Source organism: Leisingera sp. ANG-M6 (genome assembly GCF_000813905.1).
Classification (GTDB): Bacteria; Pseudomonadota; Alphaproteobacteria; order Rhodobacterales; family Rhodobacteraceae; genus Leisingera.
In genome coordinates this window covers 1-54,778 of sequence record NZ_JWLG01000010.1, presented here as the reverse complement: position 1 = coordinate 54,778, position 54,778 = coordinate 1, and the positions used below count along the sequence as shown (strand labels likewise).

Annotated in this window: 61 protein-coding genes; 34 read left to right on the top strand and 27 right to left on the bottom strand. The window is 63.5% G+C overall.

Annotated elements, in window-relative coordinates; all coding sequences use genetic code 11:
* Positions 1–26 precede the first annotated feature (26 nt).
* Complete coding sequence (locus RA24_RS08150) at positions 27–494, bottom strand: c-type cytochrome (protein ID WP_039190919.1); 468 nt, start codon at positions 492–494, stop codon at positions 27–29.
* Between the two features lie 140 nt (positions 495–634).
* Here RA24_RS08150 and ispH point away from each other — a divergent pair, with 140 nt between their 5' ends.
* From ispH to RA24_RS08125, 5 genes are all read left to right on the top strand, one after another.
* The gene (gene ispH / locus RA24_RS08145) at positions 635–1,585 is read left to right on the top strand and encodes a 4-hydroxy-3-methylbut-2-enyl diphosphate reductase (protein WP_019296611.1); all 951 of its coding nucleotides are present in this window, start codon (positions 635–637) and stop codon (positions 1,583–1,585) included.
* Positions 1,586–1,686: 101 nt separating this feature from the next.
* Entirely contained in the window at positions 1,687–2,301 is a 615-nt protein-coding gene (locus RA24_RS08140) for a LysE family translocator (protein WP_039190917.1), read from the top strand.
* 21 nt (positions 2,302–2,322) lie between these two features.
* On the top strand, positions 2,323–2,922 hold the full coding sequence (locus RA24_RS08135) for a class I SAM-dependent DNA methyltransferase (protein ID WP_039190915.1): 600 nt from the start codon (positions 2,323–2,325) through the stop codon (positions 2,920–2,922).
* The gene (rnhA, locus tag RA24_RS08130; RefSeq protein ID WP_019296614.1) at positions 2,915–3,379 is read left to right on the top strand and encodes a ribonuclease HI; all 465 of its coding nucleotides are present in this window, start codon (positions 2,915–2,917) and stop codon (positions 3,377–3,379) included. The genes RA24_RS08135 and rnhA overlap by 8 nt, the downstream gene beginning before the upstream one ends.
* Positions 3,380–3,395: 16 nt before the next feature.
* Positions 3,396–4,019, top strand: coding sequence for a trimeric intracellular cation channel family protein (locus RA24_RS08125; protein WP_019296615.1), 624 nt, complete (start codon positions 3,396–3,398; stop codon positions 4,017–4,019).
* A 9-nt stretch (positions 4,020–4,028) separates the two neighbouring features.
* On the opposite strand, the gene RA24_RS08120 is transcribed toward RA24_RS08125, so the two are convergent.
* The 4 genes from RA24_RS08120 to def (RA24_RS08105) all read right to left on the bottom strand — a co-directional run bounded on the left by RA24_RS08120 (position 4,029) and on the right by def (RA24_RS08105) (position 6,325).
* Positions 4,029–4,265 carry a GlsB/YeaQ/YmgE family stress response membrane protein gene (locus tag RA24_RS08120; protein ID WP_019296616.1) on the bottom strand — a complete coding sequence of 79 codons (237 nt, stop codon included), beginning with the start codon at positions 4,263–4,265 and terminating at the stop codon, positions 4,029–4,031.
* A 12-nt stretch (positions 4,266–4,277) separates the two neighbouring features.
* Positions 4,278–5,183 (bottom strand): methionyl-tRNA formyltransferase, encoded by a 906-nt coding sequence (gene fmt / locus RA24_RS08115; RefSeq protein ID WP_039190913.1) that lies wholly within the window; start codon positions 5,181–5,183, stop codon positions 4,278–4,280.
* 112 nt (positions 5,184–5,295) lie between these two features.
* A complete protein-coding gene (gene def, locus RA24_RS08110; RefSeq protein WP_019296618.1) occupies positions 5,296–5,793 on the bottom strand; it encodes a peptide deformylase in 498 nt (165 codons plus the stop codon).
* Between the two features lie 13 nt (positions 5,794–5,806).
* Positions 5,807–6,325 carry a peptide deformylase gene (def, locus tag RA24_RS08105; protein ID WP_029204849.1) on the bottom strand — a complete coding sequence of 173 codons (519 nt, stop codon included), beginning with the start codon at positions 6,323–6,325 and terminating at the stop codon, positions 5,807–5,809.
* Positions 6,326–6,423: 98 nt separating this feature from the next.
* On the opposite strand from def (RA24_RS08105), the gene RA24_RS08100 reads away from it, so the two are divergent.
* Positions 6,424–7,596 (top strand): MalY/PatB family protein, encoded by a 1,173-nt coding sequence (locus RA24_RS08100; RefSeq protein WP_039190911.1) that lies wholly within the window; start codon positions 6,424–6,426, stop codon positions 7,594–7,596.
* A 2-nt stretch (positions 7,597–7,598) separates the two neighbouring features.
* Positions 7,599–8,129 carry a L,D-transpeptidase family protein gene (locus tag RA24_RS08095; RefSeq protein WP_039190910.1) on the top strand — a complete coding sequence of 177 codons (531 nt, stop codon included), beginning with the start codon at positions 7,599–7,601 and terminating at the stop codon, positions 8,127–8,129.
* A gap of 6 nt (positions 8,130–8,135) precedes the next feature.
* Here the strand turns inward: RA24_RS08095 and RA24_RS08090 are convergent, their stop codons facing one another.
* A complete protein-coding gene (locus tag RA24_RS08090; protein WP_039147151.1) occupies positions 8,136–8,504 on the bottom strand; it encodes a hypothetical protein in 369 nt (122 codons plus the stop codon).
* A gap of 214 nt (positions 8,505–8,718) precedes the next feature.
* On the opposite strand from RA24_RS08090, the gene RA24_RS08085 reads away from it, so the two are divergent.
* The 4 genes from RA24_RS08085 (at position 8,719) to RA24_RS08070 (ending at position 12,908) form a co-directional block, all read left to right on the top strand.
* Positions 8,719–9,693, top strand: coding sequence for a glutathione S-transferase family protein (locus tag RA24_RS08085; RefSeq protein WP_039190908.1), 975 nt, complete (start codon positions 8,719–8,721; stop codon positions 9,691–9,693).
* A gap of 128 nt (positions 9,694–9,821) precedes the next feature.
* The gene (locus RA24_RS08080; RefSeq protein WP_082020337.1) at positions 9,822–10,784 is read left to right on the top strand and encodes a threonine-phosphate decarboxylase; all 963 of its coding nucleotides are present in this window, start codon (positions 9,822–9,824) and stop codon (positions 10,782–10,784) included.
* Positions 10,781–11,692: an adenosylcobinamide-phosphate synthase CbiB gene (cbiB, locus tag RA24_RS08075; RefSeq protein WP_039190904.1), complete on the top strand. Its 912-nt coding sequence runs from the start codon at positions 10,781–10,783 to the stop codon at positions 11,690–11,692. The genes RA24_RS08080 and cbiB overlap by 4 nt, the downstream gene beginning before the upstream one ends.
* A 46-nt stretch (positions 11,693–11,738) precedes the next feature.
* Positions 11,739–12,908 (top strand): lytic murein transglycosylase, encoded by a 1,170-nt coding sequence (locus tag RA24_RS08070; RefSeq protein WP_019296626.1) that lies wholly within the window; start codon positions 11,739–11,741, stop codon positions 12,906–12,908.
* Here the strand turns inward: RA24_RS08070 and RA24_RS08065 are convergent.
* The 4 genes from RA24_RS08065 to RA24_RS08050 all read right to left on the bottom strand — a co-directional run bounded on the left by RA24_RS08065 (position 12,905) and on the right by RA24_RS08050 (position 18,682).
* Positions 12,905–13,249 (bottom strand): hypothetical protein, encoded by a 345-nt coding sequence (locus tag RA24_RS08065; RefSeq protein WP_237754626.1) that lies wholly within the window; start codon positions 13,247–13,249, stop codon positions 12,905–12,907. The genes RA24_RS08070 and RA24_RS08065 overlap by 4 nt on opposite strands.
* Before the next feature lie 70 nt (positions 13,250–13,319).
* Positions 13,320–13,787 (bottom strand): YbjN domain-containing protein, encoded by a 468-nt coding sequence (locus RA24_RS08060; RefSeq protein WP_019296628.1) that lies wholly within the window; start codon positions 13,785–13,787, stop codon positions 13,320–13,322.
* Positions 13,788–13,852: 65 nt separating this feature from the next.
* Positions 13,853–17,308, bottom strand: a complete 3,456-nt coding sequence (locus RA24_RS08055; RefSeq protein ID WP_039190902.1) for a chromosome segregation SMC family protein — start codon at positions 17,306–17,308, stop codon at positions 13,853–13,855.
* 165 nt (positions 17,309–17,473) lie between these two features.
* Complete coding sequence (locus RA24_RS08050; protein ID WP_039190900.1) at positions 17,474–18,682, bottom strand: aminotransferase-like domain-containing protein; 1,209 nt, start codon at positions 18,680–18,682, stop codon at positions 17,474–17,476.
* Between the two features lie 157 nt (positions 18,683–18,839).
* Between RA24_RS08050 and RA24_RS08045 the strand changes: the two genes are divergently transcribed.
* Positions 18,840–19,610, top strand: coding sequence for a FadR/GntR family transcriptional regulator (locus tag RA24_RS08045; protein ID WP_039190898.1), 771 nt, complete (start codon positions 18,840–18,842; stop codon positions 19,608–19,610).
* A gap of 3 nt (positions 19,611–19,613) precedes the next feature.
* Here RA24_RS08045 and RA24_RS08040 read toward each other — a convergent pair whose 3' ends face one another.
* The 8 genes from RA24_RS08040 to RA24_RS08005 form a co-directional block, all read right to left on the bottom strand.
* The gene (locus RA24_RS08040) at positions 19,614–20,681 is read right to left on the bottom strand and encodes a M48 family metallopeptidase (RefSeq protein WP_052257602.1); all 1,068 of its coding nucleotides are present in this window, start codon (positions 20,679–20,681) and stop codon (positions 19,614–19,616) included.
* Positions 20,682–21,788: a YjgN family protein gene (locus RA24_RS08035; RefSeq protein ID WP_241480919.1), complete on the bottom strand. Its 1,107-nt coding sequence runs from the start codon at positions 21,786–21,788 to the stop codon at positions 20,682–20,684.
* Positions 21,789–21,992: 204 nt separating this feature from the next.
* Positions 21,993–22,550 carry a F0F1 ATP synthase subunit B gene (locus tag RA24_RS08030; RefSeq protein WP_039190896.1) on the bottom strand — a complete coding sequence of 186 codons (558 nt, stop codon included), beginning with the start codon at positions 22,548–22,550 and terminating at the stop codon, positions 21,993–21,995.
* A gap of 4 nt (positions 22,551–22,554) precedes the next feature.
* A complete protein-coding gene (locus RA24_RS08025) occupies positions 22,555–23,082 on the bottom strand; it encodes a F0F1 ATP synthase subunit B' (protein ID WP_039147162.1) in 528 nt (175 codons plus the stop codon).
* Positions 23,083–23,165: 83 nt separating this feature from the next.
* A complete protein-coding gene (locus RA24_RS08020; protein ID WP_008553903.1) occupies positions 23,166–23,402 on the bottom strand; it encodes a F0F1 ATP synthase subunit C in 237 nt (78 codons plus the stop codon).
* An 88-nt stretch (positions 23,403–23,490) separates the two neighbouring features.
* Positions 23,491–24,291 carry a F0F1 ATP synthase subunit A gene (locus tag RA24_RS08015; protein ID WP_039132155.1) on the bottom strand — a complete coding sequence of 267 codons (801 nt, stop codon included), beginning with the start codon at positions 24,289–24,291 and terminating at the stop codon, positions 23,491–23,493.
* 40 nt (positions 24,292–24,331) lie between these two features.
* The gene (locus tag RA24_RS08010) at positions 24,332–24,676 is read right to left on the bottom strand and encodes an AtpZ/AtpI family protein (protein ID WP_175392902.1); all 345 of its coding nucleotides are present in this window, start codon (positions 24,674–24,676) and stop codon (positions 24,332–24,334) included.
* Positions 24,677–24,871: 195 nt separating this feature from the next.
* Positions 24,872–25,768: a DMT family transporter gene (locus RA24_RS08005; protein WP_039190895.1), complete on the bottom strand. Its 897-nt coding sequence runs from the start codon at positions 25,766–25,768 to the stop codon at positions 24,872–24,874.
* A gap of 90 nt (positions 25,769–25,858) precedes the next feature.
* Between RA24_RS08005 and RA24_RS08000 the strand changes: the two genes are divergently transcribed.
* On the top strand, positions 25,859–26,203 hold the full coding sequence (locus RA24_RS08000) for an ArsR/SmtB family transcription factor (protein WP_019296639.1): 345 nt from the start codon (positions 25,859–25,861) through the stop codon (positions 26,201–26,203).
* 12 nt (positions 26,204–26,215) lie between these two features.
* Here RA24_RS08000 and RA24_RS07995 read toward each other — a convergent pair whose 3' ends face one another.
* The 3 genes from RA24_RS07995 to RA24_RS07985 form a co-directional block, all read right to left on the bottom strand.
* Complete coding sequence (locus RA24_RS07995; protein WP_039138014.1) at positions 26,216–26,626, bottom strand: universal stress protein; 411 nt, start codon at positions 26,624–26,626, stop codon at positions 26,216–26,218.
* 111 nt (positions 26,627–26,737) lie between these two features.
* Positions 26,738–27,643: an EamA family transporter gene (locus RA24_RS07990; protein ID WP_019296641.1), complete on the bottom strand. Its 906-nt coding sequence runs from the start codon at positions 27,641–27,643 to the stop codon at positions 26,738–26,740.
* Positions 27,631–28,509: a LysR family transcriptional regulator gene (locus RA24_RS07985; RefSeq protein WP_019296642.1), complete on the bottom strand. Its 879-nt coding sequence runs from the start codon at positions 28,507–28,509 to the stop codon at positions 27,631–27,633. The genes RA24_RS07990 and RA24_RS07985 overlap by 13 nt, the downstream gene beginning before the upstream one ends.
* 123 nt (positions 28,510–28,632) lie before the next feature.
* Here RA24_RS07985 and RA24_RS07980 point away from each other — a divergent pair, with 123 nt between their 5' ends.
* Both RA24_RS07980 and RA24_RS07975 read left to right on the top strand, forming a co-directional pair.
* Positions 28,633–29,214, top strand: a complete 582-nt coding sequence (locus tag RA24_RS07980) for an FMN-dependent NADH-azoreductase (protein ID WP_039190893.1) — start codon at positions 28,633–28,635, stop codon at positions 29,212–29,214.
* A gap of 123 nt (positions 29,215–29,337) precedes the next feature.
* Complete coding sequence (locus tag RA24_RS07975) at positions 29,338–30,090, top strand: aspartate/glutamate racemase family protein (RefSeq protein WP_039190891.1); 753 nt, start codon at positions 29,338–29,340, stop codon at positions 30,088–30,090.
* Here RA24_RS07975 and RA24_RS07970 read toward each other — a convergent pair.
* Positions 30,087–30,614: a prolyl-tRNA synthetase associated domain-containing protein gene (locus tag RA24_RS07970; protein ID WP_019296645.1), complete on the bottom strand. Its 528-nt coding sequence runs from the start codon at positions 30,612–30,614 to the stop codon at positions 30,087–30,089. The two genes, RA24_RS07975 and RA24_RS07970, sit on opposite strands and share 4 nt — an antisense overlap.
* Positions 30,615–30,755: 141 nt before the next feature.
* Positions 30,756–32,663 (bottom strand): elongation factor G, encoded by a 1,908-nt coding sequence (locus tag RA24_RS07965; RefSeq protein ID WP_019296646.1) that lies wholly within the window; start codon positions 32,661–32,663, stop codon positions 30,756–30,758.
* A gap of 274 nt (positions 32,664–32,937) precedes the next feature.
* On the opposite strand from RA24_RS07965, the gene RA24_RS07960 reads away from it, so the two are divergent.
* Positions 32,938–33,456 (top strand): hypothetical protein, encoded by a 519-nt coding sequence (locus RA24_RS07960; RefSeq protein WP_039190890.1) that lies wholly within the window; start codon positions 32,938–32,940, stop codon positions 33,454–33,456.
* Between the two features lie 2 nt (positions 33,457–33,458).
* On the opposite strand, the gene RA24_RS07955 is transcribed toward RA24_RS07960, so the two are convergent.
* Positions 33,459–34,007 carry a hypothetical protein gene (locus tag RA24_RS07955; protein WP_039190888.1) on the bottom strand — a complete coding sequence of 183 codons (549 nt, stop codon included), beginning with the start codon at positions 34,005–34,007 and terminating at the stop codon, positions 33,459–33,461.
* A 308-nt stretch (positions 34,008–34,315) separates the two neighbouring features.
* Between RA24_RS07955 and ffh the strand changes: the two genes are divergently transcribed.
* The 10 genes from ffh to RA24_RS07905 all read left to right on the top strand — a co-directional run bounded on the left by ffh (position 34,316) and on the right by RA24_RS07905 (position 41,331).
* A complete protein-coding gene (gene ffh / locus RA24_RS07950; protein ID WP_019296649.1) occupies positions 34,316–35,836 on the top strand; it encodes a signal recognition particle protein in 1,521 nt (506 codons plus the stop codon).
* A gap of 1 nt (position 35,837) precedes the next feature.
* On the top strand, positions 35,838–36,383 hold the full coding sequence (locus RA24_RS07945; RefSeq protein ID WP_039190886.1) for a GNAT family N-acetyltransferase: 546 nt from the start codon (positions 35,838–35,840) through the stop codon (positions 36,381–36,383).
* A 128-nt stretch (positions 36,384–36,511) separates the two neighbouring features.
* Positions 36,512–37,090: a GNAT family N-acetyltransferase gene (locus RA24_RS07940; RefSeq protein ID WP_241480918.1), complete on the top strand. Its 579-nt coding sequence runs from the start codon at positions 36,512–36,514 to the stop codon at positions 37,088–37,090.
* Positions 37,091–37,151: 61 nt separating this feature from the next.
* Complete coding sequence (locus tag RA24_RS07935) at positions 37,152–37,754, top strand: GNAT family N-acetyltransferase (RefSeq protein ID WP_019296652.1); 603 nt, start codon at positions 37,152–37,154, stop codon at positions 37,752–37,754.
* 114 nt (positions 37,755–37,868) lie between these two features.
* On the top strand, positions 37,869–38,177 hold the full coding sequence (locus RA24_RS07930; RefSeq protein WP_019296653.1) for a chorismate mutase: 309 nt from the start codon (positions 37,869–37,871) through the stop codon (positions 38,175–38,177).
* Positions 38,178–38,237: 60 nt separating this feature from the next.
* Positions 38,238–38,606: a 30S ribosomal protein S16 gene (gene rpsP, locus RA24_RS07925; protein ID WP_019296654.1), complete on the top strand. Its 369-nt coding sequence runs from the start codon at positions 38,238–38,240 to the stop codon at positions 38,604–38,606.
* A gap of 4 nt (positions 38,607–38,610) precedes the next feature.
* Positions 38,611–39,249: a 5,6-dimethylbenzimidazole synthase gene (bluB, locus tag RA24_RS07920; protein WP_039190884.1), complete on the top strand. Its 639-nt coding sequence runs from the start codon at positions 38,611–38,613 to the stop codon at positions 39,247–39,249.
* Positions 39,250–39,402: 153 nt separating this feature from the next.
* The gene (gene rimM, locus RA24_RS07915; protein WP_039147187.1) at positions 39,403–39,906 is read left to right on the top strand and encodes a ribosome maturation factor RimM; all 504 of its coding nucleotides are present in this window, start codon (positions 39,403–39,405) and stop codon (positions 39,904–39,906) included.
* 173 nt (positions 39,907–40,079) lie between these two features.
* Complete coding sequence (gene trmD / locus RA24_RS07910; protein ID WP_039147188.1) at positions 40,080–40,889, top strand: tRNA (guanosine(37)-N1)-methyltransferase TrmD; 810 nt, start codon at positions 40,080–40,082, stop codon at positions 40,887–40,889.
* Positions 40,890–40,995: 106 nt separating this feature from the next.
* A complete protein-coding gene (locus RA24_RS07905) occupies positions 40,996–41,331 on the top strand; it encodes a YegP family protein (RefSeq protein WP_019296659.1) in 336 nt (111 codons plus the stop codon).
* A 38-nt stretch (positions 41,332–41,369) separates the two neighbouring features.
* Here the strand turns inward: RA24_RS07905 and RA24_RS07900 are convergent, their stop codons facing one another.
* Positions 41,370–43,448, bottom strand: coding sequence for a hypothetical protein (locus tag RA24_RS07900; RefSeq protein WP_039190883.1), 2,079 nt, complete (start codon positions 43,446–43,448; stop codon positions 41,370–41,372).
* Between the two features lie 394 nt (positions 43,449–43,842).
* Between RA24_RS07900 and rplS the strand changes: the two genes are divergently transcribed.
* The 4 genes from rplS (at position 43,843) to RA24_RS07880 (ending at position 47,576) form a co-directional block, all read left to right on the top strand.
* Positions 43,843–44,217 carry a 50S ribosomal protein L19 gene (gene rplS / locus RA24_RS07895; RefSeq protein WP_019296661.1) on the top strand — a complete coding sequence of 125 codons (375 nt, stop codon included), beginning with the start codon at positions 43,843–43,845 and terminating at the stop codon, positions 44,215–44,217.
* Between the two features lie 11 nt (positions 44,218–44,228).
* Positions 44,229–44,450, top strand: a complete 222-nt coding sequence (rpmE, locus tag RA24_RS07890; protein WP_039147194.1) for a 50S ribosomal protein L31 — start codon at positions 44,229–44,231, stop codon at positions 44,448–44,450.
* Positions 44,451–44,564: 114 nt separating this feature from the next.
* The gene (locus tag RA24_RS07885; protein ID WP_039190880.1) at positions 44,565–46,655 is read left to right on the top strand and encodes a DEAD/DEAH box helicase; all 2,091 of its coding nucleotides are present in this window, start codon (positions 44,565–44,567) and stop codon (positions 46,653–46,655) included.
* A gap of 111 nt (positions 46,656–46,766) precedes the next feature.
* A complete protein-coding gene (locus tag RA24_RS07880) occupies positions 46,767–47,576 on the top strand; it encodes a division plane positioning ATPase MipZ (RefSeq protein ID WP_019296664.1) in 810 nt (269 codons plus the stop codon).
* Between the two features lie 18 nt (positions 47,577–47,594).
* Here RA24_RS07880 and RA24_RS07875 read toward each other — a convergent pair whose 3' ends face one another.
* Together RA24_RS07875 and RA24_RS07870 are read right to left on the bottom strand one after the other, a co-directional pair.
* Positions 47,595–48,827 carry an adenylate/guanylate cyclase domain-containing protein gene (locus RA24_RS07875; protein WP_019296665.1) on the bottom strand — a complete coding sequence of 411 codons (1,233 nt, stop codon included), beginning with the start codon at positions 48,825–48,827 and terminating at the stop codon, positions 47,595–47,597.
* A 51-nt stretch (positions 48,828–48,878) separates the two neighbouring features.
* Positions 48,879–49,319 (bottom strand): MarR family winged helix-turn-helix transcriptional regulator, encoded by a 441-nt coding sequence (locus RA24_RS07870; protein ID WP_019296666.1) that lies wholly within the window; start codon positions 49,317–49,319, stop codon positions 48,879–48,881.
* Positions 49,320–49,390: 71 nt separating this feature from the next.
* On the opposite strand from RA24_RS07870, the gene hmgA reads away from it, so the two are divergent.
* The 4 genes from hmgA to RA24_RS07850 form a co-directional block, all read left to right on the top strand.
* Positions 49,391–50,746 carry a homogentisate 1,2-dioxygenase gene (gene hmgA, locus RA24_RS07865; RefSeq protein ID WP_039190879.1) on the top strand — a complete coding sequence of 452 codons (1,356 nt, stop codon included), beginning with the start codon at positions 49,391–49,393 and terminating at the stop codon, positions 50,744–50,746.
* A 105-nt stretch (positions 50,747–50,851) separates the two neighbouring features.
* Positions 50,852–52,123: a fumarylacetoacetase gene (gene fahA, locus RA24_RS07860; protein ID WP_039190877.1), complete on the top strand. Its 1,272-nt coding sequence runs from the start codon at positions 50,852–50,854 to the stop codon at positions 52,121–52,123.
* 11 nt (positions 52,124–52,134) lie between these two features.
* Entirely contained in the window at positions 52,135–53,085 is a 951-nt protein-coding gene (locus RA24_RS07855; protein ID WP_039190875.1) for an MBL fold metallo-hydrolase, read from the top strand.
* Between the two features lie 199 nt (positions 53,086–53,284).
* Positions 53,285–54,778: FAD-dependent oxidoreductase (locus RA24_RS07850; protein ID WP_039190873.1), on the top strand; the 1,494-nt coding region annotated here is incomplete at its 3' end.

Here is a 54,778-nt window from a genome sequence, read left to right as displayed (position 1 = left end):
TGGGGTGGCGCCTGTTCCGGAAACACTTAGTCGTGCGCGTGACCCTGGCTGTTGATCTGGTTGTGGCGCGCGATGACATCTGCGGGCCAGCGGCTTTTGACATAGGCGAGCACTTGACGCAGTTCCGCGTCGCTCAGCACGCCGCCGAAGCCCTCCATGCGGCTTTTGTAGCCACCGCCAGCAATTGCCGCCACGCCTTTCCTGACCACTTCAAGCAACTGCTCATCCGGATGGTGCCACGCATGACCGGTCCCGTCCAAGGGCGGCGCGGGCAGATAGCCCTCGCCGTCCCGCGCCTGCCAGTCAGCCTCCCCCTGCAGGTCGCCGCCATGACAGCTGGCGCAGTTTTCCTCATAGACCGCGCTGCCTGCTTCAACCTCAGCCGGATCATCATACGGCAGGATACTTGCAGGCGTGGCGCCTGCGGAGGCAATGCCAAAACCAGCTTCGCCCGCTAGCACCAAAACCGCAGCCCGTGTGAATGCCCGTATCATTTCTGCCTCCCGTCCTGGCGTGCCATAGAACCATCTGCCGCCTTCCGGCGCTGGAAGCTGAAATCACACTCGCGTGAGGCGCCCGCGGCACTGGACCTTGCCGCTCGAAGCGCTTACCTCTGGCGCGCAAGGAGACGCCCATGACCAAGCCAGCCCTGACCCTTTACCTCGCCGCGCCGCGCGGCTTCTGCGCCGGCGTGGACCGCGCGATCAAAATCGTTGAAATGGCGATCGGCAAATGGGGCGCGCCGGTCTTTGTGCGCCATGAAATCGTGCATAACAAATTCGTGGTCGACAGCCTGCGCGAAAAAGGCGCGGTATTTGTCGAGGAGCTGGATGAATGCCCGGATGACCGCCCGGTGATCTTCTCCGCGCACGGGGTGCCGAAATCTGTGCCCGCCGCGGCCGAAGCACGCGAGATGATTTATGTCGATGCCACGTGCCCGCTGGTCTCCAAGGTGCACATCGAGGCCCAGCGCCACGCCGAGGCCGGGCTGCAGATGATCATGATCGGCCACAAGGGCCACCCCGAAACCATCGGCACCATGGGCCAGCTGCCTGAGGGCGAGGTGTTGCTGGTTGAGACCGCCGCAGACGTGGCGACGGTTGAGGTGCGTGATCCGGACCGGCTGGCTTATGTAACCCAGACCACCCTGTCGGTCGATGACACCAAGGGCATCGTTGCGGCGCTGGAAGAGCGGTTCCCCAACATCATCGGCCCGCACAAGGAAGACATCTGCTATGCCACCACCAACCGTCAGGAGGCGGTGAAATCGGTGGCGCCCAAGGCCGACGCCCTCTTGGTAGTCGGCGCGCCGAATTCCTCCAACTCCCGCCGCCTGGTCGAAGTCGGGGCTAAGAACGGCTGCGAGTATGCCCAGCTGGTGCAGCGTGCCGAGAACATCGACTGGCGCGCGCTCGAAGGCATCCGCTCGGTTGCCATCACCGCCGGCGCTTCGGCCCCGGAGCTGCTGGTCAACGAGGTGATCGACGCTTTCCGGGAGCGCTATGAGGTGACCGTGGAAGTCGTGGAGACCGCGGTGGAAACCGTGGAATTCAAGGTGCCCCGCGTGCTGCGGCAGCCTGCGTGAGCGCACAGACCAGAGTGCATACTAAGTGACAGAAATTACACCCGCTTCGGGCGAAGCGTGGTAGGCCTAAGGTCCCGGGCATTATTTCTGGAGCCATTTTGATGATCACGCTGCACTTTCTGATTACCGCCTTTGTCGTCGTCCTCGCGCCCGGCACAGGTGTCATCTACACGCTGGCGCTTGGTCTCGGCCAGGGCTGGCGCGCTTCCATCTGGGCCGCAATCGGCTGCACCTTCGGTATCCTTCCGCATCTGGCCGCGGCCACGCTGGGGCTGGCGGCGGTGCTGCACAGCTCTGCCCTCTTGTTCCAGATCGTCAAGGCCGCGGGCGTGGCCTATCTCCTGTACCTCGCCTGGCAGGCGCTGCGCAGCGGCGGCGCGCTGGCTGTGTCCTCGAAACGCACCAGCCAGCCCGGCTGGAAAATCGCCTGGCGCGGCGCGCTGATCAACATCCTGAACCCCAAACTGTCGGTGTTCTTCCTGGCCCTGCTGCCACCGTTCCTGAGCGGCAATCCCGCCAGCGCCACGCTGGAAATGTCGGTACTCGGACTGGTGTTCATGGTGATGACCTTTGCCATCTTCGTGCTCTACGGGCTGTTTGCCGCCCAGGCCCGCACTTACCTCTTGAACAGCGAGCGGGTGCTGAAGTGGCTGAACCGCGGCTTTGCGGCCGTCTTTGCGGGCCTTGCCGCCCGGCTGGCCATGGAACGCGCCTGACCCGGCCCGGGAGAGATCCAGATGAGTGATGACAGAACCATCAGCGTCTACGACGACCGCGCGGCGGATTACGCCGAGCTTTTCACCGGCAAAACGGACCCGGGGGAGGAGGCTGATTTTCAGGCCTTCACTGCACGACTGCCCGAAGGCGGCACATTGCTGGACCTTGGCTGCGGCCCCGGCCATTGGGCTGCGCGTTTCCGGGATGCCGGCTTTCGGGTAGCTGCGCTTGATGCCTCGCCGGAAATGGCAGAGGCGGCTCGCGCGGCCTATGGGATTGAGGTCATTACCGCCGGGTTTCACGCGCTGGATGCAGAGGCGGTGTTTGACGGCATCTGGGCCTATTTCAGCCTGCTGCATGTGCCGCGGGAGGAACTTTCCGTTCACCTGACCGCCCTCCGCCGGGCGCTGACCGAAGGCGGCACGCTATGCCTGGCAATGAAACTGGGCGAGAGCGAAGGCCGCGACGAGCTGGGCAGGTTCTATGCGTACTACAGCGAGGACGAGCTGCGCGAAAAACTCGAAACCGCCGGCTTCACCCTGCTCGGCGCCCGCCGCGGGACAGGCAAAGGACTGGCTGGCACTGCCCAGGAGTTCGTAGTACTGACGGCGCATGCCTGAATTATTTGCTTATACCGACGGCGCCTGCTCTGGAAATCCCGGCCCCGGCGGCTGGGGTGTTCTGCTGCGCGCCATGGACGGTGACACCATCGTCAAAGAAAAAGAACTGAGCGGCGGCGAGGCGGAGACCACCAACAACCGGATGGAACTGCTGGCCGCAATCAACGCGCTGGAAAGCCTGGCGCGGCCGTCCACCATCACCGTGGTCACCGACTCGGCCTATGTGAAGAACGGCGTCACCGGCTGGATCTTCGGCTGGAAAAGGAACGGCTGGAAGACGTCCAGCAAGAAACCCGTGAAGAATGTCGAGCTGTGGCAGCGCCTGGACGAAGCGCAAGCCCGCCACAAGGTGACCTGGGAATGGGTCAAGGGCCACGCAGGCCACCCTGAAAACGAGCGCGCGGATGAGCTGGCGCGCGCAGGCATGGCGCCCTTCAAGAAGAAGAAAAGCGCCTGATGCGCAGGGTTGCCGTATGACCTTTCTGGCGCTGCTGGACTATGCCTCGGTGCTGGTCTTTGCCCTTTCCGGCGCGCTGGTCGCCAGCCGGGCGCAGCTGGATATTGTCGGCTTTGCCTTTGTTGCCTGCCTGACCGCGCTTGGCGGCGGCACGTTGCGCGATCTGCTCTTGGACCGCAACCCGGTGTTCTGGATCGGCAACCCCAACTACATCCTGCTGGCCGCGCTGGCCGCCGTGGCGGTGTTCTTCACTGCGCATCTCTTGGAAAGCCGCCTGCGCTGGGTGGTCTGGCTCGACAGCTTTGCCCTTGCCATTGCTGTACCTGCCGGCACCGGTGCCGCGATCTCGCTGGACAGCCCGCCGGTGATCGTCGTGCTGATGGGTATGGCCACCGGCACCATGGGCGGGCTGATGCGCGACGTGGTCTGCAACGAGGTGCCGCTGGTGCTGAAACAGGGCGAGCTTTACATCACCTGCGCCATGGCAGGCGCCATCACTGCCGTTGCGGCCATCTGGCTGGGGTTTGAGCTGAAGTTCGCGCTGCTGGCCTGCGCCGGGGTCTGCTGGGTGCTGCGGGCAGGCTCCATCCTGTTTGGCTGGCACCTGCCGGTCTACAAAAGCCGCCCGCCGCGCAGCTAGGAAAGGCGTCTAGCGCTGGACGTATTTCTGCCAGAGCCAGATCAAAACCAAGGCGCCCAGCACCGCGCCTATGAAACCGGCCATGAAGCCCATCACCGCCAGCAGTGCGCGCAGCACCAATCCGCCGATCAGTGCCCCGGCCATACCGATGCAGACCGTGGTGATGATATCGGTTTCGAGTTTCATCAGCCTGGTTGCCAGAAAGCCTGCCGCGGCGCCGATGATGATCAGGGCAATGATGGGCATCAGACCCTCCGGTTACAGGCGGCTGCCCTTGGGAACCGGGAAGCCGCGCAGGAATACATCGGGATCCTGCGCGCTTTTGCCCGCCCGTTGCAAGCGCAAGAGCTGCACTGCTCCCTCGCCGCACGCCACGATCAGGCTGTCGTCCAGCACCTCTCCGGGCGCGCCCTGCCCCTCCGCCAGCCGTGAGGCCAGCAGCTTGACCCGCTGGCCTTCGATCTCGCACCAGGCACCGGGGAAGGGCGACAGGCCGCGGATCTTGCGGTCAACCTCCGCCGCCGGACGCGTCCAGTCGATCTGCGCCTCCGCCTTGTCGATCTTTTCGGCATAAATGACGCCATCTTCCGGCTGCACTTCCGGTGTCAGCTCCGGCAGGCGGCTCAAGGCTTCGGTGATCAGCGCTGCACCCATTGCAGACAACCTGTCGTGCAGCTGCGCGGTTGTTTCTTCCATGCCAATTGCGGTCGCTTCACGCAGCAGCACCGGACCTGTGTCGAGCCCCGCCTCCATCTGCATGATGCAGACGCCGGTTTCGGCGTCGCCCGCCATGATCGCGCGGTGAATCGGCGCCGCACCGCGCCAGCGCGGCAAAAGGCTGGCGTGGATGTTGAGGCAGCCATGCGCGGGCGCGTCCAGCACCGCCTGCGGCAGGATCAAGCCATAGGCCACGACCACCGCCACATCTGCATTCAAAGCGGCAAAGGCCTCTTGCTCCTCCGCGCCTTTCAGCGAGACCGGGTGGCGCACCTCCAGCCCCAAGGCCGCGGCGCGGGCGTGGACAGGGGTTGGACGGTCCTTCTTGCCGCGGCCCGCAGGCCGGGGCGGCTGGCAATAAACGGCGGCAATCTCGTGCCCGGCCTCCACCAAAGCATCCAGCACCGGCACTGAAAAGTCGGGCGTTCCCATGAAGATAATGCGCATTAATGCCTCCGTAGGGTGGGCAATCTGCCCACAAATCCCTGCCCCGATTGCCGGGCAGCCTGCTGCCAGGGCGCGAACCGGACCGCAGGCGATCCGGGAATTTAGATCAGCCTCAGCCGTTCAGCTTCTTCGCCTTGCGGATCAGCATGTCGCGTTTCACCTTGCTGAGGCGGTCAAAATACATCTTGCCATTCAGGTGGTCGATCTGGTGCTGCACCGAGGTCGCCTCGATACCGACGAAATCCTTTCGGTCCACCGTACCTTGCTCATTGATGAAGCGGACGGTCACCGCACGCGGACGTTTGATCTTGGCGGAGACGCCGGGCAGGTTCGGGCTGGCCTCGTCATGCTCGCGCAGCTCGACCGAGGCGTGCAGGATCTCCGGGTTCGCCAGCTTCACCGCGCGGCCGCGCTCGGTGGAGCCGTCCACGACGGCCAGCCGCAGCATCACGCCAATCTGATTGGCGGCCAGACCCACACCCGGCATTGCCTCCATCGTGTCGACCATGTCGTTCCAGATTTCGCGGATCTCGTCGGTGATCTCTGTCACCTCATCAGCCTTGGTGCGCAGGCGCTTGTCGGGCCAGGGCAGGCAGGTGCGGACGGTCATGTCTGGTATTTCCTCAGGCGCGGGCGCGTTCGCGCTTCAGCTTCTGCATCTTGCGGGTGATCATCTGGCGCTTCAGCGGCTTCAGGTAATCGATGAACAGCTTGCCGTTCAGATGGTCGATCTCATGCTGCACGCAGGTCGCCCACAAGCCGTCAAAGGTTTCGCGCTGCGCGTTGCCGTCGCGGTCCATCCATTCGACCTCCACCACCTTGGGGCGGGTGACCTCGGCGTATTGATCCGGGATCGACAGGCAGCCTTCCTCATAGACGTTGGTCTCGTCCGAGGAAGAAATGATCTGAGGGTTGAACATCACCAGAGGGCGCGGGTCGCCATCCTCTTCCTTAACGCAATCCAGCACGATCAGCCGCTGCAGGATGCCGATCTGCGGCGCTGCCAGGCCAATGCCGGGCGCGGCGTACATGGTTTCCAGCATGTCGTCCGCCAGCACGCGCAAGTCATCGCTCAGGTCCGGCACGGGCACGCAAACCTTTTTCAGGCGGGGATCGGGATGGATCAGGATCGGTCGTTTCATGCGTTTCATGTATGCGATCAGCCGCCCCATCGCAACGCCCCCCTTGCGCGTGCCGCTGCAGCGATTAGCTTCGCTGCAACCATACGGGAGTTCACCACATGAATTTTGACAAACCCACAGACCGCCGCGGCACCCACAGTTCGAAATGGGACAAGATGGAGCAGCTGTTCGGCGTGTCCCCTGAGGATGGCCTGGCGATGTGGACGGCGGACTCCGACTATGAAACCGCGCCCTGCGTGATCGAGGCCGTCAAAAAGGCCGCGGAGCATGGCGTGTTCGGCTACTCCTGGCAGCACCCCGAGTATCTGCAGGCGGTGCAATGGTGGATGAAGAACCGCCACAGCTGGGACATTGAGACCGATTGGATCCTGACATCCCAAGGTCTCGGCAACGCCATCGCGCTTTGCCTCGATGTCTGGAGCCAGCCAGGCGACGGCGTGGTGATCTTCTCGCCCGTCTATCATGAGTTTGCCCACAAGGTGAACAAGGCGGGCCGCAAGGTGTCCGAATGCCCGCTGGCACGGGACGGCGACACCTACAATCTGGACCTGGACGATGCACAATCGCGCCTGAACGGGACGGAGAAGCTGCTGCTGTGGTGCTCTCCGCAGAACCCCTCGGGCCGGGTCTGGACGCCGGAGGAACTGCGCGCGGTGGCCGAATTCGCCAAGCGCAACGGGCTGATCCTGGTCTCGGATGAAATCCACCACGATCTGGTCTATCCGGGCAGCACCTTTGTGCCGATGGACGTGGCCGCGCTGGACGCTCGGCCCTGGACCGTGACCCTGACCGCGCCCTCCAAGACCTTCAACATCGCAGGCCAGCGCACTGGCAACATGATCATCCCCGATCCGGACCTGCGCGCAGCCATGCGGCACCGCCAGGCCACGCTGGATTATGATCCCAGCGGCCTCGGCGTGGCGATGATCATGGCCGCCTATTCGCCCGAAGGGGCAGAGTGGGTCGACGCACAGATCGCGCATTTGGAAGGCAACCGGAAACTGTTTGACGAGACGGTCAACGCCCTTCCCGGCCTCAAATCCCTGCCGCTGGCCTCCACTTACCTGGCTTGGGTCGATTTCTCCGGGACGGGCATGAGCCGCGAAGAATTCATCAAGCGCCTGCGCGAAGACGCGAAAATCGCCACCTCTCCTGGCGATGGTTTCGGCACCGGCGGCGAACTCATGGAGCGTTTCAACCTGGCAACCCAGCGGTCGCGGGTGGAGGAAGCCTGCCGCCGGCTGACCGCAGCATTCTCGGACCTGCAATAAGCATGAAGCGCCTGCTGCGCCTCTTGGCGCTGGTCCTCCTGACCGGCGTTGCCTGGATGGCCTGGCAGGCCTTTGCCCCGCGCCCAGCACCGCCGCCGCAATCTGCGGCGGTGGACCGGATCGACCGTATCCTGATCGAGAAATCCGCCCGCCGACTGACCGCCAGCCGGGATGGCGAAACGGTCCTGGAGTTCCCTATCGCGCTTGGCTTTGCCCCCGCTGGTGATAAGGAACAGGAAGGCGACGGCAAGACGCCGGAGGGCATCTTTCGGATCGACCGGCGCAATCCTAACAGCGCCTATCACCTGTCGCTGGGAATCAACTATCCGCAGCCCGATGACCGTGCCCGCGCGCAGGCGGCAGGTGTTAGCCCGGGCGGCGATATTTTTATCCACGGGCAGCCCAATGCAGTGGGCAATCTGGTCACCCTACCCGGCGACTGGACCGCCGGATGCATCGCTGTCAGTAATGAACAGATGGAAACGCTCTGGCGCCTGGCAGAGATAGGAATTGAGGTTGAAATCCGCCCCTGAACCGCTTCAAATCTTGCCCTGCGACTGGTCGAAAGGGATAAGCCCCGCAGGCGCGTCCGGCGACTTGTAGAAATCCACCGGCGCCTTGTCCGCGGCAGGGGTCGAGCGCTTGAATTCATAGCGCATCTCGCCGCCCTCTTCTTCGCCAGCCACGATCAGGCATTGCGACACATGACGGGCGCCGTCGTAGATATCAACCAGCCCGCGCAGCATCGGTGCGGTTTCCGCCTCGACCGAGAAACCGGTCTTCCACAGCCGCAGCACCGGATAGAGCTCATTATCCGCCATCACCCGCAAACGGCTCTTGCGCCGCATCCCCTGCAGGCGGGCGGTGTCCAGCGCTTCCTGCACGGCTTTGGGTACGTAGGTGTTCATGTCAGCGGCCTTCCAAATGCATCGGTTTACACGGGTCCTTCTTTCAACGGTGCGTCACAAATATATAAAATCAAGTGAACATTTTCGAAAATTTGACGGCCGCGCAATTTTGTTGCTGCTGTGCAGGAGTGCAGAAGGCCTGCGCGCTGGCCTGCATAGGCGCAGGTGCCTTGCCCGCATATGTTTGCCCTGCACAGCAGCAGGAGCAGACGCGATGGGCCTTTTGATCGACGGGAAATGGCACGACCAGTGGTATGACACCGACTCTACCGGTGGCGCCTTTAAGCGCAGCGAATCGCAGTTCCGCAACTGGATCACCGCCGACGGCAGCCCGGGCCCGTCAGGCAAAGGCGGCTTCCCGGCGGAAAGCGGGCGTTACCATCTTTATGTCTCGCTTGCCTGCCCCTGGGCGCACCGCACGCTGATCTTCCGCCAGCTGAAGGGGCTGGCAGAGCATATCTCTGTCTCTGTCGTGCACCCCGACATGCTGGGCGAAGGCTGGACCTTTGAAACCGACGAACATGGCGCCACCGGCGACGGCCTGTTCGGCAGTTCGCACCTGCACCAAGTCTACACCCGCGCCGATGCGGAATACACCGGCCGGGTGACGGTGCCGGTGCTGTGGGACAAGGAGCAGAACACCATCGTCTCCAACGAAAGTGCCGAGATCATCCGCATGTTCAACTCGGCCTTTGACGGGATCACCGGCAACAGCGATGACTTCTGGCCGGAAGAGCTGCGCGAGCCGATCGAGGCCGTGAATGCCCGCGTCTACAGCACCATCAACAACGGTGTTTACAAATGCGGCTTTGCCACCACGCAGCAAGCCTATGACGAGGCCGTCGCGCCGCTGTTCGAAAGCCTGGACTGGCTGGAAGATCTGCTGTCGCAGCACCGCTACCTGCTGGGTGAGCGCATCACCGAGGCCGACTGGCGGCTGTTCACCACCCTGTTGCGTTTCGATCCGGTCTATCACACCCACTTCAAGTGCAACCGCAAACGGCTGATGGATTACCCGAACCTCTGGGCCTACACCCGCGAGCTGCACCAGTGGCCGGGTGTGGCGGAGACGGTCGGCATGCAGCACATCGTGCGCCACTATTATTACAGCCATGACACCATCAATCCGCATCGGATCATCCCCACCAACCCGGATATCAACTGGCAGGAACCGCACGGACGCGGCTGACTCACGCGATTGCGTCTGCACCACCGTAAATAGGGAGTTCACGCCCCGCACAGCATAGGTTAATACGCGCAGTGTCTCAGATGGCAGCCGGCAGTGGCCGGTGTGAACTCTCACCGGTGGCGACCGCGATGCATGACCTCTCTCACGACCCCGCAACCCAGCCCCGCGATCACGGCGGCAATCTGAGCGCCGCCATTGCCGAATTCGGCGGCAGCCGCGATGGCTGGATCGACCTTTCCACCGGCATCAACCCGCACCCCTATCCGCTGCCGCAGTTCAGCGCCGGTGACTGGGGCGCGCTGCCGGATGCGGATGCGCTGGCCGGTCTGGAACAGGCCGCCCGCAGCTTCTGGAATATCCCGGAGGAGGCCGCTGTTCTTGCCGCCCCCGGCGCCTCTGCGCTGATTGCCGCCCTGCCTGCGCTGGCCGAGCCGCGCTGGGTGCAGATCACCAAGCCCACCTACAACGAACACGCCGCCGCATTTGAGGCCCGCGGCTGGATTGTCCGGGTGCATGGGCCTGCCGAGGCCAAGGTGGCGGTGCATCCCAACAACCCGGATGGCCGGATGTGGCGCGAGGACGAGCTTACCGCGCCGCTGACGATCATCGACGAAAGCTTCTGCGATGTGTGCCCGGGTGAAAGCCTGATCCGCATGGCTGCCCGCCCCGGCGTTGTCGTGCTGAAGAGCTTTGGCAAATTCTGGGGCCTGGCCGGGATGCGGCTGGGCTTTGCCATCGGCGACCCCAAGCTGATTGCGCAGCTGGCCACCTGGCAGGGCCCCTGGGCGGTCTCCGGCCCGGCCCTGCGCACCGGCACATTGGCCTTGCAGGACAATGCCTGGGCCGAAGCCACCCGCACCCGTCTGCATCAGGATGCCGCCCGGCTGGACGAACTTGTGCTCGCCAAGGGTGCCAGCTTGGCCGGCGGCACCGACCTGTTCCGGCTTTACCATGTGGATGATGCCGCTGCCTGGCAGCAAAAGCTGGCCCGCGCCCATATCTGGAGCCGCATTTTCCCCTATTCCAAGACTTTCCTGCGCCTTGGCTTGCCGCCTGCGGACGGCTGGGGCCGGCTGGAGGCCGCGCTGTGACCACCGCCGGAATGCTTGCCGTTGCCCTGCTGCTGGACGCCGTCCTGGGCGAGCCGAGATGGTTGTGGTCGCGCCTGACCCACCCTGCGGTGCTGATGGGCAGGCTGGTCGGTTTCCTTGACCGTAAGCTCAACACCGGCCCCAGCCGCCGCCTCAACGGCGTGCTTGCGGCAGCGGCCCTGGTTCTGGCAGGCCTCATCGCGGGCAAGCTGCTGGCCCTGCCCGGTACACTGGTCGAAATCCTGGTGGCGGCCGTCCTGATCGCCCAGCGGTCCCTGACCGAACATGTTGCCGCGGTTGCCAAGGGCCTGCGCAGCAGCCTGGAGGAGGGCCGCCAGGCCGTGGCCATGATCGTTAGCCGCGACACTGGTGCCATGACCGCACCGCAGGCCGCGCGCTCCGCCATCGAAAGCGGTGCTGAGAACCTGTCGGATGGCGTCATTGCGCCTGCCTTCTGGTTTCTGATCGCCGGGCTGCCGGGGCTGATCATCTACAAGATGGTCAACACCGCCGACAGCATGATCGGCTACCGCAACGACCGCTACCGGGACTTTGGCTGGGCCGCCGCCCGGCTGGACGACCTGCTGAACCTGATCCCGGCCCGCCTGACCGGGTTGATGATCGCCGCGGCCGGCGGCCAGTTGCGCCACTGGCGTGCCATTGCCGGGGATGCGCGCAAGCACCGTTCTCCCAATGCCGGCTGGCCGGAGGCCGCGATGGCGCGGGCGCTGGACACATCGCTGGCAGGCCCCCGCTCCTATGACGGCGAAATGCGCGATTTCGCCTGGGTGCACGCCAAGGGCACCAAAAGCGCCAGCGCCGAAACCATCACCCGTTCCGTTGCGCTCCTTTGGCAAACCTGGGCGCTTGCGCTGGCCCTGACGGTTGCCATCGCCGCAGTTTTCTAGCACATAAGTTCCTGTGGGAGCGGTAAGACCAAGGAGCGCCAGAACCATGCGCCTATTGCCCTTTGTCCTCGCAGCGGCCCTGCTGCCTGCGGCAGCGGCGGCCCAATGCGGCGGCGGCTTTCAGAATTTCGTGAAACTGATGAAGGACGAGGCGGTTCAGGCCGGGTATGACAACGCCACGGTCAATGCTTTCTTTGCCGGCACCCGTCAGGACCCCCGCGTGCTCAAGGCCGACCGCGGCCAGGGCGTGTTCCAGAAACCCTTCATCGACTTCTCCCGCCGCCTGATCTCGCAAAACCGGCTGAAAACAGGCCGCCAGATGGCGCAGAAACACGACACCACCTTCCAGCGGATCGAAAGCACCTATGGCATCGACCGCGGCGTGCTGCTGGCCTTCTGGGCGTTCGAGACCGACTACGGCGGCTATCAGGGCGATTTCAACACCCGCGACGCGCTGGTCACCCTGGCGCATGATTGCCGCCGCCCGGAACTGTTCCGCCCGCAAGTGTTTGCCGCGCTGGAAATGTTCAAGCAGGGCAACTTCGACCCGAAACGCACCACCGGCGCCTGGGCAGGCGAGATCGGCATGGTGCAGATGCTGCCGGGAGACATCCTGCAGCACGGCGTTGATGCCGATGGCGACGGCAAGGTCAGCCTGAAATCCTCTGCCCCCGATGCGCTGATGTCCGGCGCACGGATGCTGTCGCACTTGGGCTGGCAGCCGGGCCAGCCCTGGCTGCAGGAAGTCACCATCCCCGAAGACCTGGACCTGTCTCTCAGCGGCACTGCACGAAAAAAGTCGGTTGCCCAATGGCGCAAGCTGGGTGTCTCCGCCCGCGACGGCAGCCTGCCGGATCCGTCGATGCGCGCCTCGCTGCTGCTGCCGCAGGGCCACAAGGGGCCGGCCTTCCTCGCCTATCCGAATTTCGACGTCTATTTCGAGTGGAACCAGAGCTTCACCTATGTGCTGACCGCCGCCTATTTTGCCAACCGGCTGCAGGGCGCGGATGTCTATGAGGCCGGCAGGCCCGACAATGGGCTGAACGGCGCCCAGATGAAGCAGCTGCAGCAGAAACTGCAGGCCCGCGGCCACAATGTCGGCGACATTGACGGCATCCTTGGCGCCCGCACACGGGTTGCGGTGCAAAAGGAGCAGCAGCGCCTCGGCCTGCCTGCCGACGCCTGGCCCACGCCCGCGCTGCTCAAGAAGCTTTAACGCACCGGGAACCTTTCGCCCTTTTCGGTGATCAGGATGATCCGGCTGCCGTTGCGGACAAACAGGTCGCAGCGCCCGAACCCGTTGGTAAAGTCCACGCAGATGCTGCCATCGCCGGCAATCCGGTAGGTACCCCAGGCGGTGCCGCCGCCGTTCTCCGAGGAGTAGGTATAGGCATAGGCCCCGCCGCTGCCGTATTGCGACTCGCCCCCGTCAAAAAAGCGGAAGGACTGTCCAGGCAGCGCGTCCAGCTCCGCTTGCGCAAAGGGCGTGTCGCCGGGGCGCAGCTGCCAGCTGTCCGCCGCGGCGGTCCCAGCGGGCAGGCAAAGGAAAAGGGGCATGATCCATTTCATGCCCCCACCCTAGCGATTGATCCTGCAATCCGCTGTCACGATCCGGTGACAGGCCGGTTTACCAGTCGATGAATTCTTCAAACTCCTGCAACGCCCGGTTCCATTTTCCGACGGCCAGGGCAAAATCATCCGAAGTCATTCCGTCATTCCCGAGCAGCACATCCATCTCGATCCGGGCAGAGCCTTCCTCGGAGACATAGGCACGGGCAAAACGGTTATTGGTGTTCCATTCGTTGATCTTGGACAGGCGCACGCTGCCGTCTGTCTGGTAGCCGGAGAAGAACTGGATCGCATCGCAGTTGGCGTTGTCCTCGCAGCCGTAGTAGTAGACGGAAAAATCGTTGCCGTAATATTCGACTTTCAGGTTCGGATCACCAACGCTGTCGGTGGTCACTTCGACCTTGGCGCCTTCGTCCTTAAAAAAGTTGGCGACGCTGTCGCCTGTCTTGGCCACCACATTGCCAGCCATCGCGGCAGCCGGGGTCATCAGCACCGCAGCAGCGGCAATTGCTTTGAGCATATTCATTTGTCACTCCACAAAACTTTGTCTTTGCAAACAGGCCCCGGCACAGATCCCCCCTGCGCCAGACCTCAGGCCACCATCGCCTCTGCCTTCTTGAGGTCAACCGAAACCAGCTGGCTGACACCCTTTTCCTGCATGGTGACACCAAAAAGACGATCCATCCGCGCCATCGTCACCGCATGGTGGGTGATGATCAGGAAGCGGGTGTCGGTCTGGCGGCACATCTCGTCCAGCAGATCGCAGAAACGGGTGACGTTGGCGTCATCCAGCGGCGCGTCGACCTCGTCCAGCACACAGATCGGCGCCGGGTTCGACAGGAACACCGCAAAGATCAGCGCCATCGCGGTCAGCGTCTGCTCGCCGCCCGACAGCAGAGACAGTGTCGACAGCTTCTTGCCCGGGGGCTGGCACATGATCTCAAGCCCCGCATCCAACGGGTCGTCGCTTTCGACCATCACCAGATTGGCCTCGCCGCCGCCGAACAGATGGGTGAACAGCATCGCAAAGCTGTTGTTCACCTGCTCAAACGCGGTCAGCAGCCGCTCGCGGCCCTCTCGGTTGAGGCTGGAAATGCCGTCACGCAGGGTCTTCACCGCGCCTTCCAGATCCAGCTTTTCAGCCACCAGCGTGTCATGCTCGTTCTGCACCCCGCGGGCGTCTTCCTCAGCCCGCAGGTTGACCGCACCCAAAGCATCGCGCTGACGCTTGTAGCGGTCCACATCATGTTCCAGATCATCCGAGGCCGGCATCTCATCCGGCGACACGCCCAGCTTCTCCAGCAGTGCCTGCGGGGTGATCTGCTGCGCCTCGATAATCCTGCCCGCCGCCTGCGTGACGGCTTCCTTGGCCGCATCGCTGCGCGCTTCTGACCGTGCCCGCGCTTCGCGTGCTTCCGACGCCAGCCGTTCGCATTCGCGCTCCTTATGGACAGCCTCGCGCAGTTCTGCCTCAGCTGCGATCAGCGCCTCGGTCGCTGCGGACTTGCGCGCTTCAGCCTCAGAGATTGCCTCGTTCAGCTCTTCGCGTTTCTCGGCAATTTCCGCCGGGACCGCATTGGCCTCTTCCAGTTCCTCCTGCGAGGCCTCGCGACGCTCCGCCAGCTCCTCGATCCGCGCCTCGGCGCTTTCCAGGCGGTGGCGCCAGCCGGACAGCTCCTTGGTCACTTCCTGCCCGCGCTTGGTGCGGGCCTCGCCCTCGCGGCGCAGCTCGTCATGGCTGGAACGGTGGGTCAGCATGGTGATCCGCGCCGCCTCAACCGACTGCTTGATATCCTCAACCGCAGTGCGGGCCTGGTCCAGATTCCCCAGCTCTCCCAGTGCCTTCTCAGCCTCTTTCAGCTGCAGGCCGGCGCTCAGCGCGTCTTCCTCGTGGCGCGACACCGCAATGCCCAGGGTTTCCAGCCTGCCTTCTGCCAGGTTGCGATCGGCCTCGGCCCGGCTGAGCGCACGGGCCGCCTCGGCCACCCGCTGATCTGCCACCCGGCGCGCCTGGCGGGCGTTCTGATCGGCCAGCGTCACCTCTTCCAGCTTGCGCAGCAGCATCTCATGCGCGGCGCGGGCACCGTCGGCAGTGGCGCTGACACGCTCCATTTCCTGCTTCAGCGCTTCCAGCTTATTGAGCTGTTCCAGACGCAAGGCAGCGGCACTCGGCGCGTCCTCGGCCCAGGCGCGGTAGCCGTCCCAGCGCCACAGATCGCCTTCCAGCGTCACCAGCCGCTGTCCGGGCTGCAACTGCGCCTGAAGGCCCGCTGCAGCATCGCCATCCACCAGTCCGATCTGCGCCACCCGGCGCGACAGGGCATCGGGACCGGAGACAAACAGCGCCAAGGGCTGCGCACCCTCCGGCAGTGCCGCGTCGCGGTCATAGCCCGGCAGGGACAGCCAGCCGGTCGGCCCGTCGGCGTCCGCCAGCGGCGCGCGCAAATCATCAGCCAGCGCTGCGCCCAAAGCCTTCTCATACCCCGGCGAAACAGTCAGCTCATCCAGAACCTGACCGCCCTCGGCGGTGTCACGCTCCACCAGCTTGGCCAGCGCGGTCACCTCAGCCCGCAGCGCGCCCAGCTCTCCCTCTGCCTCAGAGCGCTGCGAGCGGGCCTCGGCCTCGCGGGCTTGGGTCTCAGTGCGCGCCTCGTCCGCCGCTTCCAGCGCTTCCTCTGCCATCTCAGAGGCTTCACGCGCCTCTTCCTCAGCCGAGACAGCCGCCTCAAACTTCTCCGCCGCCAGCTCCAGCGCCTCCTGCGCCTCGCCTTGGGCAGCGCGGGCCTTCTCTGCCTCGCCCTCGGAACGGCCCAAGGCGCGCTGGCAGTCCTCGACCGCACGCCGCGCTGACTGGTGCCGCGCCGCCAGACGGGCCACATCCTCAGTCACCTGCGTCAGATGGTCCTCGCGCGCCTGCAGAATCGAGCCTGCATCGCGCGCCAGCTCCGCGGCCTCGGCCAGCTTGCCGTCATGGCCGTCGCCAGCCTTGGACAGCTCCCGCTGCTCCCATTCCAGCCGCTCGATGGTTTCGCCAGCGTCCTTGTTCAGGCCCGCCTCACGCTCGATGTCGTTGCCCAGCTGCACGATCCGGCTGCTGAGCCGTTCGATGGTCTGGCGCGCCTGCGCCTCCTGATCGCCCAGCGAGTCGCGCTGCACCACCAGCCGCTGCAGGATAGCGGCCGCAATAGCCTCTTCCTCGCGCAGGGGGGGCAGTTTTTCCTCAAACGTGCCGCGCTGAGCGGCAGCGGCACGCACCAGCGCCTCCGCCTTGGCAGCCTGCTCGACGCGCACCCTCAGCTCATCCTCTGAGGCCAGCCGCAACTCATCCGCCTCGCGCCAGCGGCGGTAGAGCAGCATACCCTCGGCCAGCCGCAGCTTCTCGCCGATCTCGCGATAGCGCTGCGCCTGCCGGGCCTGTTTGGCCAGCTGCGCCAGCTGTGCGGCCAACTGCTCGATCACGTCATCGACGCGCAGCAGGTTGGCCTCGGTGCTCTTCAGCTTCAGCTCCGCCTCGTGGCGGCGCTGATAAAGCCCCGAAATACCAGCCGCCTCTTCCAGAATGCGGCGCCGTGCCTTGGGCTTGGCGTTGATCAGCTCTGCAATCTGACCCTGCCGTACCAGAGCCGGCGAGTGCGCACCGGTGGAGGCATCGGCAAACAGCATCTGCACATCGCGCGCACGCACGTCCTTGCCGTTGGATTTATAGGCACTGCCCACATCACGGGTGATGCGGCGCACGATCTCCAGCCCATCGGCATCATTGAACCCCGACGGCGCCAGCCGCTCCGAGTTGTCGATGTTGAGGCTCACCTCGGCAAAGTTGCGCGCAGGCCGCGACGAGGTGCCGGCAAAGATCACGTCCTCCATGCCGCCGCCGCGCATCGCCTTGGCGCGGGTTTCCCCCATCACCCAGCGCAATGCCTCCAGAAGATTGGATTTGCCGCAACCGTTTGGACCCACAACCCCTGTCAGCCCATCGGCAATGACCAGTTCGGTAGGATCGACAAAGCTTTTGAAGCCGTTCAGCCTGAGCTTGGAAAACCGCAAAGCTGCCCCTTCGTGATTCCGTATCGAGAAAGTTCAGCGGTTCCTACCCGCTGAGTCAACGCTCCGCACCCCCAAATCGGGACGAATTCTGCTCAAACCACACCATATCTTGTGGATAACCCGCAGGATCCGGCGGTGTTTTGCCAAGCAGCAGCCTGTCAGGACTCACACGGACCGCAGTAACCGCCCCAGCCGGGCAATGCCTTCCTCGATGGCCGTATGGTTGGAATTGGAGAAGCTCAACCGGATCGTGTTCTGGCCGCTGCCATCGGCAAAAAACGCCTGGCCGGGGACAAAGGCCACCCGTCCCGTCTCCAGCGAACGCGCCAGCAGGTCTGCGCCGCTCATGCCATCCGGCAGGGTCACCCAGATGAACATCCCGCCCTCAGGCCGGGTCCACTCCACGCCCTCCGGCATATGTGCCGCCATGGCCGCCAGCATCACGTCGCGGCGGCGTTGATAAACCGCGCGCAGCTGCTCAACATGTTCGCCGAAACAGGTCTCCGCAACGCCATGCACCGCCATCTGGTTGATCGACGAGGTATGCAGGTCCGCCGCCTGTTTCAGCAGCACCATCTGCGCAATCACCGGCTTGGCCGCCACTGCCCAGCCGATCCGCACGCCCGGTGCCAGCGTCTTGCTGAAGGTGCCGCAGTAAATCGTCCGGCAGTCCTCGATCGAGCCCTTCTGTTCAATCTCCAGCGCCAGCACCGGCGGCACCGGCGCCCCGTCATAGCGCAGCGACTGATAGGCCGCGTCTTCGATGATGGCACAGTCCAGCGTGCCCGCGATGTCCAACAGCCGCAGCCGCCCGGCGTGGTCCAGTGTCTCGCCGGTCGGATTGGCAAAGTCCGGCGACAGATAGGCGAATTTCACCGCGCTGCCGGCCTCCGCCGCGCCTTCGGCATAGCTTTCCGCGGTGCGGTTTCCATTCAGCGACAGCCGGTCATAGCGCGGCTCATAAGCGTTGAAGGCCGCCAGCGCCCCCAGGTAGGTCGGCCAGCCGACCAGAGCAGTGTCACCCGGCGACAGGAACAGCTTGCCCAGGTAATCCAGCGCCTGCTGCGAGCCGGAGGTGATCAGCACGTTCTCAGCCTCGCAGACAATCCCGATCTTCGCCATCTCCGCCACGATCCACTGGCGCAGCGGCAGGTAGCCTTCGCTCACGGAATACTGCAGCGCTTGCACCTGCCGCTCCGGCGTCAGCGCGGTCTTGAAGGCTTCGGCGAACTCATCCGCCGGGAACAACGCCGGATCGGGAATACCGCCGGCAAAGGAGATGATGTCCGGCTGGTCCAGCAGTTTCAGCAATTCACGGATTTCCGACGCCTTCATCCGGCTGTTGCGGGTGGCAAAGATCTGGTCCAGCTGCATAGCTCTCTCCTCGCTGAGCTTCCATGATCACGGTAGGAGGCTGCAAAATAAAGTCAATAATGCTGACCTATTGTTACAACCTTCGTGATGCGCTCCGCTCTTGCGGCTGCCCGCCCCGCGTGGTCATATAAATTGACCAATCCGCCAGAGCGACCATATGCCCTTCCAGAAAGTCCAGCCCGAAAAACTCTCCGCCTCCGTCGTCAAGCAGATCGAGCAGTTGATCCTGCGCGGCATCCTGTCGCCCGGTGAACGGTTGCCAGCGGAACGGGAACTGGCCGAACGGCTCGGCGTCTCCCGCCCTTCCTTGCGCGATGCCATTGGCGAGTTGCAGGACCGCGGGTTGCTGGCCTCCAAGGCCGGCTCTGGCGTGTTTGTGGCCGATGTTCTGGGCTCCGCCTTCTCCCCCGCCCTGATCCAGCTGTTCGCCACCCATGACGAGGCGGTGTTCGACTACCTCAACTTCCGCCGCGACATGGAGGGTCTGGCAGCCGAACGCGCCGCCCGCTTCGGGTCAGACTATGACCTGCAGGTGATCCAGGCGATCTTCGACAAGATGGAAGCAGCCGGCAATCCCGCCGTGTCCGAGGAAGCGGCCAAGCTCGACGCCCAGTTCCACTCCGCCATCATGGACGCCAGCCACAACGTGATCATGCTGCACATGATGCGCTCAATGTTCGATCTGCTGCGTGAGGGCGTGTTCTACAACCGCCGCATCATGTTCCAGCAGCACACCACCTATGAGGCGCTCCTGGAACAGCACCGCGCCATCAACGCCGCTTTGCAGGCCCGCGACCCGCAAGCCGCCCGCACCGCGGTCGAGGCGCATCTGGATTATGTCAAACAGGCCCTCACCGACCACCAACGGGCTGAGCGCAACGCCGAGGTGGCAAAGCAGCGGCTGGAGCATGAGACGGGGAAGGGGTAACCGTCAGCGTTGCAGTTGCCGGATAGCATCTTCTATGGACTGAATACGGGCCGCTGAGTTCGGATGCGATGACATCCACTCCGGTGGCTCGGCCATTTCGGACTGCACGGTTTCAAAGAAGGTTATCAGCCCTTCGGGCGCATACCCCGCACGCGCGGCCAGCTGAACGCCGAATTCATCCGCCAAAGCCTCCTGCTCCCGGCCGTACTGCAGCGACAGCAGTACATTGCCTTCAAGCAGAATGTCCTCAAGCAAGGGCCCGGTGTCCCCGGCCACAAATGCTACAACCGCATACAGGCCGAGTGAGCGGTAAACCTGGCGAAGTCCGTGCTGCTCTACCACATGACCGATTTCGTGCCCGAGGACCCCGGCCAGAACGTCCTCGCCAGGAAAACGGTCCATGAACGCGTCGGACACCATAACGGTGCCGCCAGGCAAGGCGACAGCATTGGGTCCCATTCCAGGCATCTCGCGGAACAGCAATTGAAAACTGACACCATTCGGGGTGTCCTGCAGATGTTCCAGAAGCGTCTGGAATACCCTTCTGGCGCGTTCCTTTTCATCTGCACCAAGTTCGGAGGGCTCCATCAGAGCAAAATCCACAGCTTCAATGGTGCCCCGGTCCATCTGCTGCAGCACGACAGGAGGGGTCATCGCCGCAGCTGCCGACGCCAGCACGTCCAGGCCGTATTTCCAGACCAGGAATGCGGACAGGACCGCCAGGGCCGTAAATGCGGCAAGACGCGGCCGGAATTGCTCAAGCGCATGCAACCAATCGCCGCCGGCGCCGCCGCTCAGCGTCAGGACGGCATCGTGGTCATCCGTTTCAAACATCGTGCCATCCGGCAGCGTCAGCCGGCGCGGCTGGCGCCCCAGCGGCGGATCCAGCGAGACGTCCGCCCAGGCGGAACTGCCAAGCGTCTCCCCATCACGGGTGACGATATCCACCTGCCTCACGGCCGTGCCTTGAGGCTCAAGGTGCAACAGCAAGTCTGCCTGCATCAAGCGGGACGAAAGGCGCGCATAGGCGCGCCCTTCGATCTTTACCGGCAAAGGATAGTTTGCTCCCATTTAGACCGGGAGCCCCACGTCAATGCCTTCGAAATCGGTATAGGCATCGCCCACAGCAGAGGTCCGGCGGCCCTGCACGTCAACAAAGCTGTCCAGAGACGATCCCAGCACCACCCCGGTATGGGCGGTCAGATACCGGACCATGCGGACCTGAGCCCACGGCAAAAGCAAACCCAGGCTGCAGACCACGGCAACCATGTTGGTCACAGCGAGCCACATAAGGGTGCCTGCGGAGATATCGGACCTGAACTGATGTCCCCCTTCCAACGCGGTGTTGTTGTACACGGCGTTCCGGGTCATCGCGTGATACAGCAGGACAGCCGGCAGGAACGCGAGGAAAAAGATCCCGTAGAAGCCGGCCATGAAGAGCAGCACCGCGGTTGGGTCCGGATTCGGCGATGCAAAGGAGTCCTGGAAGGAAGTCATGACCGTTGTGCCCAGCGGTGCAAAAACCGCGGCCCCGACGATCACCACCCATGCCAGAGCGGCAAAGAAGGCTTTGTAGAATGGCCCCAAAGGCGCCTCGAAATGAAACGCTGCGGTGCCCAGGCTGTGGTTGTCAATGCTGAAGCGTTTGACTGCCCGGTCCAGCAGCGGGAAGGTCAGATAGGCGGTGAGCGCAGTAAGGATGGGATAGATCAAGTAGACGAGAAAGGCCTTTCCGTACCCCGCCGAGAAACCGAAGCGGACGTTGGAAAAGCTTGTCATCCGCGCATTGAACATCATCGCCCGGATGATCAGCCAGGGAAAGACGAAAACCAATGCCAGCAGCAGAACCGGAGCCAGCATGGGTACCATCGTCAGAATAATGTTGTAGATCACAAAGGCCCCGAAAACGATCAGCCGCCCGACAAGAATCTGGCCTCCGGTTGCGTGATAGTCGAAGTTGCGGCCTTCGACATAAGTGTTGTTGTAGAAATACTTGTGACGGCGGACTTTAGCCCAAGCCGAATAGATGCCCAGCGTCAGGATGCTGAGCAAAAGATTTACAATCCAGATCCCAAACCATTCTTTCGCATTGCCGCGAAACTCAAATCCGCTGATGTTTGCGCTCATTTGCCAATGTCTCCAATAATGCCGCAGGCCGCTTTTCCGTAATCCGGCCATGCCCAAAAAACATGCGGGTTGCCTACCTGCATAGGAAGAACATTTCCAGACTGGACAACTTTAAATGCAGTCCTGTTGCCCAAAGGCGCGCCTCATGCCGGGAAAGGTTGCACTTGCAAGTCAAAACGCCAGCGTTGCCTGCCGCCAGTAAAAAACCCGGCCACTCGGACCGGGTTCTTTTAACTTGTCTGTATCAGCCAAAGCTTAGTGCAGCTTGGCATCCACATCCGCGATGGCGGCGTCGATCAGCTTGTTGGCCTCGGCGGCGGTCATCTGCTTGGAGATCACCTGGTCCGCAGCGGCCACAGCGATGGTGATCGCCTGATCGCGCACTTCCTTCACAGCCGAAGCCTCTGCCGAAGCGATCTGCTCCTCAGCAGCCGCCAGACGGCGGGCGATGGAGGTTTGCAGATCGGCCTTGGCCTGTTCAGCTGCACGGGCAGCTTCGTCACGGGCGGCAGCCACGATCTGATCGGCCTGGGCCTGAACTTCCTGCTGCTTGCGCTCATAAGACGCCAGAACGGTCTGGGCCTCTTCACGCAGGGCGCGGGCTTCGTCCAGTTCCTTCTGGATGCCTTCGGCGCGGTTGTCGAGCTGGCCAGCCAGCAGCGACGGCACCTTGGCAAACAGCAGGATGCCGATGAACAGGATGAACGCCAGGGCAACAACCAGGTTGGTGTTGGACAGGTCCATGCCGCCGCCGGCCGCAAACGCGGGCGAAGCCGCGCCAAGGGTCAGGGCAAGAGCGAGAATATTGCGCATGTCCTTATCCTTTCGTCCGCTCGGCAACTGCCGCGGCAACTGCGTCTTTGTCTGCCGAACCGCCCAGAGCAGAAACCAGCGCTTCTGCAGTATCGGTGGCCACGGCCTTCACGCTTTCCAGCGCGCCGGCCTTGATTTCGGCGATAGCCTTCTCGGATTCGGCAGCCTTGGCAGCGATCTGTTCGTCTGCTTTGGCGATGGCCTCATCCAGCCCGGCCTGAATTTCTGCGCGGGTCTCGGCAGCAATGCGCTGCGCTTCCGCACGGGCATCCGCCAGAGCTTTGTTATATGCGTTTTCGGCCTCGACAGCCTTGGCTTTCAGGTCTTCAGCCGCGGCGAGGTCGTTGGTGATGGTCCCCTGACGCTCGGCCAGCACCGCAGCAATGCGGGGCAGCGCGACGCGCGACAGGATGAGGTAGATCACGACCAGGGCGACCACGAGCCAGAAGATCTGGTTCCCGAAGGTCGAGAAGTCCAGCTGCGGCATTGCGGAACCGCCGCCGTGTGCTGCCTCTTGCGTATTTGATGCCATGTCGTCCTCCCAGGAACTTGCCGTTACACCGGGCAGCGCAGGATCTGCACTGCCCGGCCGTAAGGAAATAGGTTCCTAAGGTCTTAGACGGCGAACATCAGCAGCAGAGCGACCAGGAACGAGAAGATGCCCAGTGCTTCTGCAAACGCGATGCCGATGAACAGGGTTGCGGTCTGGCCGGCAGCTGCCGACGGGTTACGCAGAGCGCCTGCCAGGAAGTTGCCAGCCACGTGGCCCACACCGATTGCGGCTGCGCCGGAACCGATTGCTGCCAGGCCTGCGCCGACGAACTGACCGAGTTGTGCGATATCGCCTTCCATGATTTCTCTCCTTACGATGGAATGTGGTGATTTCTAGGGTGGGCGGGACCGCTCAGGGCGCCGCCCGGTAAGCTTTCAGATCCTGGCCTTAGTGGCTCGGGTGCAGTGCGTCCTTCAGGTACACGCAGGTCAGGATGGTGAACACGTAGGCCTGAATGAAGGCCACCAGAACTTCGAGTGCGTAAACCGCGGTGATGGCAAAGATCGGCAGGAAGCTGAACATGCCCAGTGCTGCGGCGAAGCCTGCGAACACTTTCAGAACCGCGTGGCCGGCCATCACGTTACCGGCAAGACGGATGGAGTGGCTGACGGGGCGCACGAAGTAGGAAATCAGTTCGATGATGGCCAGGATCGGGCGGAGCGCCAGCGGCGCGCTCGACACCCAGAACAGGCCCAGGAAGCCAACGCCGTTCTTGACGAAGCCAACAACGGTCACGGTCACGAACACCAGCGCCGCCAGAACTGCAGTGACTGCGATATGCGAAGTGGTGGTGAAGGAGCCGGGGATCAGGCCCAGGAAGTTGGCCATCACGATGAACATGAACAGGGTCATGATGTAGGGGAAGAACTTGACGCCGTCCTTGCCGGCCACGTCCTCAACCATTTTGTAGATGAAGCCATAGGCCAGTTCCGCAACCGACTGGGCGCGGCCCGGCACGATGGCGCGGCGCGAGGAGCCCAGAACCAGCAGCGCGAACACGGCGGCAACAGCCAGCGCCATCCACAGGGTCACGTTGGTCGGGGTGTACCAGGAGATGTGATCGCCGAACAGCGCGCTCACCTGGAACTGATCCATCGGATGGATCGCCAGCTTTGCTTCCGCCGGAGCGAAAATCAGACCCGACACAACTACCAGTGCCAGAGCTGCGAAAAAGAAAATTTTGCCCATCGGTCCGCTTCTCCTGTCGCCGGTCGCCGATCCCGTCGGATCAATCCCGGTCTTGCGCATTTTTGTCGGCCTCTTCGGCCAGTTTCTCTTTCTGGATCTCCTGCGCGGTGCGAAGCATTGTCTTCACCCCAGCCGCCAGGCCCAGCATTATGAACAGCACCATGAAGATGGGCAGGGTTCCAAACAGATGGTCCAGCCCGTATCCGATGCCAAAGCCGATCCCGAGACCGGCCACCAATTCGATCACCATCCGCCAGGCCTGATTGGCCAGGGAATAATGCTCATCCGCGCGCGGCTTGGGCTCCTGGGCCTTACGCGCCGCCGCCAATTTCTCCTCCAGCTGCGCCATGCGCTGCTTTTGGTCGTCATCGGTCACGGGCGCCATCCTCACGCGAATTTCTAGTGAGGGTGCTAAGGCCACGGGGCGAAGGAGTCAATTACAAGGATTGAAGATTCAAAATATGTCCATCCCATTGTTTATGCGCAATATTTTGCCAACCTCGATTAACCGCGCCGCTCTGCCGCAGGTACCGTTAGCGCCAAACTGCACCGGAATCCATATTCAACCAAAAGGTTGATTTTAGCCGGCGGGCGGTTTCGGCAGCCGCCAGCGCACAATCCGCCCGTCAATCAGCAGCAGCCCTGCCAAGATTGCTGCCATGCCCCACAGGTGCTCTGCCAGCAGCGTCTCGCCCAGAATGTAAGTCCCCAGAAACAGCGCCGACACCGGCGCAATCAGCGTCGGCATGGTGATATTGGTCGGCCCCACCTTGGGCAGCACCCAGTAGAACGCGATGAAGGCCGCCGAGGTCAGCACAAAGCCGATCACCAGCAGCGACGCCCAGGTTTCCATACGCGTGATCACCGGCAGCCCCTCGCTCCACAACGCCAGCGGCGCAATCGCGGCGGTCGACCCGGTCAGCGCGATCGCCACCAGCACCACCGGTTCCATGTCGCGGAAGCTGCGCGCGAAATTGACGGAGAAGGCATAACACAGCGGCGCGCACAATGTGATCAGCACCGCCCAGGCTTCCGAGGACTGGCCGCCCTCAAGGATCGGCAGCGACAGCAGCACGATCCCGAGGAACCCGCAGATCACCCCCAGCGATTTCAGCACCGTCGCCCGCTCGCCGCCGGGCCAGAAATGCGACACCACCACCGCCAGCGCAGGTGTGGTCGCATTGACGATCCCCGCCACGCCGCTGGCGATATGCTGCTGGCCCAGCGCGTAGAAAGCAAACGGCCCGGCATAGCTGAGCACGCCGAACCCGAACAGCGCCAGCCAGCGCCCGGCGCCAGCGGGCACCTTTTTACGCGCTGCCAGAACATAGATCCAGCAGCCCAGCGCACCGAACCCGACCCGCCCCATCGACACCGACAGCGGCCCCAGCTCGCGCAGCAGGATGGCGTTGAACATGAACGACATGCCCCAGCCGATGCCCAAAATGAAAATCACCGCCCAATAGCGCAACGCCATGCCAACTGCTCCCTCAAAATGCCTTGCACCGATCCATCGCAGTTTTTGCAGGATTGTCGACCCGCTTCTTGCCCTTTAGGAGTATCAGGCATGAGCGACACCCTCGACACCGTCTTTGCAGCCTTGGCCGACCCGACCCGCAGGGCGATCCTGACCATGCTGCTGGAGGACGACATGGCCGTGACCGACGTGGCAGAGCCGTTCGAGATGTCACTGGCGGCCATTTCCAAGCACCTGACCATCCTCACCCGCGCCGGCCTCATCGCGCAGGAAAAGCGCGGCCGGGTCAAATGGTGCAAGCTGCAGCCCGACGCCATGCGCGCCGCCTCTGTCTGGATGCAGGGCTTCGGCCAGTTCGAGCCGGTGAACCTGGATGCCTTCGAGCGCTTCCTGGAGGCAGAGCACCTGTCAGAGGACAGCCAGACCGGCAGTTAGGGCCACTGGCCCCTAGCGGACGACAAACACCGAAATTTCGGAATGCAGCACCAGATGGCTGGCGTGGGACGAGAACACATAGTCCAGAATGCCGGGCATATGCGTCGCAATCACGATCAGGTCCACCTCCAGCTCCTTGGCGGTCCGGGCCAGGATAGAGTCCATCTCCGACCCGACATCCACCGAATGCACAGGCAGCGCCTCTACCCTTGCACCGCTGCTTTCGGCCATCTTGCTGGCCAGTGCTGCCAGCTCATCGCCGGACGGCCCCAGGGTGTGCGCGCCTTCAATCTGCTCGCCCGTCACATGGACCAGCGTCACGCGTGAGCCATGGTTGGCGGCAAAATCCGCGGCCACGTTCAAGGCCTTCTTGACCGCCGGGGGCATGTGCAGGTCAACGGGCACCATGATATGATTGAACATCTTTCCCTCCTTTTCCTGACGCGTCCCTCAAGGCCAGCATACAGGAAAACGAGGGGCTTGGGTTGACCTGCCGCAAGCGCGCCCAGCAGGAAGTGCTCAGGCGGGCAGCGTTCAGGCGCGCACCGGCTTGGCGTCGCCTTCCAGCAGCATCACCAGTGCGGCCACCGACATCACCACCCCGATCAGCACCATGCCCGGCGGCGCGCCGCGGCCCAGCGCAATCTCCCAAAGGATCACCCAGCTGGGGGTCAGATAGGTGTATGCCATCACTTTGGCCGAGGGCAGTCGCAGGGTTGCGTATTGCAGCAGCACAAAGGTGGCCGCGCTGGCAAAGAGTGCCAGATAGAACAACCCGATCCAGACAATGCCCGGCAGCTGCATCCAATCGGTCGCCAGAATGTCCTGCCAGCCGAACGCCGCCAGCAGCCCGCCGCCCGCCAGCAGCATGCCGAAGGTGAACACCACCGCAGGCTCACCCCGGTTCAGCTTGCGCACCATCGGCGTGTAGATCGCGTGCAGCACGCAGCCCCAGAAATAGATGATCTCGCCCTGTCCGATCTGAAAAGCCGCCAGCGCTCCTAGGTCGCCGCGCACGATCACCCAGACCGCGCCCGCGGCCCCGATCGACAGCGCCAGCGCCATCCAGCGGGTGGTCACCTGCCGCAGCAGCAGCCAGCCGAACCCCGCGCTCATCACCGGCACCAGCGTGAACACCGCCGCCGCGCTGACCGGCGCCGCGGTCTGCAGCCCGTAGAACATCAGCACGAAGTAGCCGCCGAACAGCCCACCCAGAACCGCAAACCGCCAGGGCGCCTGAAAATGCACCCGCCGCATTCCGGTGGTCGCCATGGCGGCAACGCCAATGACCACCGCAGCAATGCCGAACCGCGCCGCGTTCAGCGCCGCCGGTGCGATCTCATTCGCCACCATCACGCCCAGCGAGAACGACCCCGCCACCAGTGCCGAGAACAGCAGCATCGCCAGATGCCCGCGCAGCGCCTCGCTCACAGCTGCCATTCCTTGGCCTGTTCCTTGAGGAACTTCAAAAACGCCTGCACCTTGGTGGTGCGGTGCAGGTCCACATGGGTCACCAGCCAAAGGGTGCCCTCCCATTCTTCCTGCGGCGCCATCATTTCCACCAGGTTCGGGTTCTGCCGGGCCTCCCAGGCTGCCATGAATCCAATGCCCGCGCCGCTGTGCACCGCGTTCTGCATGGTGAACCCGTTGGAGCAGCGGAACGAGATCGCGTCAGCCGGCGCATGGGTCCGCAGCCAGCGCGAAAACGGCGCGCGGCTGTTTTCATCGTCATTGCCGATGAAGCGGTGATTGGCCATGTCCTCGACACCCTGCAGCACGCCGTATTTTTCGGCATAGGCCTTGGAGGCATAAAGCCCGACCTGCTGCTTGATGAAGGGCTGCACCACATTGTCCGGCTGATCCGGGGCGTTGCCCGCCCGCACCGCCACATGCGCCTCGCCGTATTCCAGCCGGAACAGGCGGTCGCCGGTCAGATAGCGGATGATCAGCCCCGGGTGCATGTCCTGGAATTCCTTCAGCGCCGGCACCAGCATAGGTGCAAAAGACGCCAGCGACGTCACCACCAGCTCACCGGAGACATCATCACCCTGCCCCTTCAGCCGACCGACCAGCTGGCTGAACTGGTCATCGGTTGCCTGCGCCACCCGCAGCAGGTCCTGCCCGGCCTCCGTCGGCGTGTAGCCGCGGGCGTGGCGCTGGAACAGCTTCACCCCCAGCCGTGCCTCGATGGCGTCGATATGGCGGATCACCGTGGCATGGTGCACGCCCAGCACTTCGGCAGCACCGCTGACCGTGCCCATCCGGGCGACCTGATAGGCGGTGCGCACCTCATCCCAATTGTCCATGGCTGCCTCCTTGCCAATCCGCGCGACATGCGCACACGCGCACACTCGATGTTACTTTTGCGGCGTTGCGTTCGCAAATGCAATAACCCAAATCTCTGTCAGCAACAAGCACAGGAACCCAAAATGACCCGCACCGTTCTGCACCTCGACTCCTCCGCCCGCACCGAAGGCTCGGTGACCCGGGACCTCTCCGCACAGATCGTCAGCCGCCTGGACGCGGACACTGTGATCCGCCGCGACCTCGCCGCGCCGCTGCCGCTGCTGGACGGCGCCTGGATCGGCGCCAACTTCACCCCGGCCGACCAGCGCAGCGAGGCAGACAAACAGCTGCTCGCCCTCTCCGATGCGCTGGTGGAAGAGCTGAAACAGGCCGACACCATCGTGATCGGCGCGCCGATCTACAATTTCTCGGTGCCCTCCACGCTCAAGGCCTGGATTGACCTGGTGGCCCGCGTCGGCGTCACCTTCCGCTACGAGGAAACCGGCCCCATCGGCCTGCTGGAAGGCAAACGCGCCATTGTCGCGGTGGCCTCCGGCGGCACCCAGGCCGGATCCGACATCGACTTTGCCACCACCTACCTGCGCCATGTGCTGGGCTTCATCGGCATCACCGAGGTTGAGATCGTGGCCGCCGACGCCATGTCCATCGACGCCGAGGGCGCCCTGGCCAAAGCGAAAAACCAAATCGAAGCGCTGGCGGCCTGATCCCCGCACTGCCGCGCGCTCCTGCCGCCAGCCACCCCCGGCTGGCGGCCTTTTTGCGTTTGGCAGCGCGGCGGGGCCTGTGCCACTCTGCCCGCATCCGCATTTCAAACCACAGGCATTCCCATGAAGAAGATCGGCATTCTCGGCGGCGTCGGCTGGGCCTCCACCCTCGATTACTACCGCGCCATCTGCGAGGGCGCCGGGCGGTTCTTTGCGGACCGCGGCGCGGGCTCGCCGCTACCGGTGCCGCCGATCACCATCGAATCCGTAGTGCAGGCCCAGACCCGCGCCTTGCGCGGCCGCCCGGGGGATGAGGCCAGCTGGGCCGCTTTTGATGCCGTCTTCCGCGAGGCGATGCTGACGCTGGAACGCGCCGGCTGCGACTTCGCCCTCATCGCCTCCAACACCCCGCACGCCCGCCTGCACGCGATCAAGGAGGGCGTGGTGATGCCGATCCTCAGCATCTTCGACGCCACCGCAGAAGCCACCGCTGCAACCGGCGCCACACGCGCGCTGGTTCTGGGCACCGCCGTCACCATGCAGGCCCGCAATTATGCCAGCGTGCTTGCCGCGCACGGGGTCACAGCAAACGATACCCTGCCGCAGGACGAGATCGCCGAGATGCAGGCAATGATCGACGAAGACTTCTACGGCGGCGCTTCCGCCACCGCACAGGCCCGCCTGCTGCGGTTCTGCAAGAAACACGCGCAGCCCGGCACCGCCATCCTGCTGGCCTGCACCGAACTGCCGCTGGCCTTCCCCGATCATATCGACGACGTCAGTTTCGAGGCCGGCGGCTTCCTGTTCGTGAACCCCTCCGCCGCCCATGTCACCGCCGCGCTGGATCTGGCGCTGGCGGACGAAAAGGCCGGTTAGACCCAGCGCACCTCAACGCCGATGCGCTCAAAAAACGCCATCACATCATCGCGCTTCATCGCCACCGTGCGGTCGTTGACCAGCGGGTGCATATAGATCACGTCAGCTTCCTGCGCCTGTGCATCCATATAGAAGGTGACGCCTTTCTCCGCGCCGGTGATCATTGCCAGCGGGCTGACCGCGCCGGGACGGATGCCGAGGTTCTCCAGCAGCCGGTCGGCTGAGCCGAAGGACAGGTTTCCGATCCCCAGCTCAGCGCCCAGCGCCTTCAGGTCGATCTCGCGGTCCTGCTGCAGCGTCACCAGATAATTCCGCTTCTTCTTGTCCCGCAGGTACAGGTTCTTCAGCCGCAGCGCGTTTTCGCCCGGCACCATGAACTGCTCCTCGACGCCCTTGGCGTCCTCCACCGTGCGCAGCGGCACATGGGTATGCAGCTGATAAGCAATACCCCAGTCGTCCAGCTGCTTCAGCAGCGCATCCGAGGAGATGGGCAGGCTATCCTGATAGGCCGATGACGCATCCATGATCTTACTCCGCAAGCCGTTCCGGTTTGCAGCGCAGATCACAAAAAACGGACACGGGACGCAAGAGGTGTTCCGCCCCCTGCGCCCCGTTTTGCGCCATCTCTGTGAAGGGCGGGCGCGACCGCCCGCCGCCCGGCCAGATCACGCCTCGGCGAAATCCGCCCGCCGCGCCTCCTCGTAGTGGTCGAAGTCGGTGCTGAACCAGCCGGTGCCGCGGGTGGCGCTGGCCAGGGTACTGCACAGATCATCCTGCGCCGACATCGGCAGCAGCGTCTCGAACACGTCCCAGCCCGCGACGCCGTCTTCGGCCTCGAAGCCCAGGATCTGGCCTTTCATGCCGCTCACCACCGGCACCAGCCCGCCGGTGAACACCGACGGCACATGGATATGCACCCGCATGATCGGCTGCAGCAGCACCGCGCCGGCCTCCGCCAGCGCCTCCTTCACCGCGTTCTTGCCCGCGGTGCGGAACGCATAGTCGGAGCTGTCGACCGAATGGTGCTTGCCATCTTTCAGCGTCACGCAGACATCCACCACCGGATGGCCATTGAGGCCCAGCGCCAGCGCCTCGCGCGCGCCCGCCTCGACCGAGGGGATGTAGTTCTTGGGCACCGCGCCGCCCTTCACCGTTTCCTCGAACACAAACCCGCTGCCGCGCGGCAAGGGCTTCACCTCGATCACCACATCGGCGAACTGGCCCGCACCGCCCGACTGCTTGCGGTGCCGGTGATGCACCTGCACGGATTTCTTGATGGTTTCGCGCAGGGCCGGCGGCACCGCCCCTTCTTCCACCTCGACGCCGAACTCGTCCTTCAGCGCCTGCTTGATCCGGCGCATGTGCAGCGGCCCCTGCAGGTTCAAGAGCACATGGCCGCTGGCCTCGTCCTGGCCCAGCACCAGCGCCGGGTCGATTTCCGCCAGCCGTTCCAGCGCGGTGGACAGGCGCGCATCGTCGCGCTCATTCACCGGGGTGATCACCCGCCGGAAGGTCGAGGGCCGCGGCTGCGCCCACTCCGGCAGCGGCGATGCTCCGTCCGGCCCATAGGCAAAGCCCAGGTTCAGATGGTCAGACTTCACCGCCTGCCCCATGTCGCCCGGCGTCAGGCTGGTATTGGCTGCCGATCCCATGCCGGTCAGCGATCCCAACGCCGCACCGCCAACCGGCACGCCGTTGCCGACACTGCCGTCCAGCGCCCGCACCATCACCGTCTTGCCCAGATGCTTGACCAGATCCGCCATACAGCCGACCGCCACCACTTTGCCGTCCTGCGACAGCCGCTCCAGCGCCACACCCACATCCGGGGCCTCATGGCGCAGCGACTTCATCAGCCGCATAATCCCGTTCTTATGCTCTGCCGATCCCATCAGCGCCGGGATCAGGTCGTTGTGCTGCAGCACCTTGGTGGCCACCTCATAGGCCTCCTCCGCCATCACCTGCTGATCCTCGATCAGCTCCTCCAGCAGCGTGTCGTCAAAATCCGCCAGCGCCTCCAAAAGCTCAGTGCGCGCCTCCTGCTCACGCGCGTACATCGCCACCGGCAGCTCGATCAGCGCCGAGGGCTTGCCCTCCTGATACTGCCATGCGCGTTCGGAAATCAGATCCACAGCACCCACAACCTGACCATCCTCGCGGATCGGCACCTGCCGCAGGATGATGTTGTGGCTGCAATAGGCCTGAAGCGCGGCAACGATTTCCGCCACCCGGTCCGCTGCCTGGTCCATACGATTGACAAAAATAAAGGCGGGAACTCCCGCCTCCTCCAGCTTGCGCAAGTAAGGCGCGCTGAGGACCGCAGCGCCGGCATCCGCCGGAACGCAAAGGACAGCAGCATCGCTGGCCGCCAAGGCCGGCCCCGCCTGCGCCAGGTTGTCGGCGCCGCCTGCGATGTCGATTGCGGCCCAGTCCTCCCCCATAAATGAAAAAGGCTGCAAAGCGGCGACGCCTGCAACCTCCTGCCTCTTGCCCGCGGCACTGTCCAGATTGGCCAGCGCCGTAGCCAGCGTTGATTTGCCGGACTGCGACGGTCCCAGAATAGTGAAAACGCGCATGTTCTCAGGTCCTCCCTTAGCTGATGCGAATGCCCGCCTAGGACCGCAGCCGCCAAGGGCGTGCAGCTTGCCTGTGCCAAAGATCTGCCTCGGTGCTCTTCTGAGCGCCCCCTGCCGGTGAGTGGGCAGCAAGGGGCCGTTCTCGATGTTGGCCAAGCGTCCGCCCCTGAGTCAAGCGCGCAGAGGGCGTAGCGGCGGCACCCCGCGCACAGTTTTGACGCATCCGCCGCCGATTTCCCCTCTTCACCGGCTTTCCCTTGGGTAAGCTATTCCCATGAAAATCACCCGCAACACGCCCGAACAGCTGATCCTGTCCGATACACCCTGGCTGATCGGCATCATGCTTGTCTTTTTCATCCTGGTCTTTGCCGGCGCCGGCCTCGGCATGCTCAGCCAGGGCGGCGACCTGATCCTGCCAGGCCTCGTCTTTGCCCTGGTGGGCGGCGGCATGGGCGCGCTGGCCTTCTGCCTGTTCGTGCGCCGGGTGCAGGTGATCCTCGACCGCCCCGGCGGCAGCGTGGTGATCCGGCGCCAGTCGGTGTTCGGCTACAGCAAGGTGGAGCACCATCTCGCCGACCTCTCCCACGCCGAGGTGGAAAGCACCACCAGCCGCAGCGAGGGCCGCACCCGCACGCTCCACCGCCCGGTTCTGATACTCGACGGCGGCATGAGCGCCGGCCGCCACCCGGTGGCCGAGGCCTACACCAGCGGCCGCGGCGCCCAGCACCTGGCGGAGGCGATCAATGCCTGGCTGCCGGCATCAGAGGCGGAAGGACAGCAGGTAAGCCCCTAGGCTTAGCCCGTGAAGGTGCAGTATTCCCGGACATAGCGGACGTAGCCCTTCGTGAACATCTCGGCCTTGGCCCGAACGCCTTCGCCGTCATGCATAATCATGACGCCGTTTGTTGATTCAATGTAATGTGTTGTGCCGTCGCCACGCGGAGATCTTTCAAACTTCCCTTTGGGGGTGCGCAAAAACGGCTTTTCATGCGTGAAGCTTGTGCCTTCTTTTGCCTTCAACAAGACAACTGCCGTAGGCGGTACTCCATCATCAAAGAAATAGTACTCCATTCCGCCTTTTCCTGAGAAATCGACGAAATCCACGCTCTCCATAGGAACGGTTAGTGAGGTCCACAGCACCCAATCTTGGCCTTCGATCTTCTTCCAGAAGAAGGTCGTCAAAGTGCAGCCTTCGACCTCAACTCTATGCCGCCTTTCACTGGTCTCATTCCTTCCGCCCGCCTCAATCTGCGCGATCAGATCCTCCTGGGTCACCTCATCCGCCACCAACGGCGAAGCCAGCACCGCACAGCACGCTGCAATAGCGCTCAGAAAATTCTTCATGAATAATGCCCGCTTCAAACAACAACACTGTTGCAGCTAGCCATTGCCCCGCCAGCGTTCAAGCCGCAAAGGTTGACTCCGGCCCCCAATCCGCGTAACCCCCGCCCAAACATCCGGGAGATCTGAGTCTTCCGGTCCCTGCCCGTGCCAGGGATCGCCCCCCACCAGCGTGTTACGCCCGTGGGGGCAAACTCGTTTGGTTTGCCCCCACGACTGACACCAGGACCGGCGGGCATTTGCGCATGGTTCGCTTGTCCCCTACATACGGGGGCGCCACACGTTGAAACCGGCATTAGGAGGCCGCAGGCATGTTTGAAAATCTATCCGAACGCCTTTCCGGCGTCTTTGACCGGCTGACCAAACAGGGCGCCCTGAACGAGGAAGACGTCAAATCCGCCCTGCGCGAGGTCCGCGTGGCCCTGCTGGAGGCCGACGTCTCGCTGCCGGTTGCCCGCGACTTCGTCAAAAAGGTTCAGGAACAGGCCACCGGACAGGCCGTCACCAAATCCGTGACCCCGGGCCAGCAGGTCGTCAAGATCGTCCACGACGCGCTGGTCGACGTGCTGCGCGGCGACGAGGACCCCGGCAAGCTCAAGGTCGACAACCCGCCCGCCCCCGTTCTGATGGTCGGCCTGCAGGGCTCCGGTAAGACCACCACCACCGGTAAGCTCGCCAAGCGGCTGAAGGAGAAAGAGGGCAAGAAGGTCCTGATGGCCTCGCTCGACGTCTACCGCCCGGCGGCGATGGACCAGCTGGCCGTCCTCGGCACCCAGATCGGCGTCGACACCCTGCCCATCGTGCCGGGCCAGAAACCCGTCGACATCGCCAAACGCGCCAAGCAGCAGGCGACCCTGGGCGGCTATGACGTCTACATGCTGGACACCGCCGGCCGCCTGCACATCGACGAGACCCTGATGCAGGAGGTTGAGGACGTCCGCAACGTGGTCTCCCCGCGCGAGACCCTGCTGGTGGTCGACGGCCTGACCGGCCAGGTCGCCGTCGAGGTGGCCGAGGAATTCGACGCCAAGATCGGCATCTCCGGCGTGGTCCTCACCCGGATGGACGGCGACGGCCGCGGCGGTGCGGCGCTGTCGATGCGCGCTGTCACCGGCAAACCGATCCGCTTTGTCGGCCTGGGCGAAAAGATGGACGCGCTGGAGACTTTCGAGGCAGACCGGATCGCCGGCCGCATCCTGGGCATGGGCGACATCGTGGCGCTGGTCGAAAAGGCCCAGGAAACCATCGAGGCCGAACAGGCCGAGAAGATGATGAAGCGCATGATGAAGGGTCAGTTCAACATGAACGACCTGAAGATGCAGCTTGAACAGATGCTCCAGATGGGCGGCATGGAGGGCATGATGCAGATGATGCCTGGCATGGGCAAAATGGCCAAGCAGGTGCAGGACGCCGGCATGGACGACAAGGTGCTGAAGCGCCAGATCGCCATGATCCAGTCGATGACCAAGAAGGAACGCGCCAACCCCGCCTTGCTGCAGGCTTCCCGCAAGAAACGCATCGCGGCCGGCTCCGGCATGGAGGTCTCCGACCTCAACAAGCTTCTGAAGATGCACCGGCAGATGGCCGATGTGATGAAGAAGATGGGCAAGATGGGCAAGGGCAAGATGCTGAAACAGGCCATGAAGGGCATGTTCGGCAAAGGCGGCATGCCGGATATGGGCGGCATGGATCCCAGCCAGATGGACCCCAAGGCGCTGGAAGCGGCAGCCAAGGCCATGGGCGGCAAGGGCGGCCTGCCCGGCGGCCTCCCCGGCCTCGGCGGCGGCATGGGCCTGCCCGCAGGCCTCAGCGGATTTGGCAAGAAGAAGTAAGTTGACCACTGCGCCCACCATATCCACTGCGCGCCTGAAGCTGCGCCACCACGTGATGTCGGACTTTGCGCCGCTTCACGATGTGCTGGGCAGTGACCGCGCACGCTATATGGGCGGGCCGTTTTCACTGAAAGACAGCTGGCAGACTGTTGCCGCTGAAGTGGGCAGCTGGTCCCTGCTGGGACATGGCAGCTGGGCCATCGAGCGCGCTGACGACGGCGCACTGGTTGGCCAGGTCGGTATCAATAAACCGGCCCACTACCCCGAGGCGGAGATCGGCTGGACCCTGTGCAGCGGGTTCGAAGGCAATGGCTACATCACCGAAGCCGCCGCTGCCGCCCTTTTGTGGGCCTGGTCCGAAATGGGCGCCAGCAGCCTCGTCAGCTATATCACACCCGGCAACAGCAGGTCGGTCTCTGTCGCCGAAAGGCTCGGCGGCAAACCTGACCTTGCCGCGCCGCTGCCGCTGGGTGAGACCTCGGAAGATACCATCGTTTACCGCCATTTTGCGCCGCCTTGCGACGGCGGGATGGAGGCCTACGCATGACCTCCCACCTGTACCGCACTGCGCAACCCGGCGCGTCCCGCAGCCGTTTAACGGAAAATTACGCAGTCTCATCGATACTCCTTCACCGGATGGGTGAAAAAGACGCCGGGCGGCCTGCCGCCCGGGCAATGGGGTACGATATGAAAGACGCGCAACGGCGGTATCCACGGCTGGTTTCCAAGCGGCTGATGCTGATTTCTCCGGCGGATCCGGATTTTGACGCCCAGGCTGCCTTCCTGGCGCCGGACGCGCCGCGGTTCATCAATGTCGCGGATGACGCCGATTCTCTGTGGTGGTCGATCGCCACCATCATCGGCCATTGGCACCTGCACGGCTACGGCCTGTTTGCCGTGGTGGAGCGCAGCACCGGCGACACCGTGGGCCTGGTCGGCCCCTGGTTCCCCAAGGGCTGGCCGGAACCGGAACTGTCCTGGCACCTGATGGAGACCGGCGAGGGCAAAGGGTATGCCAGCGAAGCCGTGCAGTGCGTGCTGGACTGGCTGTTCAACGCGGCCGGCTGGGACACCATCGTTTCCTACGTGCCGGAAGAAAACACCGCCTCCATCGCCCTGGCCCGCCGCGCCGGCGCCCAGCCCGAACGGCTGGTCTCCTTCCCGCTGCAGCCGGCCCCGGGCCTGCGCTGCTGGCGCCACACGCCCGCCGCCCGCCGCTCCGGCCCTGAAGCCGCCCGGGGGCTTTTGCACTGATGCGCCTGCGCGGGGTCATATCCTGGCGCCGACGCGCCCTTCCGCTGGAAGGAGCGCGCTGATGCCGTTTGACATCCCGGTGATCGAAACCCGCCGCCTGGTGCTGCGCGGCCCCGAAGCGCAGGATTACCCCGACTTCAAGGCCACCTTCAGCTCCTACCGCTCCCGTTTCATGGGCGGGCCGCTGAACACTTACGAGGCCTGGATGCTCTATGCCGCCGAGATCGGCCACTGGCAGGTGCGCGGCTTCGGCATGTGGATGATCCACGACAAGGCCAGCGGCGAGACTTACGGCATGGCCGGCGGCTGGCAGCCCGCAGGCTGGCCGGAGCGCGAGATCGCCTGGATCATCTGGCCTGATGCCGCAGGCAAGGGCTATGCGCTGGAGGCTACCCACGCCGCCCGGCGGCATTTCTATTCGGAACTGGGCTGGGAGACTGCGGTCAGCTATATCGACCCCAAGAATCTCGACTCGATCCGGCTCGCGGAACGGCTCGGCGCTGCCAAGGACCACGGCGCCGCCACCATCGACGGCAACGACGCCGTCTACCGCCACCCCGCGCCGGACGCCCTGAAGGACAGCCAGATTGCGCATGGGATCGACATGGAAATCAGCCATTACGCCGATCCGCTCTTCAAACCGGAGGGCTGGGCCATTGACTAATCTGCGCGCGATTTCCCGGATGCTGCGCTGCGGCGGTGCACAGGTGGTGCACAGCCGGTGCACGCCTGGCACCCCCTCGACGGCACCCCGCCCTGCTGTATTGCGGAGACCCCGATGACAACAGATATCCAAGATCCCGTTGCCCGCGCAGCCGCGCTGCTGAAGGGCCACCGCGAAAGCATCGACCGTCTGGATGCAATCCTCGTCTATACTCTGGGCGAGCGGTTCAAGCACACCCAGGCGGTGGGCCGGCTCAAGGCCGAACACGACCTTCCCCCGTCCGATCCCACCCGCGAAGCGGCCCAGATCGCACGGCTCGAAGACCTGGCGGATCAGGCCGATCTGGACCCTGAATTCGCCAAGGCATTCCTGAACTTCATCATTGATGAAGTCATCCGCCACCACAAGAAACACCAAGAATAACAACCAACAACAGGACAACCGGGGCATACCCCGGACAACGCCATCAAAGGAGATGTACCCATGGCAATGAAAATCCGTTTGGCCCGCGGCGGCTCCAAAAAACGCCCCTTCTACCGCATCGTGGCTGCTGACAGCCGCATGCCGCGCGACGGCCGCTTCATCGAGAAGCTGGGCACCTACAACCCGCTGCTGCCGAAAGATTCGGAAGACCGCGTGAAAATGGACCTGGAGCGCGTGCAGCACTGGCTGGACCAGGGCGCGCAGCCGACCGACCGTATCGCCCGCATGCTGGAAGCCGCAGGCGTCCGCGCCAAGGCCGAGCGCAGCAACCCGAAAAAAGGCACCCCGGGCAAGAAAGCCCAGGAGCGCGCAGAAGAGAAAGCTGCAAAGGCTGCTGAAGCCGCCGAAGCAGCTGCAGACGCGGAATAATTCCGTGGAGCTGCGGGGCGCTTTTCCCGAAGAGTTCCGCAGCCAGCTTGATCTGCTGATGCGGCTCCGGCGCGACGTGCGCCGGTTCCGCAGCGATCCGGTGGAGGAGGCAGTGCTGATGCGCTGCCTTTCTGCCATTCAGCTCGCCCCGTCCGTGGGCTTGAGCGAACCCTGGCGCATCCTGCGGGTAGAGAGCGGCACCGCCCGCGCCGCTGCGCTGAAGAATTTTGAGGCCGCCAACGCCCAGGCGCTGACCGGGTATTCCGGCGAAAAGGCAGAGCGTTATGCGGAACTGAAACTGTCCGGCATGCGCGATGCTCCGGTGCAGCTGGCCGTCTACTGCGACGATGAGACCACCCAGGGCCACGGCCTGGGCGCTGCCACCATGCCGGAGATGCGCCGCTATTCGGTGGTCACCGCCATCACCCTGTTCTGGCTGGCGCTGCGCGCCGAAGGGCTGGGGCTGGGCTGGGTTTCGGTACTGGACCCCCAGCTGCTGAACCGCGACCTGAACGCGCCCAAGGGCTGGCAGCTGATCGGTTATTTCTGCATCGGCTACCCGGAGCGGCTGTCGGACACGCCGGAACTGGAAGAAACCGGCTGGGAAAGCCGGATGGCGGACCTGCCGCTTGAAACCCGCTGAGGCCCGTCATGGGACGGTTGATAAGGCTTGTGTTTTTTGTTGCAGTGGCCTTTACCGCGGGCATCTTCTTTGAACGCAACCATCAAAGCGAACTCTGCGAACAATCCGGCGGCCAATGGCTGCGCGCGGGGTTCTGTGCAAAGGACTGACACCATGAGCGATCTGATCTGCGTAGGCGCCATTTCCGGGTCCTTCGGGGTGCGCGGCGAGGTGCGGCTCAAGAGCTTCTGTGCCATCCCGGAAGAGATCGAGGACTACTCGCCGCTCAGCAATGAGGACGGGAGCAAGACCTACTCCCTGACCATCACCCGCCCGATCAAGAACGGCTTTGCCGCGTTGCTGGAAGGTGTTGAAACCAAGGAAGAGGCCGACGCCATCAAGGGATTGCGGCTGTTTGCCCGCCGCGATCAGCTGCCGCAGCTGCCGGATGACGAGTTCTACCATACCGACCTGATCGGGCTGGAAGTCTATGACACCGGCGGCACGCTGCTGGGCACGGTGAAATCGGTGCAGAACCACGGCGCCTCCGACCTGCTGGAGATCCACGGCCCCGGCCTCAAGGCAACCGTGCTGCTGCCCTTCACCCTGGAAGCGGTGCCAACCGTGGATCTGACCCAGCGCCGCATTGTCGCCGACCCGCCCGAAGGGCTGTTCTGAAAGGTGCATTAGGGGCTTTGCTCCCTCGCGCTACTGGCGCTCAGCCCCAGGATACTACCTGCCAGAAGAAGACTGGATCTCTTGTACATCTGGCCGAAAATATCCCGGAGCGCGAAGCAGAGCCTCGCATAACTCCGCTTTCTTCGCAGCGCGCCATCGCCTATGAGGACGCCATGACAGACACGCCCTCCCGCTCCCATGGCCGCAAGGCCATCCGCCCCACGCTGAAACCGCGCGAGCTGATGACGCCGACGCCGGACCTGGCTGGCGTGTGGAAGGCCAAGATCATCACCCTGTTTCCCGCGGCCTTTCCCGGTGTGCTGGGCGAAAGCCTGACCGGCAAGGCGCTGCAGGAGGGCCTTTGGCAGCTGGAGACCACCGATCTGCGCGAATTCGGCGTGGGCAAGCACCGCAATGTCGATGACACGCCCGCAGGCGGCGGCGCCGGCATGGTGCTGCGCGCCGATGTGCTGGGCGAAGCGATCGAACACACGATGGCGGATACCCGCGGCAACTGGCCCCTGGTCTACCTGACCCCGCGCGGGCGGCCGATGAACCAGCAGATGATGCATAATTTCGCCCAATGCGACGGCATCACCCTGCTCTGCGGGCGGTTCGAAGGTGTCGATGAACGGGTGCTGGAGCATTACGGCATTCAGGAGGTCTCATTGGGGGACTTCGTGATGACTGGCGGCGAACTGGCGGCACAGGCGCTCATTGACGCCACCGTGCGGCTGATCCCGGGGGTTCTGGGCAACCACGCCTCGACCGAGGAGGAGAGCTTTTCCTCCGGCCTTTTGGAACATCCGCAATACACCCGCCCTGCCGAATGGAAGGGCCGGGAAATCCCCGATGTGCTGATGTCCGGCCATCACGGCAAGATCGCAGACTGGCGCCACGGGATGAGCGAAGAGATCACCAAGGCCCGCCGCCCGGACCTGTGGGAGGCCTACATCCGCTCCAAGGACAGCGGCAAGCCATAGCGCAAGTGACGCACCAGCCTGGCTTTTCCCCAATGCAAGCCGTTGCCGCATTGGCGAACCCGTGTTTTACTCCTCCTGCATAAGTTAAATGACAGGAGACAGCAGGGTGGCTGGGAAATTTGAACTCTACACCGACAACGCAGGCGAATTCCGCTTCCGCCTGAAGGCAGGCAATGGCGAAAACATTCTGGCCAGCGAAGGCTACAAGCAGAAGGCCAGCGCCGAGAACGGTATTGAATCGGTCCGCAAGAATGCCGGCGACGACGCGCGCTATGAGCGCAAGGAAACCGCGGCCGGCAAACATATGTTCAACCTCAAGGCCACCAACGGCCAGGTGATCGGCACCTCGCAAAGCTACGCCAGTGCCTCTGGCCGCGATAACGGCATCGAGTCGGTCAAGAAGAACGCGCCAGACGCGGCGCTGGACGACCAGACCGCCTGAAACAGCACCGGGCCCTGTCCGGGCCCGGCCGCAGCCGGCTAGTTCGGCATCTTGTTGTTTTTCCAGACCGTCAGCGTTGTTCCCTGCTTGAAGGTGACATCACCCTTGGACTGGTTCCGCTCCGTTTCCCAGCCAATATCACTGCTGCCCAGCCGGTCATCCGGGAAGTGGGTCTTGAACTTCCAGTCGCCAGCCGTGGACGAGCGGGTCAGCACAACCAGGCAGTGGGGCACCATCTTCACACCGCCGCCACCGGATTTTTCAACCAGTTTCACGTTCAGGGCCTTGAACATGTCATCCAGGCTGGATTTGCCCTGTTCAAAGTCGGAAACCGCGGATTTGATATCGTTGAGCGAAACGGCAGCCCCGTCACGCTTGAGCGCATAGCCCCAGCCCGGCGCCGAGGCCGGCGGCCCCATCTTCAAGGTCAGCGAGGTCAGTTCGTCCGTCACCTGATTGGCCTGGGTCTTTTTGCCGGTGGCATAATGCGTGAACCCCTTGAACTTTGCGGCAATGGACGTTGCCCGGTCGAAGGCTTCTTTTTCAAGAACCGGGGTTGCCCACATTGAGGCATTGCCGCCGCTGTACTGCTTGCGGTCAAAGCTGGCTGCGATCTGCTTTTCGACTTCCGAACGGTTGGCAATCACCCGTTTCCCGTCCTCCTCGGTATAGGTGATTTTCACCTTATTCCACTTCTCGGTCACCTGCGCGGTGCCGGCGGAATTGCCGCTCTGATCCGGGGTCACCCCGTCCTGCGAAGAGGCCCGCATCGCCTGCCGTTCCATGCCGGTCTGCGCACCGTGGCGGCCGGTGCCGTGGCCTTCGCCGCCGTCCTCCGCCTTGATGCGCTCTTCCTGCCATTGCTGTGCCTCGGCCTGCTTCTTGATCAGCGCCTCGATCTGGCTGCGGGCCTGATCCACCGGCACGCTGTCCAGCATTTCATCCAATGCCGTGATGCGGGACTTGATATTGCCCAAGGCTGTGACAAAGGCTTTTTCCTTCTCCAGCTTCTCGGCCTTCATCTCCTCGACATTTTTCAGCAGCTGGCCGCGGGACTGCTCCAGCACCTGTTTGGCCTTTTCCAGCCGCTCGGCGCTGGCGTCGACCTGCTGCTGCTTCTTGCTGATGTCCTTGGCCTTGGTCAGCCCTGACAGGGTTTCCTGCAAGTCCTTCAGCACCCCGGCTTCGCGGGTCACGGCCGTTTCCAGCTTGCCCAGCTTCGCGATTTCCTCCTTGATCCGGCTGGCCAGCATCTTGGCTGCTTTGCCGCTATCCGACTGCGCGAACTCCTCGCTGCGCTTTTCCGCGTCTTGCTCATCCGACGCCAGCGCCGCCTTCACATATCCGACCATTTCCTTGTCGAGCACCTCCAGCCGGGCATAGGCCTGCTTCCATTCGCCCTTCTCGAAATGTTCGGCCACAGCCCCGAAATGCTGGCGAAGCGCCTTGCGCTCATCATCCATGATCTTGCCCTTGACCTTGTCGAACCGGGCGGTAGTGGCCTTGAGCCGGGTCTTGGCGTTGGTTTCTTCCTTGGAGGCCTCCTTGCCGCCGCCGATCAGCTTGATCAGCTCCTCCATCCGGGTGTTGAGGGCGATCAGGGTCTTGGCCGCTTGTGCCTGGTCCGTGTCCTTCTGCTCCTCGATCTGCCCGAACAGGATGCGCAGCTCCTTGCGCTCATCATCCGTGATCCTGCCCTTGATTTTGTCAAAGCGGCTTTCCACCGCCTGCAGCCGTTTCAGGAAGCGCTTGTCCGGATCAGCCTCGCCGCCCGCATCCAGGTCCACGGCCACAAGCTCATAGCCGAACTGGGTGCCCTTCATCAGCGGCTTCAGCTTCTTTTCAGGCATCCTGCCCTTCACCAGGCTGAGCCGCAGCGTGCCGTCCTTGACAGAACACTGCCCCACCGCCCGCTGTTTGGCTTTGGACTTCAGCTCCTTCAGCAAAGGCGGCGCCGCCTCGCCGACAATCAGGATGGACTGGGCTGCACCGTTCAGCGTGACCTCATCATAGAAGTAGAAATCGCCCGGTGTGGCATCCAGCTTCTTGAGCTCTTTCTTCAATTCCGCCTTGTAGGATTGTTCGCTGTTGAAAATATCCATCTTTTTGAATGGCATGCTGTCTCCCCTCCCTGGTGAGGCGCGCCCGGCCGGCTGCATATGCTGACGCTGCGTAAATAAATGTATTTGAACGGTAACCGCAGATCCGCAGCCGATCAAAAGGAAATCAATGCCTGCGATCCGGGCGCCGCCGCAGAATTCCCTTGAAACATTGGCGCAGCAGGCCTAAAAGCCGCTCGTCTGGTGCCGGGAATCGGCCCCGGGCCGTTGGCTGTTGGATCAGCCCCGGAAATCTTCTTCGGTTTTCTTCAGGATCCAACCCGCCAGCAGCAAGGAACAGACGGCGTGATCTCTGGCGGGCTGCCTTTGGCGGGACCCGGTGAAGACCAGGAGCTCTCATGACGGCACAAACCTCTGCGGAATGAACCGCAGGCAATTTAGGAGAGTTGCGATGGACCTGATCGCACAGCTGGAGGCGGAACAGATCGCCGCCCTGGGGAAAGAGATCCCCGACTTCAAAGCCGGTGACACCATCCGTGTCGGCTACAAGGTGACCGAAGGCTCGCGTTCGCGCGTGCAGATGTACGAAGGCGTTTGCATCAGCCGCAAAAACGGCTCGGGCATTGCCGGTTCGTTCACCGTCCGCAAGATTTCGTTCGGCGAAGGCGTGGAGCGTGTGTTCCCGCTGTTCTCGACCAACATCGACTCGATCGAAGTGGTGCGCCGCGGCCGCGTCCGCCGCGCCAAGCTGTACTACCTGCGCGCCCGCCGCGGTAAGTCGGCCCGTATCGCAGAAGATGCGAACTACAAGCCCAAGAAAGCCTGAGGAGCGGTATCATGAAAAAAGACACCCATCCCGATTACCACTTCATCGACGTCAAAATGACCGACGGCACCGTCCTCAAGATGCGCTCCACCTGGGGTGCTGAGGGTGATCAGCTGGCCCTGGACATCGACCCGACCGTGCACCCGGCCTGGACCGGCGGCACCTCGCGCCTGCTGGACGCCGGCGGCCGCGTGTCCAAGTTCAAGAAGAAATACGAAGGCCTGGGCTTCTAAGCCGCCTGCCGTATTTTGCAGAACTCCCGAAGGCTGCCCCGGACGGGCAGCCTTCTTTCTTTTTCTCCTGACGCTGGGGCCGGATGTGCGCCCCGCGGGAAAGACAGCCCCCTCGTGAAACAAGCCCTGGCCAACGCACTGCAAGAGCGCGGATATGAAACCCTGACCCAAGTGCAGGAGGCTGTGACCCAGCCTGACGTGGAAGGGCGCGACCTGCTGGTGTCTGCACAGACCGGATCGGGCAAAACTGTCGGCTTCGGCCTGGCGCTGGCCCAGGATCTGCTGGGCGAAGAGGACGCGTTCGGCGAGGCCGCGGCACCGCTGGCGCTGGTGATCGCCCCGACCCGCGAACTGGCGCTGCAGGTGAAACACGAACTTGGCTGGCTCTACCGCGAGGCAGGCGCACGGATTGCGTCCTGCGTCGGCGGCATGGACATGCGCGATGAGCGCCGGGCGCTGGAACGCGGTGCCCATATCGTGGCGGCCACTCCGGGCCGTCTGCGCGACCATATCGCGCGCGGCTCCATCGACCTCAGCCAGGTACGCGGCGTGGTGCTGGACGAGGCCGACGAGATGCTGGACCTCGGCTTCCGCGAGGATCTGGAGTTCATCCTGGGCGAAGCGCCCGAAGACCGCCGCACCCTGCTGTTCTCCGCCACCGTTCCGCCGGCAATTGCCAGCCTGGCTGAGACCTTCCAGCGCGACGCGATGCGGATCAAGACCGCAGGCGAGACCAAGCAGCACGCGGATATCGAATACCGTCTGATGAGCGTCGCGCAAGCGGACGCGGAAAACGCCATCATCAACGTGCTGCGCTACTATGAGGCGCCCAGCTCCATCGTCTTTGCCAACACCCGCGCAGCGGTGAACCGTCTGGCCGCGCGCCTGACCAACCGCGGCCTGCCGGTGGTGACCTTGTCGGGCGAGCTGTCCCAGACCGAACGCAGCCATGCGCTGCAGGCAATGCGCGACGGGCGTGCCCGGGTTTGCGTGGCCACCGATGTGGCGGCCCGCGGCATTGACCTGCCGGGGCTGGAACTGGTGGTCCATGCGGAGCTGCCCTCGAACCACGAAACCCTGCTGCACCGCTCCGGCCGCACCGGCCGCGCGGGCCGCAAGGGCGTCAGCGCGCTGATCGCTCCGCCCAAAGCGCGCTCCAAGGCCCTGCGCCTGCTGAAATGGGCCAAGCTGACCGCTGAGCATTGCGAAGCGCCCTCTGCCGACGACGTGCTGGCCCGCGACGAAGAGCGGATGCTGGCCGATCCGGTCTGGCAGGAACCGGTTGCCGAAAACGAACAGGCAGGCGTGCAGACCCTGCTGGACACATTCACACCCGAACAGATCGCCGCAACCTATCTGCGCCTGTTCCGCAGCCGCCACTCGGCGCCTGAGGACCTGCGCCCGGCAGACACGCCGGAGCCGCGCAAGGAGCGTAAGGAACGCAAAGCCTTCGGCCTCTCTGTCTGGTTCTCCCTGTCGGGCGGCCGCGAGGCCGGCGCCGACCCGCGCAAGGTGCTGCCGATGCTGTGCAAGGCCGGTAATATCGACCGCGACGCCATCGGCGCAATCCGGGTGCAGGATAACGAGACCTTTGCCGAAATCAGCAAAGACGCGGTTGAGGGCTTCCTCAAGGCGCTGGACGGCAAGACAGAGCTGGAGCCGGGCGCTGTGCTGACGCAGCTGGCTGAAGCACCGGAACTGGCCCCTGCCCCGCGCCGCGGCCCCGGCGGGCCGAAGGGCGGCTTCAAAGGCGACCGAAAACCGCATCGCGGCAAGGACGATGGCGCCAAGCCCTACCGTGCCAAATCCGATCACCGCGAAGACAGCCGCCCGCCCCGCAAGGAATGGACCGACAAGCCGGAGGGCAAGGAACGGAGCGACAAGACTGCAGGCAAGGACTGGGGCGGCAAGCCCGCGCGCAAGGATTGGGACAGCAAACCGGCCCGCAAGGAGGACCGCCCCAGCAAGCCCAAGCCGGCTGTGACCGCCAAGCCCAAAGGCGCATCGGATCCCTCCAAGCGGATGACCCGGCCCGGCGCACCCGCGGCCAAGCCGTTCAAGGCCAAAGGCCCCAAGCCGCCGGTCGGCAAGCCCAACAGCAAGAAGAACAAGGCGCGCGCCGCTGCAGCCGTGTCCGCAAAGGGCGGCAAGGGCGGCGACGCCCGCCCCAAGCGCAAGCCTGCGGGTCCTGCAAAACACAGGTGATACACTAAGTTTACCAGACTGCCCGCACCGCTTTTCTTGGCGGAATCCAGAGCCTATACAGGAGCCCAAAGCGAAAGACGTGCACAAAAGCACGAGCGAAGGGACCTGTACATGGCGCATATCATTGTCGTCGGCAACGAGAAGGGCGGCGCGGGCAAATCGACCGTTTCCATGCATGTCGCAACCACCCTGGCCCGGCTGGGCCACAAGGTCGCGGCGCTGGATCTGGATCTGCGGCAGCGCTCGATGGGGCGCTACCTGGAGAACCGCAAGGATTTCTGCGTCAAATCCGGCCTGGACCTGCCGATGGTGGAAATCCACGAGCTGCCGGAGATCGACCCGGCCAGCCTGCAGCCGGGCGAAAACATCTATGACCACCGGCTGTCAGCGGCAGTCTCGGCGCTGGAGCCGGGCCATGACTTCATCCTGATTGACTGCCCCGGCTCGCACACCCGCCTCAGCCAGGTGGCGCATTCACTGGCCGACACGCTGATCACGCCGCTGAATGACAGCTTTGTCGACTTCGACCTGCTGGCGCATGTGGACCAGAAGGGCGAGACCATCACCGGGCCGTCCGTTTATTCCGAAATGGTCTGGAACGCCCGCCAGCTGCGCGCGCAGGCCGGGCTGAAGCCGATCGACTGGATCGTGATCCGCAACCGCGTCGGCACCCAGCGCATGGTCAACAAGGAAAAGATGGAACGCGCCATCAAGATGCTGTCCAAGCGGATCGGCTTCCGCATCGCGCCGGGTTTTTCAGAGCGGGTGATTTTCCGCGAGCTGTTCCCGCGCGGTCTGACGCTGCTGGACCTCAAGGACATCGGCGTCAAGCAGCTGAACATCTCCAACATCGCCGCCCGGCAGGAACTGCGCGACATGATGAAGGAAGTGAACCTGCCCGGGGTCGAGATCAGCATCTGACCCCGGCTGTGCAGCCGCCTAGCTGTCGCAGCCGCAATTGCCGCGGTAGATCGTGTACAACTCCATCGGCTCTGCCACGCCGCGCAGCATGTAGCGGCCCAGGGACACCAGGTCATGATTGGTGCCACGGGCCGCGGTTTTCACATCCTCGGACATGATGATGTTCTGGCCGACAGAGCGGTGCATGCCGGCAATCCTGGCGGTCTGGTTCACCGCCTGGCCGATCACGGTGAAATCCAGCCGGTTCTCCGCCCCGATATTGCCATAGAGAATATCGCCGGCGTGCAGCGCCAGGGTGAAGCCGGCAGTCGGCAATTCCAGCTCCTCACGCTCAGTGTTATAGGCGCGCACCTTGCCGCACAGCTCATTGGCCGCGGCCAGCGCTGCGTGGGCGTCTTCTTCGATGCTGCCAAGATTGAACATCGTCAGCATGCCGTCGCCCATGAATTTGAGGATATTGCCGCCATGCGCCTGGATGGTTTCGACCGCCAGGCCGAAGTACCCGTTCAGCATCTCGATCAGCTCAGTCCCCGGCAGCCGTTCGGCCAGCTGGGTGAACCCTTTGAGGTCGAACAGGCAGATCACCGCGTCGATCTGCTGCGAGGAGCCGCGCTGGATTTCCCCGGACAGCACCCGGCGCCCGGCATCGCGGCCCAGATAGACCTGCAGCAAGTCGCTGGCCATCTGCCGGTTTGATGAGGACTTCAGTGCCAGCCCCAGATGCGGCAGGGTGGTGCGGATCAGGTCCAGCTCACGGCCGGAAAACCCGCCGGGCCGGTCAGAGGCCCAGGAGACCAGCATCCCTTCGCGCGGGTGGCGCGGATCATTGGGTTCGTCATCGGGCGGCGAGAAGCGAACGCCCTTGGCAAAGTAATCCGTTGCGCCGCGCTCCCGCAGTTCGGGCAGCAGGGGGAACTGTTCCGGCGCATTATCTTCCAGCCGCTCGCGGAACTCTTCCAGATTGTGCTCCAGGATGTGGAAGAACGGACTGCGCAGCCATTCTTCGCGCGGGGATTCGCGGTATTCGTAGTGTTCGTGGCTGATGCCGTCAGCGCGGGTCCAGTTGAAGCCGATGCCGCCGAACTTTGGGTGAAACGCCCGCTGCGCCAGATGGAACCGCCACAAGGGCACTCCTGCATCAACCAGACGCTGGCAATACCCCTGCAAAAGATCCTGCTGCGGCGCCCCATGCAGGCCCTGCTCCATCAGCCAGGCAATCAGCGGCCCTGAATTGACATCAATCTGTATCATCGCTTCACCTTCAATCCCGCTGCTTTATCTGGGGGCTGGGCCTTGCAATGTCTATGGTTCAATCCCTGCTAAATTGCGCAGCATATACCGCAAAATTGCAACCTCGCCGGTGGTGAAGCGGGCGCAGATCCGTGTGTCGAACTCCAGCGCGTGCTCGCGCAGATCCTTATACGCCGCCTCACCGGCCGGGGTCAGCGCCAGATGTTCGGCCCGCCGGTCGTTTTCATCGCGGGTCCGGGTCACGAACCGCTTCTCCGACAGCTTGGCCACCGCGCGGCTGATCTTGGTCTTGTGGATCTTGGCGCGGCTGCCGATCTCCTTGGCGGTCATCTGGCCGTAGTTGCCCAGATGAAACAGCACCCGCCACTCGGTGCGCAGCATTCCGTAGCGGTTCTTGTAGTGCTTCTGGAACCCCAGCGAGCTTTCCTCGGCGGCGCGGTTCAGCAGGTAGGGCAGGAAATCCTGCAAAGCGAAATCATCTTTTTCGTTCATTTTCGTCCCCTCTCCCTTGTTAGTTACAAAAACAACTAATATCCCGCAAGCAGCAAGAGGAGAAACGCGCGATGAATCGGCCAGCCGATCCCCATGAAATGATCCAGGCCCCCTCTCTTCAGGGGCCGCACGAGGGCTATATGCCCGGCTTTGCAAACGACTTTGAAACCGAGGCGCTGCCCGGTGCGCTGCCGCAGGGCATGAACAGCCCGCAAAAGTGCAACTATGGTCTCTACGGCGAACAGCTGAGCGGCACCGCCTTTACCGCCGATGTGCCGGAGCGGACCTGGTGCTACCGCATCCGCCCGTCGGTCAAGCATTCGCACCGCTATGAGAAAATCGACCTGCCGCATTGGAAGTCTGCACCTTGCGTTGATCCGGACGTGATCTCGCTGGGCCAGTACCGCTGGGACCCGGTGCCGCATTCGGATGAAGGCCTCACCTGGCTCACCGGCATGCGCACGATGACCACCGCGGGCGATGTGAACACCCAGGTCGGCATGGCGAGCCATATCTATCTGGTCACCGAGTCGATGGTGGACAGCTACTTCTTCTCCGCTGATTCCGAGCTGCTGGTAGTGCCGCAGGAAGGCCGGCTGCGGTTTGCAACAGAGCTGGGCATCATCGACCTGGCACCGCAGGAAATCGCCATCATCCCGCGCGGGCTGGTCTACCGGGTCGAGGTTTTGGAAGGCCCCTGCCGCGGCTTTGTCTGCGAGAACTACGGCCAGAAATTCGAGCTGCCGGGCCGCGGCCCGATCGGCGCCAACTGCATGGCCAACCCGCGCGACTTCAAGGCGCCGGTGGCGGCGTTCGAGGACCGCGAGGCGCCCTCAACCGTGACCATCAAATGGTGCGGCCAGTTCCATGAGACCAAGATCGGCCACTCGCCGCTGGATGTGGTCGCCTGGCACGGAAACTACGCGCCTTATAAGTACGACCTGACCACCTATTGCCCGGTCGGGGCGATCCTGTTCGATCACCCGGACCCGTCGATCTTTACCGTGCTGACTGCACCGTCCGGCGTGCCGGGCACCGCCAACATCGACTTTGTGCTGTTCCGCGAGCGCTGGATGGTGGCCGAAAACACCTTCCGCCCGCCGTGGTACCACAAGAACATCATGTCGGAGCTGATGGGCAATATCTACGGCCAGTACGACGCCAAGCCGCAGGGGTTTGTGCCGGGCGGGATGTCCTTGCACAACATGATGCTGCCGCACGGGCCGGACAAGAACGCCTTTGAGGGCGCCTCGAACTCCAACCTCGGCCCGGAAAAGCTGGACAACACCATGTCCTTCATGTTCGAGACCCGCTTCCCGCAGCATCTGACCGCCTTTGCAGCCAAGGACGCGCCGCTGCAGGATGACTATATCGACTGCTGGAGCGACATCGAAAAGAAGTTCGACGGCACGCCCGGCCTGAAATGAAATGGTGAGGGGGCGCTGCCCCCTCTGGGCCTCACCGGCCCATTCACCCCCGGAGTATTTCCGGCAAGATGAAAGGGATCTTCGGATCCGGAAACTGGAGACGCTATGCCTCTGCTGAAATCCTGGGTGGCCTCGGCCAATGATGCGAACCACCCGTTCCCGCTGAACAACCTGCCTTACGGCGTTTTTTGGACACCTGAGAAAATTCAGACGCTCGAATGGGACACCCCTCGCTGTGGTGTGGCCATTGGAGACATGATCCTTGATGTGACCGCTCTCGAAGGCGAGTATTTTGAATATGGCGACCCAGTTTTCGATGCCGGGTGCTGGAACGGTTTCATGGAATTAGGCTCCGACATCTGGGCTGAATTCCGCGATAAACTTACGGAAATGCTCAAAGAAGGGTCAGCTTACCAAGCTGAGATTGAGCCTCACCTGTACCCAATCGCAGATGCCCAGATGGAACTGCCATTTGCGGTCAGCGAATACACCGACTTCTACGCCGGCAAAAACCACGCCTTTAACGTCGGGACCATGTTCCGAGGCCCGGAAAACGCGCTACCGCCAAACTGGCTGCATATCCCGATCGGCTATAACGGGCGCGCGTCGTCTGTTGTCGTCTCCGGCACTGATGTGCGCCGCCCCTGGGGCCAGCTGAAAGGCCCGAACGATGACAAGCCGCGGTGGGCGCCCTGCGCACGCTTCGATATCGAGCTGGAGATGGGCGCCATCGTTGGCACACCCTCCGACGGCCCGATCACCGTGCAGGAAGCAGATGACAACATCTTTGGCTATGTGCTGCTGAACGACTGGTCGGCACGCGATATCCAGGCCTGGGAATACCAGCCGCTGGGCCCGTTCCAGGCCAAGGCCACGGCCAACACGATCTCCCCCTGGATCGTGACCAAGTCGGCGCTGGAGCCGTTCCGCTGCGACACGCCGGAACGCGAGGTGGAGCTGCTGGACCACCTTAAGGACTGCGGTCCGATGCTCTATGACATCGACCTTGAGGTGACCCTGGCGCCGGAAGGCAAAGAGGCCACAACCATCGCGCGGACCAACTACAAGGAAATGTATTACTCCGCTGCGCAGCAGCTGGCGCATCACACCACCTCAGGCTGCCCGATGAATGCGGGCGACCTGCTGGGCTCCGGCACCATCTCTGGCCCCACCAAGGAAAGCCGCGGCTCGCTGCTGGAACTCAGCTGGGGCGGCAAGGAGCCACTGACGCTGGACACCGGGGAGGAGCGCTCCTTCATCGCTGATGGCGACACGCTGACCCTGAAAGGCGCGGCCAAGGGAGACGGCTACACCATCGGCTTCGGCGACTGCACCGGCACTGTGCTGCCTGCGCTTGAAGACCCCTACGCAAGATAAGGAAGACCACCATGGCAAAAGCTTTTGCGTCCCAAGGGGACCTGACCGAAAAGAAGATCACCTTCGATGAGATCGGCGAAGGGCTCTATGCCTTCACCGCCGAGGGCGACCCGAACTCCGGCGTGATCATCGGCGATGACAGCGTCATGATCGTCGAGGCGCAGGCCACCCCGCGGCTGGCAAACAAGGTGATCGAATGCGTGCGTTCGGTCACCGACAAGCCGATCACCCACGTGGTGCTGACCCACTATCACGCGGTGCGGGTACTGGGCGCCTCCGCATTCGGCGCGCAGCAAGTGATCATGTCAAATGCCGCATACAACATGGTGCTGGAGCGCGGGCAGGAAGATTGGGACAGCGAGTTCCAGCGTTTCCCGCGCCTGTTTGAAGGCCACGAAAGCATCCCGGGGCTGACCTACCCCACCACAACCTTCACCGATCAGATGACTGTCTTCCTCGGCAACCGCCGGGTCGACATCAAACAGATCGGCCGCGCCCACACTGCTGGCGATGCAGTGATCCACGTACCGGATCAGAACGTGATGTTCACCGGCGACATCGTCGAATACCACTCGGCCTGCTACTGCGGCGACGGGCATTTCGCCGATTGGGGCCAGACGCTCGACAACATCAAAGCCTATGACGTCGACGCGATTGCCCCGGGCCGCGGCGATGCACTGGTCGGCAAAGAGATGGTCAATGCCGCCATCGAGAACACCCGCGACTTCGTCGAGAGCACCTACCGCCCGGTTCAGCGCATCGCAGCACGCGGCGGCTCGCTGAAAGAAGCCTGGGATGCGGTGCGCGCGGAATGCGACCCCAAGTTCGCGGAATACGCGATCTACGAGCATTGCCTGCCCTTCAACGTCGCCCGCGCCTATGACGAGGCCCGCGGCATCGCGCACCCGCGCATCTGGACCGCCCAGCGCGATCTGGAGATGTGGGAGGCCCTGCAGGGGTGAGGCCCGTCCTGGAAACTGTCCGGGGACAGTTTCAGGGCCGAACGGGCGGAGCCCAGGCAAATTTGCAACCGGGGCGGTTTGATCCAGATCGTATCGCCCCGGCAGAACCTGTGAGACGCTAAACCATCCTCCCGGCGTGCCCATGCCGGGAAACGGTGAAGCTGTGCCTGACGGCACCCGGAAATTGGGAGGAGACCTGATGAACAAGATCTTTGAAGTCCCGTTGTACCCCTACGCGCGCCATGCGGATCAGGATGCTCCTGCGCCCGTGCGCCGCAAGGTAGTGGTGATCGGGGCAGGCCCCATCGGCCTGGCTGCCGCCATCGACCTGGCGCAGCAGGGCACCGAAGTGGTGGTGCTGGATGACAACGACAAGGTGAGCTTCGGCTCCCGCGCCATCTGCTTTGCCAAACGGCCCCTGGAAATCCTCGACCGGCTCGGCTGCGGCCAGCCCATGGTGGACAAGGGCGTGCAGTGGAACGTCGGCAAGGTGTTCTTTGACGACCGTCAGGTCTATGACTTCAACCTGCTGCCGGAGGAAGGCCACAAACGCCCTGCCTTCATCAATCTGCAGCAGTATTATTTCGAAGAATACCTGGTGAACCGGGTCCGCGAACTGCAGGAGCAGGGCGCGCCGATTGAGATCCGCGGCCGCAACAAGGTCTCGGCCATTGGCACCCATCCCAGCCATGTAACGCTGGAAGTCGACACGCCCGAAGGCCCCTACAACCTGGAAGCCGACTGGCTGATCGCCTGCGATGGTGCAGGCTCCCCCACCCGGCAGATGCTGGGGCTGGATTTCGTCGGCCGGGTGTTTGAGGACAACTTCCTGATCGCCGATGTGATCATGGAGGCGGACTTCCCGACCGAGCGCTGGTTCTGGTTCGACCCGCCCTTCAACAAGGGCCAGTCTGCCCTGCTGCACAAGCAGCCCGATGGCGTCTGGCGCATCGACCTGCAGCTGGGCTGGGACATCGACAAGGAGCGCGAGAAGCGCCCCGAAAACGTGATCCCGCGGCTGCAAGCCATGCTGGGCGAAGACGTGAAGTTTGAGCTGGAATGGGTCTCGATCTACACCTTCCAGTGCCGCCGGATGGAGCAGTTCCGCCATGGCCGGGTGCTGTTTGCCGGCGACGCCGCGCATCAGGTCTCCCCGTTCGGCGCCCGCGGTGCCAACTCCGGCCTGCAGGACACCGACAACCTGTGCTGGAAGCTGCAGCTGGTGATGGACGGCACCGCACCGGAAAGCCTGCTGGACAGCTATGACATCGAACGCATCCATGGCGCGGATGAGAACATCCTGAACTCCTCGCGCTCCACCGATTTCATCACCCCCAAGTCGGAGATGAGCCGGGTGCTGCGCGACGCAGTTCTGGATCTGTCCGAACAGTATGAATTCGCGCGTCCCTTGGTGAACTCCGGCCGCCTGTCGGTGCCCTGCACCTATGACGGCTCGCCGCTGAACTCAGCCGATGCGCTGAACGGGCCGGAGCGCACCCGCCCCGGCTCCCCCTGCCCCGACGGTCCCCTGGCCGACGGGTTCCTGCTTGACAAGCTGGGAGACAGGCTCACCCTTCTGACCCTCGACGCCGACGCCCCCGATGAGACCGCGGACTCCGGCCTCCAGGTCACCCGGCTGTCGCCTTCTATCCAGGATGACAAGATACAGCGGCTGAATGCCGCATATCTAGGA

Coding starts and splice junctions, on each gene's coding strand:
- RA24_RS08150 (WP_039190919.1), bottom strand. CDS start 494: ATGATACGGGCATTCACACGGGCTGCGGTTTTGGTGCTAGCGGGCGAA.
- ispH (WP_019296611.1), top strand. CDS start 635: ATGACCAAGCCAGCCCTGACCCTTTACCTCGCCGCGCCGCGCGGCTTC.
- RA24_RS08140 (WP_039190917.1), top strand. CDS start 1,687: ATGATCACGCTGCACTTTCTGATTACCGCCTTTGTCGTCGTCCTCGCG.
- RA24_RS08135 (WP_039190915.1), top strand. CDS start 2,323: ATGAGTGATGACAGAACCATCAGCGTCTACGACGACCGCGCGGCGGAT.
- rnhA (WP_019296614.1), top strand. CDS start 2,915: ATGCCTGAATTATTTGCTTATACCGACGGCGCCTGCTCTGGAAATCCC.
- RA24_RS08125 (WP_019296615.1), top strand. CDS start 3,396: ATGACCTTTCTGGCGCTGCTGGACTATGCCTCGGTGCTGGTCTTTGCC.
- RA24_RS08120 (WP_019296616.1), bottom strand. CDS start 4,265: ATGCCCATCATTGCCCTGATCATCATCGGCGCCGCGGCAGGCTTTCTG.
- fmt (WP_039190913.1), bottom strand. CDS start 5,183: ATGCGCATTATCTTCATGGGAACGCCCGACTTTTCAGTGCCGGTGCTG.
- def (WP_019296618.1), bottom strand. CDS start 5,793: ATGACCGTCCGCACCTGCCTGCCCTGGCCCGACAAGCGCCTGCGCACC.
- def (WP_029204849.1), bottom strand. CDS start 6,325: ATGAAACGACCGATCCTGATCCATCCCGATCCCCGCCTGAAAAAGGTT.
- RA24_RS08100 (WP_039190911.1), top strand. CDS start 6,424: ATGAATTTTGACAAACCCACAGACCGCCGCGGCACCCACAGTTCGAAA.
- RA24_RS08095 (WP_039190910.1), top strand. CDS start 7,599: ATGAAGCGCCTGCTGCGCCTCTTGGCGCTGGTCCTCCTGACCGGCGTT.
- RA24_RS08090 (WP_039147151.1), bottom strand. CDS start 8,504: ATGAACACCTACGTACCCAAAGCCGTGCAGGAAGCGCTGGACACCGCC.
- RA24_RS08085 (WP_039190908.1), top strand. CDS start 8,719: ATGGGCCTTTTGATCGACGGGAAATGGCACGACCAGTGGTATGACACC.
- RA24_RS08080 (WP_082020337.1), top strand. CDS start 9,822: ATGCATGACCTCTCTCACGACCCCGCAACCCAGCCCCGCGATCACGGC.
- RA24_RS08070 (WP_019296626.1), top strand. CDS start 11,739: ATGCGCCTATTGCCCTTTGTCCTCGCAGCGGCCCTGCTGCCTGCGGCA.
- RA24_RS08065 (WP_237754626.1), bottom strand. CDS start 13,249: ATGCCCCTTTTCCTTTGCCTGCCCGCTGGGACCGCCGCGGCGGACAGC.
- RA24_RS08060 (WP_019296628.1), bottom strand. CDS start 13,787: ATGAATATGCTCAAAGCAATTGCCGCTGCTGCGGTGCTGATGACCCCG.
- RA24_RS08050 (WP_039190900.1), bottom strand. CDS start 18,682: ATGCAGCTGGACCAGATCTTTGCCACCCGCAACAGCCGGATGAAGGCG.
- RA24_RS08045 (WP_039190898.1), top strand. CDS start 18,840: ATGCCCTTCCAGAAAGTCCAGCCCGAAAAACTCTCCGCCTCCGTCGTC.
- RA24_RS08040 (WP_052257602.1), bottom strand. CDS start 20,681: ATGGGAGCAAACTATCCTTTGCCGGTAAAGATCGAAGGGCGCGCCTAT.
- RA24_RS08035 (WP_241480919.1), bottom strand. CDS start 21,788: ATGGCCGGATTACGGAAAAGCGGCCTGCGGCATTATTGGAGACATTGG.
- RA24_RS08030 (WP_039190896.1), bottom strand. CDS start 22,550: ATGCGCAATATTCTCGCTCTTGCCCTGACCCTTGGCGCGGCTTCGCCC.
- RA24_RS08025 (WP_039147162.1), bottom strand. CDS start 23,082: ATGGCATCAAATACGCAAGAGGCAGCACACGGCGGCGGTTCCGCAATG.
- RA24_RS08020 (WP_008553903.1), bottom strand. CDS start 23,402: ATGGAAGGCGATATCGCACAACTCGGTCAGTTCGTCGGCGCAGGCCTG.
- RA24_RS08015 (WP_039132155.1), bottom strand. CDS start 24,291: ATGGGCAAAATTTTCTTTTTCGCAGCTCTGGCACTGGTAGTTGTGTCG.
- RA24_RS08010 (WP_175392902.1), bottom strand. CDS start 24,676: ATGGCGCCCGTGACCGATGACGACCAAAAGCAGCGCATGGCGCAGCTG.
- RA24_RS08005 (WP_039190895.1), bottom strand. CDS start 25,768: ATGGCGTTGCGCTATTGGGCGGTGATTTTCATTTTGGGCATCGGCTGG.
- RA24_RS08000 (WP_019296639.1), top strand. CDS start 25,859: ATGAGCGACACCCTCGACACCGTCTTTGCAGCCTTGGCCGACCCGACC.
- RA24_RS07995 (WP_039138014.1), bottom strand. CDS start 26,626: ATGTTCAATCATATCATGGTGCCCGTTGACCTGCACATGCCCCCGGCG.
- RA24_RS07990 (WP_019296641.1), bottom strand. CDS start 27,643: ATGGCAGCTGTGAGCGAGGCGCTGCGCGGGCATCTGGCGATGCTGCTG.
- RA24_RS07985 (WP_019296642.1), bottom strand. CDS start 28,509: ATGGACAATTGGGATGAGGTGCGCACCGCCTATCAGGTCGCCCGGATG.
- RA24_RS07980 (WP_039190893.1), top strand. CDS start 28,633: ATGACCCGCACCGTTCTGCACCTCGACTCCTCCGCCCGCACCGAAGGC.
- RA24_RS07975 (WP_039190891.1), top strand. CDS start 29,338: ATGAAGAAGATCGGCATTCTCGGCGGCGTCGGCTGGGCCTCCACCCTC.
- RA24_RS07970 (WP_019296645.1), bottom strand. CDS start 30,614: ATGGATGCGTCATCGGCCTATCAGGATAGCCTGCCCATCTCCTCGGAT.
- RA24_RS07965 (WP_019296646.1), bottom strand. CDS start 32,663: ATGCGCGTTTTCACTATTCTGGGACCGTCGCAGTCCGGCAAATCAACG.
- RA24_RS07960 (WP_039190890.1), top strand. CDS start 32,938: ATGAAAATCACCCGCAACACGCCCGAACAGCTGATCCTGTCCGATACA.
- RA24_RS07955 (WP_039190888.1), bottom strand. CDS start 34,007: ATGAAGAATTTTCTGAGCGCTATTGCAGCGTGCTGTGCGGTGCTGGCT.
- ffh (WP_019296649.1), top strand. CDS start 34,316: ATGTTTGAAAATCTATCCGAACGCCTTTCCGGCGTCTTTGACCGGCTG.
- RA24_RS07940 (WP_241480918.1), top strand. CDS start 36,512: ATGGGGTACGATATGAAAGACGCGCAACGGCGGTATCCACGGCTGGTT.
- RA24_RS07935 (WP_019296652.1), top strand. CDS start 37,152: ATGCCGTTTGACATCCCGGTGATCGAAACCCGCCGCCTGGTGCTGCGC.
- RA24_RS07930 (WP_019296653.1), top strand. CDS start 37,869: ATGACAACAGATATCCAAGATCCCGTTGCCCGCGCAGCCGCGCTGCTG.
- rpsP (WP_019296654.1), top strand. CDS start 38,238: ATGGCAATGAAAATCCGTTTGGCCCGCGGCGGCTCCAAAAAACGCCCC.
- rimM (WP_039147187.1), top strand. CDS start 39,403: ATGAGCGATCTGATCTGCGTAGGCGCCATTTCCGGGTCCTTCGGGGTG.
- trmD (WP_039147188.1), top strand. CDS start 40,080: ATGACAGACACGCCCTCCCGCTCCCATGGCCGCAAGGCCATCCGCCCC.
- RA24_RS07900 (WP_039190883.1), bottom strand. CDS start 43,448: ATGCCATTCAAAAAGATGGATATTTTCAACAGCGAACAATCCTACAAG.
- rplS (WP_019296661.1), top strand. CDS start 43,843: ATGGACCTGATCGCACAGCTGGAGGCGGAACAGATCGCCGCCCTGGGG.
- rpmE (WP_039147194.1), top strand. CDS start 44,229: ATGAAAAAAGACACCCATCCCGATTACCACTTCATCGACGTCAAAATG.
- RA24_RS07880 (WP_019296664.1), top strand. CDS start 46,767: ATGGCGCATATCATTGTCGTCGGCAACGAGAAGGGCGGCGCGGGCAAA.
- RA24_RS07875 (WP_019296665.1), bottom strand. CDS start 48,827: ATGATACAGATTGATGTCAATTCAGGGCCGCTGATTGCCTGGCTGATG.
- RA24_RS07870 (WP_019296666.1), bottom strand. CDS start 49,319: ATGAACGAAAAAGATGATTTCGCTTTGCAGGATTTCCTGCCCTACCTG.
- hmgA (WP_039190879.1), top strand. CDS start 49,391: ATGAATCGGCCAGCCGATCCCCATGAAATGATCCAGGCCCCCTCTCTT.
- fahA (WP_039190877.1), top strand. CDS start 50,852: ATGCCTCTGCTGAAATCCTGGGTGGCCTCGGCCAATGATGCGAACCAC.
- RA24_RS07855 (WP_039190875.1), top strand. CDS start 52,135: ATGGCAAAAGCTTTTGCGTCCCAAGGGGACCTGACCGAAAAGAAGATC.